The sequence below is a fragment of the Sorangium sp. So ce381 genome, from assembly GCF_051473845.1.
GTDB classification, from domain to species: domain Bacteria; phylum Myxococcota_A; class Polyangia; order Polyangiales; family Polyangiaceae; genus Sorangium; species Sorangium atrum.
Window position 1 is genome coordinate 6,677,747 of sequence record NZ_CP150336.1, and the last position, 57,671, is coordinate 6,735,417.

Annotated in this window: 43 protein-coding genes (2 of these 43 running past the window's edge); 18 read left to right on the forward strand and 25 right to left on the reverse strand. The window is 69.7% G+C overall.

Annotation, left to right across the window (positions count from 1 at the left end; all coding sequences use genetic code 11):
- The 4 genes in view from WMF29_RS24775 to WMF29_RS24790 are tightly spaced (each overlapping or abutting the next) and all read right to left on the reverse strand, a layout consistent with a single transcriptional unit that may run on beyond the window.
- Nucleotides 1–353: the 5' portion of a hypothetical protein gene (locus WMF29_RS24775; RefSeq protein WP_437322613.1), read on the reverse strand. 232 nt of this gene lie to the left of the window's left edge; the window shows 353 of its 585 coding nt (coding positions 1–353); it begins with the start codon at nt 351–353; its stop codon lies off the left edge, out of view.
- Nucleotides 325–1,128, reverse strand: coding sequence for a ParA family protein (locus WMF29_RS24780; RefSeq protein ID WP_437322614.1), 804 nt, complete (start codon nt 1,126–1,128; stop codon nt 325–327). Before WMF29_RS24780 ends, WMF29_RS24775 begins: the two co-directional genes overlap by 29 nt.
- The gene (locus WMF29_RS24785) at nt 1,125–2,000 is read right to left on the reverse strand and encodes a DUF4388 domain-containing protein (RefSeq protein WP_437322615.1); all 876 of its coding nucleotides are present in this window, start codon (nt 1,998–2,000) and stop codon (nt 1,125–1,127) included. Before WMF29_RS24785 ends, WMF29_RS24780 begins: the two co-directional genes overlap by 4 nt.
- Nucleotides 2,000–2,791, reverse strand: a complete 792-nt coding sequence (locus WMF29_RS24790) for a TRP-like protein (RefSeq protein WP_437322616.1) — start codon at nt 2,789–2,791, stop codon at nt 2,000–2,002. Before WMF29_RS24790 ends, WMF29_RS24785 begins: the two co-directional genes overlap by 1 nt.
- Before the next feature lie 658 nt (nt 2,792–3,449).
- On the opposite strand from WMF29_RS24790, the gene WMF29_RS24795 reads away from it, so the two are divergent.
- On the forward strand, nt 3,450–4,223 hold the full coding sequence (locus WMF29_RS24795; RefSeq protein WP_437322617.1) for a hypothetical protein: 774 nt from the start codon (nt 3,450–3,452) through the stop codon (nt 4,221–4,223).
- 393 nt (nt 4,224–4,616) lie between these two features.
- The gene (locus WMF29_RS24800; protein ID WP_437322618.1) at nt 4,617–6,101 is read left to right on the forward strand and encodes an RCC1 domain-containing protein; all 1,485 of its coding nucleotides are present in this window, start codon (nt 4,617–4,619) and stop codon (nt 6,099–6,101) included.
- Between the two features lie 221 nt (nt 6,102–6,322).
- Here WMF29_RS24800 and WMF29_RS24805 read toward each other — a convergent pair whose 3' ends face one another.
- From WMF29_RS24805 to WMF29_RS24820, 4 genes are all read right to left on the reverse strand, one after another.
- Nucleotides 6,323–6,913 carry a Uma2 family endonuclease gene (locus tag WMF29_RS24805; protein ID WP_437322619.1) on the reverse strand — a complete coding sequence of 197 codons (591 nt, stop codon included), beginning with the start codon at nt 6,911–6,913 and terminating at the stop codon, nt 6,323–6,325.
- Nucleotides 6,914–7,327: 414 nt separating this feature from the next.
- Nucleotides 7,328–7,678: a hypothetical protein gene (locus WMF29_RS24810; protein WP_437322620.1), complete on the reverse strand. Its 351-nt coding sequence runs from the start codon at nt 7,676–7,678 to the stop codon at nt 7,328–7,330.
- 76 nt (nt 7,679–7,754) lie between these two features.
- Complete coding sequence (locus tag WMF29_RS24815; RefSeq protein WP_437322621.1) at nt 7,755–8,009, reverse strand: hypothetical protein; 255 nt, start codon at nt 8,007–8,009, stop codon at nt 7,755–7,757.
- A gap of 111 nt (nt 8,010–8,120) precedes the next feature.
- On the reverse strand, nt 8,121–8,639 hold the full coding sequence (locus WMF29_RS24820; protein ID WP_437322622.1) for a MarR family winged helix-turn-helix transcriptional regulator: 519 nt from the start codon (nt 8,637–8,639) through the stop codon (nt 8,121–8,123).
- 44 nt (nt 8,640–8,683) lie between these two features.
- On the opposite strand from WMF29_RS24820, the gene WMF29_RS24825 reads away from it, so the two are divergent.
- Nucleotides 8,684–10,189 carry an FAD-dependent oxidoreductase gene (locus WMF29_RS24825; RefSeq protein WP_437322623.1) on the forward strand — a complete coding sequence of 502 codons (1,506 nt, stop codon included), beginning with the start codon at nt 8,684–8,686 and terminating at the stop codon, nt 10,187–10,189.
- A gap of 44 nt (nt 10,190–10,233) precedes the next feature.
- On the opposite strand, the gene WMF29_RS24830 is transcribed toward WMF29_RS24825, so the two are convergent.
- Nucleotides 10,234–10,416, reverse strand: coding sequence for a hypothetical protein (locus WMF29_RS24830; protein WP_437322624.1), 183 nt, complete (start codon nt 10,414–10,416; stop codon nt 10,234–10,236).
- A 571-nt stretch (nt 10,417–10,987) separates the two neighbouring features.
- Here WMF29_RS24830 and WMF29_RS24835 point away from each other — a divergent pair.
- Nucleotides 10,988–12,070: a hypothetical protein gene (locus tag WMF29_RS24835; RefSeq protein WP_437322625.1), complete on the forward strand. Its 1,083-nt coding sequence runs from the start codon at nt 10,988–10,990 to the stop codon at nt 12,068–12,070.
- Nucleotides 12,071–12,638: 568 nt separating this feature from the next.
- On the opposite strand, the gene WMF29_RS24840 is transcribed toward WMF29_RS24835, so the two are convergent.
- Nucleotides 12,639–13,304 (reverse strand): hypothetical protein, encoded by a 666-nt coding sequence (locus tag WMF29_RS24840; protein ID WP_437322626.1) that lies wholly within the window; start codon nt 13,302–13,304, stop codon nt 12,639–12,641.
- A 130-nt stretch (nt 13,305–13,434) separates the two neighbouring features.
- Complete coding sequence (locus tag WMF29_RS24845) at nt 13,435–13,575, reverse strand: hypothetical protein (protein ID WP_437322627.1); 141 nt, start codon at nt 13,573–13,575, stop codon at nt 13,435–13,437.
- Nucleotides 13,576–13,668: 93 nt separating this feature from the next.
- Between WMF29_RS24845 and WMF29_RS24850 the strand changes: the two genes are divergently transcribed.
- Nucleotides 13,669–14,397, forward strand: a complete 729-nt coding sequence (locus WMF29_RS24850; RefSeq protein ID WP_437322628.1) for an SGNH/GDSL hydrolase family protein — start codon at nt 13,669–13,671, stop codon at nt 14,395–14,397.
- Nucleotides 14,398–14,409: 12 nt separating this feature from the next.
- Here the strand turns inward: WMF29_RS24850 and WMF29_RS24855 are convergent, their stop codons facing one another.
- From WMF29_RS24855 to WMF29_RS24865, 3 genes are all read right to left on the reverse strand, one after another.
- Nucleotides 14,410–16,122 (reverse strand): alpha/beta hydrolase family protein, encoded by a 1,713-nt coding sequence (locus WMF29_RS24855; protein WP_437322629.1) that lies wholly within the window; start codon nt 16,120–16,122, stop codon nt 14,410–14,412.
- A 498-nt stretch (nt 16,123–16,620) separates the two neighbouring features.
- On the reverse strand, nt 16,621–17,307 hold the full coding sequence (locus tag WMF29_RS24860; RefSeq protein WP_437322630.1) for a hypothetical protein: 687 nt from the start codon (nt 17,305–17,307) through the stop codon (nt 16,621–16,623).
- 481 nt (nt 17,308–17,788) lie between these two features.
- On the reverse strand, nt 17,789–19,279 hold the full coding sequence (locus WMF29_RS24865; protein WP_437322631.1) for a serine/threonine-protein kinase: 1,491 nt from the start codon (nt 19,277–19,279) through the stop codon (nt 17,789–17,791).
- A 29-nt stretch (nt 19,280–19,308) separates the two neighbouring features.
- On the opposite strand from WMF29_RS24865, the gene WMF29_RS24870 reads away from it, so the two are divergent.
- Together WMF29_RS24870 and WMF29_RS24875 are read left to right on the forward strand one after the other, a co-directional pair.
- Nucleotides 19,309–23,631, forward strand: a complete 4,323-nt coding sequence (locus WMF29_RS24870) for a protein kinase domain-containing protein (protein ID WP_437322632.1) — start codon at nt 19,309–19,311, stop codon at nt 23,629–23,631.
- A gap of 60 nt (nt 23,632–23,691) precedes the next feature.
- Nucleotides 23,692–25,431 carry a hypothetical protein gene (locus WMF29_RS24875; RefSeq protein WP_437322633.1) on the forward strand — a complete coding sequence of 580 codons (1,740 nt, stop codon included), beginning with the start codon at nt 23,692–23,694 and terminating at the stop codon, nt 25,429–25,431.
- A 26-nt stretch (nt 25,432–25,457) separates the two neighbouring features.
- Here WMF29_RS24875 and WMF29_RS24880 read toward each other — a convergent pair whose 3' ends face one another.
- Together WMF29_RS24880 and WMF29_RS24885 are read right to left on the reverse strand one after the other, a co-directional pair.
- Nucleotides 25,458–26,891, reverse strand: a complete 1,434-nt coding sequence (locus WMF29_RS24880; protein ID WP_437322634.1) for a sigma 54-interacting transcriptional regulator — start codon at nt 26,889–26,891, stop codon at nt 25,458–25,460.
- A 125-nt stretch (nt 26,892–27,016) separates the two neighbouring features.
- Nucleotides 27,017–28,138: a hypothetical protein gene (locus WMF29_RS24885; RefSeq protein WP_437322635.1), complete on the reverse strand. Its 1,122-nt coding sequence runs from the start codon at nt 28,136–28,138 to the stop codon at nt 27,017–27,019.
- Nucleotides 28,139–28,808: 670 nt separating this feature from the next.
- Between WMF29_RS24885 and WMF29_RS24890 the strand changes: the two genes are divergently transcribed.
- Entirely contained in the window at nt 28,809–30,341 is a 1,533-nt protein-coding gene (locus WMF29_RS24890; protein WP_437322636.1) for an endo-1,4-beta-xylanase, read from the forward strand.
- Nucleotides 30,342–30,513: 172 nt separating this feature from the next.
- Complete coding sequence (locus WMF29_RS24895) at nt 30,514–32,136, forward strand: non-reducing end alpha-L-arabinofuranosidase family hydrolase (protein ID WP_437322637.1); 1,623 nt, start codon at nt 30,514–30,516, stop codon at nt 32,134–32,136.
- A gap of 284 nt (nt 32,137–32,420) precedes the next feature.
- Here the strand turns inward: WMF29_RS24895 and WMF29_RS24900 are convergent, their stop codons facing one another.
- The 3 genes from WMF29_RS24900 to WMF29_RS24910 all read right to left on the reverse strand — a co-directional run bounded on the left by WMF29_RS24900 (nt 32,421) and on the right by WMF29_RS24910 (nt 36,623).
- Complete coding sequence (locus tag WMF29_RS24900) at nt 32,421–33,341, reverse strand: hypothetical protein (protein ID WP_437322638.1); 921 nt, start codon at nt 33,339–33,341, stop codon at nt 32,421–32,423.
- Between the two features lie 97 nt (nt 33,342–33,438).
- Nucleotides 33,439–34,800 carry a DUF1552 domain-containing protein gene (locus WMF29_RS24905; protein ID WP_437322639.1) on the reverse strand — a complete coding sequence of 454 codons (1,362 nt, stop codon included), beginning with the start codon at nt 34,798–34,800 and terminating at the stop codon, nt 33,439–33,441.
- 29 nt (nt 34,801–34,829) lie between these two features.
- Nucleotides 34,830–36,623 carry a DUF1592 domain-containing protein gene (locus WMF29_RS24910; protein WP_437322640.1) on the reverse strand — a complete coding sequence of 598 codons (1,794 nt, stop codon included), beginning with the start codon at nt 36,621–36,623 and terminating at the stop codon, nt 34,830–34,832.
- Between the two features lie 746 nt (nt 36,624–37,369).
- Here WMF29_RS24910 and WMF29_RS24915 point away from each other — a divergent pair.
- Both WMF29_RS24915 and WMF29_RS24920 read left to right on the forward strand, forming a co-directional pair.
- The gene (locus WMF29_RS24915; protein WP_437322641.1) at nt 37,370–37,606 is read left to right on the forward strand and encodes a hypothetical protein; all 237 of its coding nucleotides are present in this window, start codon (nt 37,370–37,372) and stop codon (nt 37,604–37,606) included.
- Nucleotides 37,607–37,772: 166 nt separating this feature from the next.
- Nucleotides 37,773–38,813: a Gfo/Idh/MocA family protein gene (locus tag WMF29_RS24920; protein ID WP_437322642.1), complete on the forward strand. Its 1,041-nt coding sequence runs from the start codon at nt 37,773–37,775 to the stop codon at nt 38,811–38,813.
- Nucleotides 38,814–39,084: 271 nt separating this feature from the next.
- Here WMF29_RS24920 and WMF29_RS24925 read toward each other — a convergent pair whose 3' ends face one another.
- From WMF29_RS24925 to WMF29_RS24935, 3 genes are all read right to left on the reverse strand, one after another.
- Nucleotides 39,085–40,266, reverse strand: coding sequence for a family 16 glycosylhydrolase (locus WMF29_RS24925; RefSeq protein ID WP_437322643.1), 1,182 nt, complete (start codon nt 40,264–40,266; stop codon nt 39,085–39,087).
- Nucleotides 40,267–40,296: 30 nt separating this feature from the next.
- Nucleotides 40,297–42,066 (reverse strand): glycoside hydrolase family 43 protein, encoded by a 1,770-nt coding sequence (locus WMF29_RS24930; protein ID WP_437322644.1) that lies wholly within the window; start codon nt 42,064–42,066, stop codon nt 40,297–40,299.
- Nucleotides 42,067–42,448: 382 nt separating this feature from the next.
- A complete protein-coding gene (locus WMF29_RS24935; protein ID WP_272093513.1) occupies nt 42,449–43,366 on the reverse strand; it encodes an endo-1,4-beta-xylanase in 918 nt (305 codons plus the stop codon).
- On the opposite strand from WMF29_RS24935, the gene WMF29_RS24940 reads away from it, so the two are divergent.
- Entirely contained in the window at nt 43,335–43,691 is a 357-nt protein-coding gene (locus tag WMF29_RS24940) for a hypothetical protein (RefSeq protein ID WP_437322645.1), read from the forward strand. The genes WMF29_RS24935 and WMF29_RS24940 overlap by 32 nt on opposite strands.
- A gap of 73 nt (nt 43,692–43,764) precedes the next feature.
- Here WMF29_RS24940 and WMF29_RS24945 read toward each other — a convergent pair whose 3' ends face one another.
- The 3 genes from WMF29_RS24945 to WMF29_RS24955 form a co-directional block, all read right to left on the reverse strand.
- Nucleotides 43,765–45,141 carry a DUF1552 domain-containing protein gene (locus tag WMF29_RS24945; protein WP_437322646.1) on the reverse strand — a complete coding sequence of 459 codons (1,377 nt, stop codon included), beginning with the start codon at nt 45,139–45,141 and terminating at the stop codon, nt 43,765–43,767.
- Nucleotides 45,138–46,820, reverse strand: coding sequence for a DUF1592 domain-containing protein (locus WMF29_RS24950; protein WP_437322647.1), 1,683 nt, complete (start codon nt 46,818–46,820; stop codon nt 45,138–45,140). Before WMF29_RS24950 ends, WMF29_RS24945 begins: the two co-directional genes overlap by 4 nt.
- Nucleotides 46,821–47,394: 574 nt before the next feature.
- On the reverse strand, nt 47,395–48,537 hold the full coding sequence (locus WMF29_RS24955; RefSeq protein ID WP_437322648.1) for a hypothetical protein: 1,143 nt from the start codon (nt 48,535–48,537) through the stop codon (nt 47,395–47,397).
- Between the two features lie 1,158 nt (nt 48,538–49,695).
- Between WMF29_RS24955 and WMF29_RS24960 the strand changes: the two genes are divergently transcribed.
- The 6 genes from WMF29_RS24960 to WMF29_RS24985 form a co-directional block, all read left to right on the forward strand.
- On the forward strand, nt 49,696–50,481 hold the full coding sequence (locus WMF29_RS24960) for an alpha/beta hydrolase family esterase (RefSeq protein WP_437322649.1): 786 nt from the start codon (nt 49,696–49,698) through the stop codon (nt 50,479–50,481).
- Between the two features lie 123 nt (nt 50,482–50,604).
- Nucleotides 50,605–51,804, forward strand: coding sequence for an alpha/beta hydrolase family esterase (locus WMF29_RS24965; RefSeq protein ID WP_437322650.1), 1,200 nt, complete (start codon nt 50,605–50,607; stop codon nt 51,802–51,804).
- Nucleotides 51,805–52,000: 196 nt separating this feature from the next.
- Nucleotides 52,001–53,659 carry a DUF1592 domain-containing protein gene (locus WMF29_RS24970; protein WP_437322651.1) on the forward strand — a complete coding sequence of 553 codons (1,659 nt, stop codon included), beginning with the start codon at nt 52,001–52,003 and terminating at the stop codon, nt 53,657–53,659.
- A 53-nt stretch (nt 53,660–53,712) separates the two neighbouring features.
- Nucleotides 53,713–55,098: a DUF1552 domain-containing protein gene (locus tag WMF29_RS24975; protein WP_437322652.1), complete on the forward strand. Its 1,386-nt coding sequence runs from the start codon at nt 53,713–53,715 to the stop codon at nt 55,096–55,098.
- A 133-nt stretch (nt 55,099–55,231) separates the two neighbouring features.
- The gene (locus WMF29_RS24980; protein WP_437322653.1) at nt 55,232–56,395 is read left to right on the forward strand and encodes an alpha/beta hydrolase family protein; all 1,164 of its coding nucleotides are present in this window, start codon (nt 55,232–55,234) and stop codon (nt 56,393–56,395) included.
- A 380-nt stretch (nt 56,396–56,775) separates the two neighbouring features.
- Nucleotides 56,776–57,671 carry the 5' portion of a PAS domain-containing protein gene (locus tag WMF29_RS24985; protein WP_437322654.1) on the forward strand. The gene runs 574 nt beyond the window's last position, so the window shows 896 of its 1,470 coding nt (coding positions 1–896); its start codon is at nt 56,776–56,778; the stop codon falls past the right edge of the window.

Sequence of the window (57,671 nt, forward strand, 5' to 3'; positions counted from 1 at the left end):
GCCTCGGAGATGCCGTGCGCCGCCAGCGTGAGGCCGTTGTCGTCGGCCACGAAGGCGCCCACGCACGCGTGGTGATCGAGCGTCCAGGCGACGAGCGCGTCGAGCCGATCGGCCGGGTTGTCGGAGGTCTGAACGAGGCGCGGCACCTCCTTCACCTCCTTGGGCACGTCCTTGGGCACGTCCTTGGGCGCGGCCTTCGCCGGCGCGGGCGCCGCCTTCGCCGGCGCGCCGGCGCGCGGTGCCCCCATGGCGCTCACGAGCGCCGCGGGCTCTCGCGACCGCGTCGCGCTCACCCGCGCGAGGAGCGAGCTCACCCGCTGCGCGTCAGTCCACGAGACGGATCGGACCGTCATCCTCGCCTCCTGCGTTGGAGCCCAGGCGCTCCTCGATCTCGGCCACCAGCTTGTCGAACACCGCCGAGACCGCGGGCGCGCGGCGGCTCAGCAGGCCGAGCGGCACGCCCGCGCGGCTCGCCTGGAGGAACGTGCTGTCGCGCGGGACCGCGGTGTCGAAGACCTGATCGCGGTAGAGGGACCACAGCTCCTCCAGCGAGGCCAGCATCACCGGCTCGCGGAACGAGCTCATGGTGCCGACCACGCCGAGGAGCGAGCAGGCGGAGCCGATGTCGCGGAGCCGCGCCAGGAGCTCGAGCAACCGGGGCATGGCCCGCAGCGCGAGCGGCTCGCACTGCGCGACGGCGATGACGCTGTCCACCTCCTCCAGCGTGAGGCGCGACATCCCGCCGAGCCCGGCCGGCGTGTCGAAGAGGACGAGGTCGAAGTCGCGCTGGCTCTGCTCCAGGATGCGCCCCACGATGTTCGCCTCGCGCGCGTTGATGGCGAAGCGATCCTCATCGAGCGCGTCGACGGGGCCCATGGGCAAAAGACAGAGCTCCGGGAGCCGGGTCTTCACCAGACCCTCGAGCGGGGGGCCGCCGCGCGCGAGGCTCGCGGCCAGGCCGGGGCGGTCGCTGACGCCGTCGAGCGACATGCCGATGGCGCCCTGCAGATCCGTGTCGACGAGCAGGGTCCGCGCGCCGCGGCGCGCGAAGGCGAAGGCGCAGTTGAGCGCCACGGTGGTCTTTCCGACTCCGCCCTTGAGGCTGGCGAATGCGATGGATCGGGTCATCTTGGGTATCCGAGCTTGCGTAGCTGTTCCAGGTTAGCGCGCACGAGGCTGGATGCGGGGTCGAGCGTCGAGAGGTCGATGAGGACGCAGGCCGCCTCGCTGTAGCTGCGTTCCATCAAGAGGCGCCGCGCGTCGGCGTTGAGCTGCTTGATGCGGGCCGCGCGCTGCTCCGGCGAGATGAGCGCGATCTCGATCCGCCTCGACGAGATCGGCGGCGGCGCCTCCACGCTACCTTCGTCGATCCGGCGCAACGAGTCGAGCACCAGCTCCGCCAGATCCTTGAAGATGGTGCGCTCCTTCGTCGAGCCGACGGCGGGGGTGACGCGCACCCGCATCTCGGGGCGGATGAGCCGCGCGAACGCCTCCTCGCCCACGCCGAGGCCGTCGAACGCCGTCCACACCTGGCCGCGCCGCACCTCGATCAGACCCACGTCGGCGCTGGCGTTGCTGACCACGAGGACGTGCGACTCGCCGGACATGCAGATCATCTGCAAGAAGTCGACAGGCACGAAGTTCATCCCGATCGGCGCCGACTGGGCGCCCGCGGCGTGCGCCATGAGGATGAGCGTCTCCTCGGCGATGGGCCACGTCACCCGCGTGGTGCTCGCCGCTCCCGGGACCTCCACGCCATCGTTGACGGCGAGCACCAGCCGCGCCGTGCGGCGGAGGAGCTGCGCGACGGCGTCCTCCGGCCCGCCCGGGAGCGACGGCGCGTAGATGATCAGCTCCGCGCTCTGCACGCCGTCGAGGGCTTGATCGAGCTCCTCCCAGGTCGCGGCGCCGAGGGCGCTCACCGGCGCCTGCCCGGCGATGACGCGGATGCACCGCATGCGCTCGCGCAGATCGGGAACAGCGACCACGACGATGGCCATCAGCCTCCGGTGTCCCGCCGCACTCGGCGCAGCATGACCGACGACGCCGTATCGCCCGGGCGCATGCGCGCGCACGCCTCGAACGCCTCGATCGCAGCGTCGTAGCGGCGCTGCACGAACGCGGCGGTGCCGCGGGCGAACGCCTCGCGGTAGAGCCGATCCTCCTCGGTCTCGTACACCCGTGGCGTGAACGGCGCGCTCGCGGGGGGAGTCGGCGCGCTCGCGGGAGGAGTTCGCGCGCTCGCAGGGGAAGCCTCCGGCGATCGCCGCTCCAGGCCGCGCTCCGGCATCGTCGGCGGCCCCGGATCGGCGCCGGCCTCGGACGGCAGCGTGTCCAGCTGCGGCCGGAAGGAGACCGACGGCCGATCGCTGAACGGCGACGCCACCTCCCTCCCCGTGTAGAGGCCGACCAGCACCTGCAGCGTGCGGAGCCGCCCGAGCGGGCACATTTGAATGATGTCGTCGAACGTAGAGGAGCCGTCGATGTACCGCGCCACCAAGAGCGCGTCGGGCGAGCGACCCGCCGACACGGGGATGGGCCCCGCCACCAGATCGAGGCCGCCGAGCCGCTTGGCGTAGGCGCCGGCGAGGAACTCTTTGATCCGCTCGATGCTCGCCTGCAGCTCGCGATCGCCGGGCGACTCCGCGCGCGCCCGGTACAGCACCGCCAGCGCCTCCTCGTAGCGCTTCTCACGGACCAGCCGCACAATCTCCGCCCGCATGGGCGCGCTCTTCGGGACCGCGCGGCTCTCGGGCTCCACCATCAGCGCTGAGTCGAGTTGGTCTTTCACGGCACAACTGCAAGCTACATGCCTCGACCGCCGGCATTCAAGCTGTTTGGCTGCACCTTCGCGGAGGCCGTCCTCGGTCAGCGCCGTCGATACCGGCTCGACATCGTTCAGGTACGCGCGTGTGGGACCAGCCAGCACCCCGCCAGAACATGGGGGGCTGCTGCATGGGTCCCATGAAGACCGGGGAGACATGGGACGAGGCAATGACAGCCGCCCGCTTCCGCATTCGGTCCATTGAGTCGCCACGCGCTCTCGGCGTTCCGACGGGTCAAACGTCAGCCAATCGAGGACGTCGCAAGCCGTATCGCACCCCAACGCCGGTTCGCCCACCGGCCGCCGTTTCAAATTTGAATGGCGATCACAAGATAGTGGGTGCAACTTACGTTGGGCTTGCGCTACAGTGGATGCACCGGCTGGACGCACCCCGCAACGTTGCAAAAACGTCTGAGGTGGTTGGTGGAAAATTCCAGTAATCAAGCTCGGCATGCAGCGCGAGGGGGAAGCGCAGGATTTCAACCGAGGTGAGGTCCAGCAGCAGCGTCCATTTCGGTGCGCCGTGGCTTTGTCTTGAAGCCACTCGAGGCGTTCACGGCGCTTGTTTCACGTAAACAGAGGGATTGTTCAACCAACTGACACGCAGCCGAAAAGGAGATCGCTCATGCGGCAGGTCTTGCGGCACATCTTCGAGAAGAAGCAGGCATACGCTCGTCTACCCCTGTTCGAGCGCATGCGAGACGAACGGCTCGATCCGAGCGAGCGGCTCGCCTTCTATCCATGCATGGCGTACTTCATCCTGAGCTTCGGTGATCTGAACAAATTCGTATTACGGGAGGAGCACGCGGCGGACGAATACCAAGAGATGGTCAACGCCCACACGCGCGAGGACGACCATCACTGGCCCTGGTACCTGGAGGATCTGTCCAAGCTCGGCTACGACGTCGAGGGCCTGACCACGGAGCTGCTGCACTTCCTCTGGGGCGAGGAGACGATACAGAATCGGATCCTCACCGCGCGGCTCACCGCGCTCATCAAGGGCACGACGGGCCTCGAGCGGCTCGTCATCATCGAGGCGATCGAGGAGACCGGCAACGTGCTCTTCGGGGCGATGCTCCCGCTGGCGGAGGCCCTGGAGAAGCGCCTCGGCACGCAGCTGCGCTACTGCGGCTCGTTCCATTTCGAGCGCGAGTCGGGCCACGCGGTGAACGCCGACCACGCCGAGCTCGCGCGCATCCCGCTCGACGCGGAGACGCGCGCGCGGTACATCGCGCTCGCGGACGAGGTGTTCACGATATTCGAGCCGTGGACCCACGAGCTCTTGAGCTATGCCCTCGCGCACCCCGTGAGCGCCCCCGTGGCCGACCCCGAAACGGACGGCGTGAGCCAGGTGATGACCCGGTCGTCGGTGCTCACCGCGAGAAGCACCGCCGCGTGAAGCACCGCGGTTGAAGCCTCTCCAGTCGCGGTTGCACCGCGCCCTCCGCGGCACCCCTCCCTCCGGTGCTTGCCACGCGCCCCGCGCGCTGCGCAAGATGTTCAAGCCAATTTCACACCGATGGTGATCGCCGTTGAAACGGCGAGGGAGCGCACTTACGGGCAGCTGCCGCTCGCACAGCTGTTGCAGCTGCCCCTGATGCCCGGAGCCTTGCCGCTCGCCGGCGCCCGCAGGCTCTGCTGAGATCACCCACGCTCGATAGGTGCGCGCCGAAGCGCCCCTGAGGCCTCAGGGAAAGAGGGGACATCGGTGATCGGGCCTCAACTGGACTTCTTGTCTTCAGTGCGGTAAGGGTGTGCAAAAAGACGCCAGGAGTGTAGCCGGATGCTTGAGATGAAGAGGAACCCCCACACGCGACCGAACTTCTGCTCCTTTCTGGTCGTCGCCGCCACCCTCGCTGCGGGGGCAGGATGCGCCGCTCCCGACCGGCATTTCTCGAACAGCGGCGCGGGTGGCGGAACGGGCGGCGGTCCGAGCGATGCACAGGGCGGCGGGGGCGACGGCGCGTCCGGCGGGGTCGGCGGGGACGCCTCCGGCGGGGGCGGCGGGGGCGCGTCCGGCGGTGGGACGTCCGGCAGCGGCGGCGGGGGCGGCGGGGGTGATCCTGGATGCCAGATCCCGGCAGACAGCCCCACGCTCGCCGACGCCATCATGGTGGCTGCGGGCGGCAGCCATACGTGCGCGATCCGGCATGACGGCTCTCTCACCTGCTGGGGGGACAACTCGTTCGGCCAGCTGGGTGTTCCGCAGGCGATGGCGGTCTCCTCGAGCACGCCGGTGAGAGTGCAGTTTCCCGCGTCGCTCGGCACGGCGACGATCACGCAGATCGCGTTGACCGAGCAGGCGACCTTCGCCATCGACAGCCAGCTCCGACTCTGGGCCTGGGGAAACAACGAGACCGGCATCCTCGCGAATGGCTCCAAGGACGCGATGGCCCACGACGCCCCGGCGATCGTCAATGACGGTACGGCCCCGCTGCTCGTGCGCAAGATCGCGCCAGAGTGGTACTCGGCGTGCGCGCTCACCTCGACCAGCAGCATTTACTGCTGGGGGGCCAACCTGTTCTCGAGCCTCGGGCCGGAGGCGACCGGCGAGGAGAGCCTCGTCCCGGTGAAAGCGTTCAACTTCACCGCGACGGCCGGTCCGAGGGCCATCCTCGCGCGGGGCATCGGCTCGATAGGCAGCTGCTTCTCGACCGGGGCCGCGGAAGACGGGCTGCGTTGCTGGGGCGCGATGGGCGGCGGATATATCCTCACGAACACCCCGGCCGGCTCCGAGGGCGGCGCGAACTACAGCGCGCACACGCCGCTCATCGCGGCGGGAGCGACGCTGCCCTTCTCCGAGATCTCCTACGGCACGAACTTCGGCTGTGCGCGCGATGACGTGGGAGGCCTCTTCTGCTGGGGGACGAACAACAGCTCAGGTCAGCACGGCGCCGAGGCTCCCCCGGCCGGGACGGCGGCTGCGATCCCTGGTGTCTGGGGTCCGATGTCCACCGGCTACGTCTTCGTCTGCGCGATCGACGACCAAAGGCAGCTCCGCTGCCGTGGCAGCAACGACCAAGGGCAGCTCGGTCGCAGCACGCCGACGAGGGCCGATAACACGCGAATGGAACCCGTCGTGCTCGGCGACGGCTCGGCGCTCGCCAAGGTCGTCGCGGTGAGCGCCGGCTTCTTCCACACGTGCGCGATCGTCGAGGGGGCGTGCGGCCCCACGGGCCCTGGCCAGGTCCTGTGCTGGGGCAAAGGCACCCTGGGTCAGCTCGGCGACGGCGCCGCGACGAGCTCCGCGGTCCCCGTCGAGGTGAAGGCGCCCTGAGCGCGACGCCCCCGGCGGTGTGCGAGTACTCACGTTCGACGATTATCGGGACATCGACATCGGGCTCGCTTGGCAAATCGACGCGGCGACTTTCCGATGATCTCCGCCTTCGAGGCCGCGGCAGGGGTGCCGGTGGCGCCGCCGGCAGCGGCGCGGGGGCGGTGCTGGCGCGTCAGGGCGGACGGGGCCGTCGAGGAACTCCGGCGCGCCGTCCAGGAACTCTAGCGCGCCCAGAGGACCGAGAGATCGAGCTCGATCGCCTCGAAGGGCTCGAGGCGGACGCGAGCGGCGTCGCGGTAGACGACGGCGGGCCCCCAACCCCGACCCGACGCGAGCGAGAAGACCTCCAACGTCCGCGCGATCGGGTCGACAAGCCACGCGTGCCGCACGCCCTCGCGCGCGTAGATCGGCATCTTCTCGTCGCGGTCCACGTCCTCGGTCGAAGGGCTCAGCACCTCGCAGACCCAATCCGGAGCGAGCGGGAAGAAAGCCGTCGTGGGCAGCTCGGGCATGCGTTCTCGACGCCAGCCAGCGATGTCCGGTACGACCGCCTCCACCTCGCCCGGCTGCGCTGGGTCCGGGAAGTGCAGCTCGGGCTCGTCCAGGATCCACCAGCCGCCAGGACCACCCTTCCCTGCATCGAACGGACCGCCGAGCTCGATGCCGAGGCGGGACGATGCGCGGGCATGAGGCGGCGCCGGCCTGGGGAACACGTGCAAGGTGCCCGCGATGAGCTCCGCCACCTTGTTCGGCGGGACGGCTTCGAGGTCGGCGTACGTCGCGCGGCGCTGCTTGGCGGCGGGCTGGCCCATGGCGGAAGCCTGCCCGGGGACGCGCGGCGCGGCAAGGCGGCGACGAGCAGCGGTCCGGCAGCGCGCCGGCCGGGGCGCTCATCGACGCGGGGGCACCACGGCGACCACCAGGGCCAACCCGAGCGCGTGCGTGTGCGGGTCCGGCGGCTCGCTGCTCTTGCACCTGCAAATCATCGAACAGTCCACGAGCGCCCCCTATCGCCGGTGAGAGCGAAGCTGGAGCACGGTGAGCGAGAGGACCTGCTCGAGTTTGAAGAAGCGCGCCCTGGACAAGCATCATAATTTGGCCGGGCAGACATTCCAGCTCATCGACGAGGCGCACGCAGCGGTTCGGGAGCAGCCGCGATAGCCGCCCTGCCGCAGCGCGATGCTTGGCGAGCGTTTGGAGCCTCGAGGCCGGTTGGGCGCTCGCGGCTAGTCGGCAAGCTGCCTGGCCCACGCGATGTAGACGTCGTAGCGGGGGGGATACGCGACCGTGGGCGGCTGGGCGGCGCGGCGCTGGAAGAGCTCCAGGGCGTGCGCGGCGAGGCCACGGCTGATCTCCGCCGCCTCCGACGCGGTGACGGCCGGCGGACCGGGCTCGTTCTTCAGGCGCCGCTCCGCGAAGGGGTGCGCGCCGTCGGCGACCTGGCGAAACACCTTGGCGGCCTTCCACGAGGCGATGGCGCAGAGGTCGTCCACGTGGCTGTCCGCCCGCACCCAGGGCGAGCGCAGGTGCCCCGAGGCGTCGGCGATGGCGCGCAGGCGCAGCAGCGTGAGCGGCAAAGGCCAGCGGCGCGGCAGGCTCCCGGAGGGTGAGCTCGGGTTGGATCACCCCATCACCGCACGCATCGAGGACCTGTCAGCAGAGATATGCGTAGAAATTCCCGAGGGCGCGAAGCGGCTCGACCACTTCCTGCTTGCCGCCCGCCAGAGCCGATTGCCTCCAGCGAATCGCTCTGTCGAGCATGGCTGCGATCCTCCGCTCGAGCTCGGGATCCCTCATGAGCGGCGCCCAGAGACGCATGCCTGCGCCGTCGACACCCGCGCCACCGTAGGCGACCCAGCTGGCGGGATTCTCCCGCCCGTGCGCATGGTGCAAGGCGGTGGCTGTCACGCGTTCCAGGTGCCCACTCCTTTACCGAACCCGGTCACTGGAGCGGGGACCAGAAATCCACTCCACAGCCTGCGGGCACCCCGACGGCGCCGCAGGAGGCCTGCGACCACCTCAGGTCTTGTCCGTTCCGCTTGACGGATCCATCAAGTCGTCCACGAACCGGCGCATCAGGCGCACCAGGTCGCTGAAGTCCTCCTCACTCCACTTGGCGAGGATAGGGGCCGCAATCCTCTGACGGGCGGCGTCCAAGGCGTCCGTCATCTGCCGCCCCTTGTCGGTGATCACCGCCTCATGGATGCGACGATCGGCCGGGCTCGGTCGACGTTCGATCAGCCCCAGGCTCTCGAGCTTTGCGACCTGACGGCTGACGGTCGTGTAATCCCGCCCGGCTCGGTCCGAAAGGTCGACCACGCCGATCGGCCCGAAGCGCTCGATCCCCACCAGCAGCGGAAAGAGGGCTCGATCCAGGGAGATGCCTGCCTCCGCGAGCAGCGCCTGATCGCGCTGCGGCTGATTCATGAGCGCGGTCAGATCGACCATGGCTCCGTGGAGCTCGCGGAGCTTCTTTTTCACAATCCGTGTATTTTGCACAAATTCCCTTGACGCTTCGGGAGGCGCGACTATATGCATAGTACACATATCCGAGACGCAGTCCAACAAAAACGGAGGTCTCAGTGGAGTCCAATTTTTCGACGGATGTCCTGATCGTCGGCGCAGGTGCTGCTGGGTTGACCCTCGCCATCGAGCTCGCCCGTCGGGGCGTCGCGTTCCGGCTCATCGACAGGCTGGACGGGCCATTTCGCGGCTCGCGGGGCAAAGGGATCCAGCCGCGCAGCCAGGAGGTGTTCGAGGATCTGGGCATCCTCGACCGCGTCGTCGCGATCGGCGGCCTGTACCCACCCCCGCGGGAGTATCGCGATGACGGAGGCTACGAGGAGTCGCAGATCATGGATCCTCAGGACCCGACGCCTGGCGAGCCCTATCGCCTGGCGCTCCTTGTGCCTCAATTCATGACCGAAGCCGCGATGCGCGAGCGTCTGGCGGAGCTCGGAAAGTACCCGGAGTTCGGCCGCGAGCTGAAGAGCTTCGAGCAGGATGGCGAAGGCGTCGGCGCCCGCATCGTCGGCCCGACGGGCGAGGAGACCGTCCGCGTCCGCTATCTCGTCGGAGCGGACGGCGGCCGCAGCGTCGTACGGCAGGCGCTCGCGATCGGCTTTCCCGGCAAGACGATGGGGGTGCGCGCGGTCGTCGCCGATGTCGTCCTGGATGGGCTCAGCAGGGCCGCCTGGCATCGCTTCAACCATGGGTCGATGGAGAAGCAGATGTCGCTGTGCCCGCTCGCCGGCACCGACATGTTCCAGTTGCAGGCGCCGATCCCGCTGGAGGGCCATGTGGATCTCTCCGCGGAAGGCCTCACAGCGATGGTCACGGGCCGCACGGGCCGAGGCGACATCGTGATCCGCTCGGTCTCCTGGGCCTCCGCCTACACCATGAACGCGCGCCTCGCCGACCGTTACCGGGACGGGCGCGTCTTCCTTACCGGCGATGCCGCGCATATCCACCCGCCGACGGGTGGGCAGGGACTCAATACGAGCGTGCAGGATGCCTACAACCTCGGCTGGAAGCTCGCCGCCGTCCTGGTAGGTGCCCCGGAGACGCTGCTCGCGACGTACGAGGAGGAGCGCCGGCCGATCGCCGCGGAGATGCTCGGCCTGGCGACGAAGCTCCTGGAGGCGGCCAAGCGAGGCGTCATGCGCCGTGGTCGCGAGGTGCATCAGCTCGATCTTGGATACCCGGAATCGTCGCTGGCCATGGAAGAGCCGAAACGCAGCGGCGGCATCCGCGCGGGCGACCGAGCGCCGGACGCGCCCGTCCGCGGCGTGGCGGGGATGCCGACACGGCTCTTCAAGCTCTTCCAGGGTCCGCATTGGACCTTGCTCGGTTACGGGCTGGACCGGCTCTCGGCCATCGAGCCGCGCCCCGGGCTTCACATCCACGCCGTCGGGCCGCGCGGCGACATCGTCGATGATGGCGGCCATCTCCGCGCTGCTTATGGCGAGTCGCTCGGCGACTGGGTGCTCGTCCGGCCGGACGGATACATCGGCGCCATCGTGTCGCCGGATCATGCGCCGGCTCTGGAAGCCTACCTTGCCAGCGTCGGCCTCCCCTCACGGGGATGACACGTCGGGGCTCGCGCAAGGCCTCGTTGTCTCCGAGCTCCTCCCTACCCGAGGAGCGGCCGGAACACGTCGGGCAGCACGCCCCGCTCCGCAGCGCTCCGGAGCGCGTCGCGGCAAGCGGCGCACGCCGGCGCATGCCCGCGGTAGCTCGGCGTGAGGCCATCCGTGCGGAAGATGCCGGCAGCGGCGGCCTCCGTGTCCGGGTGGACGTGGAGCTGGACGGGCACGCCGAGCGCTGACCGGGCGGCGACCGTTCCCGGGCCGCAACCTGTCCGCGGTGCTCGCGATCGCGGGACCCAACTCGGTTTCAATCGACGCCTCCATTGCTTCTGCTGGAACGGCGGCGGTGCATCTTGCGCCGTGGGCCGAGTCGCCGGCGGGGTATGCGCCCGGTCGCCCCACGACACGTCAGGCCTGTCCCGTGACATGTCACGGCGTAGAGACGAAAACGCTGTGCCGTGCTTGTCACTTGACATGGAACGCATGAGCCATTATCAGCGGCTTCCGTCGTCGAGAGACGCATCGAGGGCCCCGTTCGTACACGCGGGCGGGCGAGGTACCAGGGGAGCATCGTCCGGCACGCAGGTTGCTGTACAGCCCGGCGCTCGCGGGCGAAGTGATGCCGATGGTCGGATATTCAGGCGTTGAACGTATGCATTTGCATTCGATCCAATGAAACGATGCGCCTCAGCGGCATTCATCCGATCTGGAAGGCTCGCGAGCGGCTGTGCAACTCTCCGCGGTCTCATTAGATATGCCCATGAACCACATCACTATACCAGCTCCGACTACATCACAATGAGCATCAACAGCTCGGGTACGACTGCTCGCTTCATCAATAACCCGCATGAGGACGTATCCTCTACTGGCTCGCGACGCATCACCACATCTCGGATCCACCAAAGGGAACCAATGAAATCTGGTCACACTCCGTTCACATCAATCTTGCGTCGCCTCGCCTGCGTCGCTTCGCCCTTGCTCGTGTGCACGCTCCCCCTCGCGTGCGTCGCCGGCGAGGAGACTGACCTCGAAGAGGGCATGCTGGGCGAGGCGACACAGGCGCTCAGCGGCTGGTACTGGTACTGGTCGGGGACAACAAGGGATCTGACCGGACTTCCCGTAAGTGGGTTAAGTACCCCCGACGACCCCTGCGCCCTCAGCGGCGTTGCGGGGAATCTCAGCGAGGGCACGGCTACCTCCCCTGGCCTCCTGTCAACCGCCCGGGTGGGCTTCAACGGGTTGTTCACATCCCTCTACGCCCACGGGGGCGCCACCGTGAATGGCTCTGGCGCGAGGGTCTGGGTCGACAACCCTGTCAAGGGTGCCGTGACATGCTTCCACGGCGGCACGCTGGTCGCCACCGCTACCTGGACGAGCACGACCGGAAGTGGTGGCGGCGCACCTAATCCCCCCGTCAAGATTGCCGGCCTGCACGCCAGTAACCTGCGACAGTGCTTCCTCAGCGGTGTGACCGGCAGTAAGACGACATGGGACGGATTCCCTGGAAACTTCGTGCGCGTGCAGAAGGTCACGGCGCCAAACGCTTCATTTCCTACGGCTGGATGGTATATCGTGTCCGACATGTTTCATGGCTGGTCCGCAGACACCCTCATAGAGATCGAGGCCGAATGCATCGACTTCCCGCCAGGGACAGTATTCACCAGCGGCGAAGAGATCTCGTTCGCCGGGTTCACCACCATCGTCGATATCGCCACGGAGCCGGGCACCAAGGCGTGCGCGCTCACCGGGCTCGAGGGGGCATTCACCCAGAACAGCTGGACCGACGGCGCCGTGATCGAGGCGCCCTGGAACCCGCCCGACGTCACCTGGACGCTGACCGTCACCAATGGCAAGAAGGCCAGGTGGGCCTGCGTGGAGTGAAACCTTGACGGCAGGGCGGCTCGAGCCGGGCGCCTTGCGGTGAGGCCATGCCGTGGGCCGCCCGTCCGGATCGGCCTCACCGGCGGTCGGTTCGCGGACAGCCCCGGCTCGTCCCCTCGCGAGGAAACACCGCTCCTGCCACATGAAAGCCGTGCGCGAAGACTCCACAGCGCAGATACCCGTGGAACGCCTGCTCTACGCTCGCCCCGTTCCTGCTGGCGCCCTACGTCGAGATGGTCGATGATCTCGCGAGATCCCGCCGGAAAGCCCTATCCAAGAAGCCCGAAGCCGTCTCGGCGCCCCCGTTCGGGGCGGGCGATACGTCGTGAACCCATCCGGGTGACCTGGCTCGTCCACGCGGGAGATGAATGGCACCCGTCTCCCGAGGCTCGCCACGAGAGGGGCAACTGCGGGTCTGTACGCGCCACGTTCGTGGGGCGCCCCACGAGCGTGGCGGCGCGGTACTCCGCTGCCAGCGGATGCAGCGGAACGCGACCGACCCGACTGCGCCCTGCGTTGGCCAGGTCCCGTCACGCACCATCACGCCGGCATCGCCTCCCCACCCGATCTACCCGAGGAGCGCCTGGAACACGTCCGGCAGCGCGCCCCGCGCCGCGGCGCCGCGGAGCGCGTCGCGGCAAGCGGCGCACGCCGGCGCATGCTCGCGGTAGCTCGACGTGAGGCCATCCGTGCGGAAGATGCCGGCAGCGGCGGCCTCCGTGTCCGGGTGGACGTGGAACTGGACGGGCACGCCGAGCGCGTAGAGCGGCGCGCCGTCGCTCCGCAGCACGTAGAGTGAATAGGGCGTGTCGTCGCGCGTGCGCCACCTCTCGATGGAGAAGAGATACGGCGCCTCGCTCGCGGCGCCGGCGTGCCGCCGAAGAAAGCACAGGTCGCCCGCGTACGAGACGAGCTCGTCGAGGTCCGTCGCCACCGCGACGGGGATCGGGTGCTCCAGCCATCGCTCGAGCGCGAGCCACACGGCCCCGAGGACCGCCGGATCGGCCGCGGCGTGCTCGTCTACCACGAACGCGCGGTCCACGGCGCTCGCCTCCGAGGGACCGCGCACGCCATAGATCGACGCCAGCGCCGAGAGCGCGATCTCGGCGTCGAGCGGCGCGCCGCCTCGCTCCTCGTCGCACGCCGCCGCGAAGGCCGCGGCGTCGATCCGGGTCGCGAGCCCCGCGCGGCACAGGCTCGCGAGCGCTTCGTCGGCGCGGAGAGGGGTCGTCATGTGCTCATGTCCTCCAGCCAAGTCCTCCGTCGAATGCCGCCGCGGGATCGCGGCGCATCCCCGAGGCACCCTCGTTCGATGATGCACGATCCCGCCGTGGAAGGATACTCCCGCGCCGGCCCCGGTCCGTTCAGGGCTGCAGCGCTCCGCTGTGGATCTCGCGGACGCTGACCTTCCCCTCGACCGTGTCGAACCGGAGCTCGCTCCCCCTCATCACCTGCTGAGCCGGAGCTCGGACCGGTGGCGCGCTGTGAATCAACGGATCGTCCACGTCACCATGCCCCTTGACTGAGCCCTTGGTCAGCCCGCGAGGAGCGATTCGAAGGATATCTAGCCGGGCAATGAAGCGATGCTATCCTTCTTGATGCGCTCTCTCCGCCCGCTCCTCCTGCCGGTTCTGCTCCTGTTCGGTGGGATTCTCCTGCTCGCCTTGACTCTCCTCGGCAGCTCTCCACGGAGCGCTCCCACCGGTGTCAGCGAGGATGCCGCACCCACGGGCGGGCTCGCGGAGATCCGCTATCTGGCGCTCGGCGACTCCTTCACGGCAGGGACCGGGAACCAGCCGGGCGACGCGTTCCCCTCGCGTCTCGCCGAGCTCTGGCGCGCGCAGGGCCGCCGGGTAACCCTCAAGAACGTCGCGGTCGACGGCTACACAACCGAGGACGTGCAAGCGCGGGAGATCCCGGAGGTGGCGCCCTTTCGCCCCACGCTGGTAACGCTCGCGGCGGGCGCCAACGACTACGTGCGTGGCTGGAGCGCGGACATCTACCGATCGCGCGTGCGGGAGCTCCTCCGAGCGATCATCGACGCCGGCGTCGCGCCGGATCGGATCGTGACGCTCCCGCAGCCCGACTGGTCGCTCTCTCCGGCCGCCGCTTGGTTCGGAGATCCGCGGCAGATCGGCGCGGTCATCGTCGCCTTCAACACCATCCTGAGCGATGAGGCACGAGCCGCGGGCGCGCGCTACGTGGACCTGTATCCGCTCATGCACAGGCAGGCGGAGGCGCAGATGCTCGCCGGCGACGGCCTGCACCCCTCGGCGCGCGCGCACGCCGAGTGGGCGGAGGCGCTCTATGAACAGATAGAACCCTGAGGTTCCGGGCCGCTACTTCTTCTCGCTCTTCTCGTGGTTCACCAGGTCGATGAGCTGCCGCGCGACGGTCTCCTCCACCCGGATCGGCACGACCCCGAAGCTCGCTGCCACCGCGTCCTGCTCGAACAAGAAGCGCCGCAGCACCTCGCTCGGATACTCCTCGAGCGGCAGCGCGAACGCGCCGTACGGCTTGCCGTCGAGCGCCAGCGCGTGGTGCGCCCGCGCGTCGACGCCGCCGAAGCTGTGGCACTTGACGCACCCTTGTTCGCCGATCATCGCCTCGCGCAGTCCGCCGGGGAGCGAGCGCAACGGCGCGAGCGGATCGCTCGCTACCCAGTGAAAGCTCGCCGCATCGAGCCCGAATGCCGCGTAGGTCTTGTTCCCCATGTCCGCGGGCAGCGGCGTCCGGAAGTGCAGGAACGCGCCGAGCGGCCGGATCATCATGGGCATTGGCTCCTCGCCCTTGATCCACGAGTAGGCGCGCTTCAGCCGGTAGAAGTCGACGATGCGGTAGAGGTTGTCCTCATCGTCGAGCCCGACCACGATGACCGCCTGCGCCTTCTTCAGCACCTCGCGCGAGAAGTACTGTTGCTCGCCCCGAAGGTTCGAGACCACCAGCCAGTCCCCTTCGCCCACCTCGGACTTCGGCCGCCCGTCCAGGTAGGCGAGCAGATCGATGGCCTGATACGTCTTGCCGGGCAAGGGGTAGCGCTCGAGCCCCCCCTTGCCGAGGAGGCCGCTTATCGTCTCCCGCAGCGCGGCGTCGACCGGGTAGGTGGTGATGGCCCGGGGATCCTTGCGGAACGCCGACAGGTCGAACGGCGGCCGTGCGCCCCAGCGGCGGAGCACGCCGAAGGGGTTGTCGATGGAGAGGTCCTTCAGGCCCGAGGCGACGAAGGGGAACACCAGATCGCCGACCATGTCTCCCCGTCCGCCCCAGTGAACGATGCTGTGCGCATCGCGCCTCGGGACGACGAAGCAGTCGACGTCGGGCGCGCCCGCGTTCTGGAGCGCGCGCGCGAAGGGGCGAGCGAGGCGCGCCCAGCCGATGTCGTCCTCCCCGCCGAACAGCATCAAGAACGGCGGCGCATCGGCCCGCGCGTACGTGATGGGCGAGGACTCCCTGCGATCTTCGACCGAGCCCGCGAAGAACGCCGCGTCGGGGTGCCCCTCGAGCGCCGCCTCGCCGAGGTCGTAGGTCCCACGAAACAGGATGACCCCATCGACGCGCTTGGGATCCATGCCGGCCCCCTCGAGGAGCCGCCCATCGAGCGCGAGCATGGACGCCATCCACGCCCCGAGGCCGCGACCGGCGAGGACCAGGCGCGTCGGGTTGCGCGCGTCGGTCACCTCTCGCAAGACCCGGGCGACGTCCGCCGCGCTCGCGCGCAGCGTGTAGCCCTGGTGGATGTTGAACGAGACGGCCGCGGCGGCGACCCCGTTTCGTTGTAGGGAATCGCCGACGTTCGCAGCGAAGGCGAGTCGCTCGTCGGGCTGCGAGGGCTCGTTCCCCTGCAAGAGAACGACCAGCGGGCCGCGCTTGCTCGCGCGCGGCGGCGCGTAGAGATCGACGCTGACGTTCGGCCCATCAGGCCCGGGCCGCTGCATCCAGGCATACGTCACCGTGGCGACGGAGCGGGATCCAGCGCCTGCGCGCCGCTTGAGGAGCTGCGTGCCGAGGACGATGAGCGCCGCGAGGAGCCCGACGCCCACCCATGGTCGCATTCGACCAAACCACTGTCCCGTTCGACCAAGCCACTCTCGCGTTCGAATACCCATCATCGGTCCGCTCTGGTGCTCGGCGTTGAGCCCGTCAAGCGCCAGTGTCGTTGGTCGCCTCCCGGCGACACAGAGATGACCAGCGTGAAAGAACGCGACTTCGAGAGGGGACAGTCCTACGAGTCAGGCATCGACCGCGTGCTCCAGGAGCCCTTCAACCATCTCTCGTGACTACGGTCGACCGCAAGCGCGGTATCGTCCATGACGACGACACGTCGGTCAAGGCGGCGATCATGAATGTCGCCGGCTGGGCCGCCTTCGACGGAACCCCGGGGCCCTCGTGAAATACCCTGGGGATGAAGGCTGCGATGGTCGCGCCACGCCGTCGTCAACGGGTGTTCCCTCAGCCTCCTGGAACGCCGCGGGCGGAAGGGCGCGCGGCGGCGATCGGGATCAGCCGGTGGAGAGGCCCCGGTGCGACTCGCCGCGACAGCGCTGGCCCCCTCAGGGCTGCAGCGCTCTGCAGTGAATCTCCAGGACCCGGATCTTCCCCTCGACGGTGTCGTACCTGAGATCCAGCCCCGTCAGCACCTGCTGGGCCGGGCAGCTCAGGGTCACGTTGTTCCCGGCATACCCGATCGCATAGCTCGTGTGGGAGGACGAGGCGAGGTCGAGGGCCGTATTGGCCGCGTTCCTGGGAGCGTAGTTGATGCGGACGTCCTTCACATAGGTGCTGGCGCCGTCCACCTTGAGCTGCAGACCCGTGGGGTAGTTGGCGACCGGGATGGCGGTGCCGAGCGCGCCGGCGCGGAAGCCGCCCGGCCACGAGAAGATGGTCTCCGGGTCGATCGCGCCGGTCCGCGGGAGGTTTGGCAGCAGGAGGTCGAACTCCCGGCACACGCCGGACATCCTGGCGATGAACTCGTCAGGCTCGGTGAGGGGCTCCTGGAACGCGCTGAGGTCGGTCAACATGAACCCAGCGCCATCATCGAGGTGGCAGTGAATGTACTCCCAGGCCGAGAGGTTGGCGTTCAGGCCCGAGTCCCAGCGCACGTTGACCGCGGCGTTGCTGACGGTCCAGGTCTCCGAGAGGGACGGGGCGTCCTCCATGAGCTCAGGGTCGGCCGCCTCGACGGCGCAGCCGGCGGCGAACAGGGCGACGAGGGGGAACGCAGAGCGAACGATGCGCATGACGAGATCTCCTCAGCTCTCTTGAGCTGTCTTGTTGTCGAACCGGAGGCAGCCAGCCGCGCAGCCCGCCTGGAGCGGCGCGGCCGCGGCGGCGCCTCGCGGCGGAGCCCCATCGCAAGCGCCTTGCCAGCGCGCGGCGCCGGCGGCCTCGCGGCGCCCGCCGAGGGCCATTCCCACCGATCGCCTGGGAGCGACGCGCAGGCGACGCGCTCCTCGCGGCCGTCGCCATGCTGGCGGCAGGACGGCTCCGCGCCGCGCAGGCGGCCTGCCTGCCACAGCGCGGCTGTCCCCTGTCACATCGCCCTGTGACACCCCTGTGGCAGGGGGTGGTGGTCAACTTTGCCCGAGAAAGATCACAGGGAGACGGGGAGACAGGGAGATTTACTAAGATCTTTCTCCCTGCCTCCCCGTCTCCCTGTTCAAATTTGACCAGTACCTGGCAGGGGCCGTGTCAGCGCGCGCCCGTATCAGGCCGCGGCGCTCACGGCGCCACCCGGCGCAGCGCACCGCCCTCGCCCCGGAGCGGCGCACGCTCGCTTTCCCCCTCCCCCTGCCCGCCCTCCCCGGCGAGCCCCTCGGCGAACGCGCCGGTCACGAACACGCCCGCCCCGGTCGCGGCGGGCGCCCAGCCGCGCAGCGCCTCGGGCTCGGCCGCGTGCAGCGCGAGGCGCGGGAGGACCTCGGGGCTCGCGCCGGCCCGCGCGCCGAGCTCCGCCCAGAGCTCGAGGGCCCAGCCGAGCGCCCGCTCCGGCGCGCGATCGTACGGCGGGGGCAGCGCCGCCAGCAGCGCGTCGGCGCTCTCGACCACGAGCGTCGCCCCGAGCCGGACGAGCGCCGCGCGCGCCGCCTGGACCAGGCGCTCCACGTCGGCGAGCGCGTCGTCGCCGGCGTCGTCCGGCGCCGAGAGCCGGGCCTCGACGAGCAGCGCGGCGCATGGCCCCTCGGGCGCGCGTTGCCCCTGCGCGCACGCGCCCGCGAGGCGAGCGTCGGCCGGCGAGCGCGCCGCGGGCGCCGCGCTCTTTCGGCCCGGCGCGCCGACCGCCCGGCGCAGGGCGGCGAGCAGCTCGGGCACGCCCGCGTACCGGTCCTCCGGCTCCTTGGCGAGGCAGCGGCGCACCACCGCGTCGAACGCCGCCGACACGGGCGCGCGGTCGCTCGGGCAGGGCGGCGGCGAACGCAGGTGCATCTCCTCGGTCTCGACCGCGTCGGCGCCCTGGAACGGCAGCTCCCCCGTCACGAGCTGGTAGGCGAGCAGGCCCACCGCGTAGATGTCCGTGCGCGCGTCCACCGCGCCGCCGAGGATCTGCTCCGGGGCCATCGTGAGCGGCGTGCCGACGATCAGGCTGCTGCTCTTGCCGCCGCGCGCGCGCTCGACGTCGCGCGGGCTGAGGAGCTTGGCGATGCCGAAGTCGACGAGCTTCACGCCCGGCGCGCCGGGCCCGCGCTCACCAGGGCAGACCATGACGTTCTGGGCCTTCACGTCGCGGTGCACGACGCCGATCGCGTGCGCGGCGGCGAGCGCGCCGCCGACCTCCTCGAGCAGGGCGGCCGCCTCGGACGGCGAGAAGGCGCCCCGCGCGCGCAGCTCGGCCGCGAGGCTCCGGCCCTCGACCCACTCCATCGCGATGTACGGCCGACCGTCGTCCAGGGCGCCCACGCCGCGGACCTCGACGATCGCCGGGTGCCTGAGCCGCGCGAGCACCTCCGCCTCCCGCTGGAAGCGCCGGAGGATCGCCGGCAGGAGCGACAGGCCGCGGCGGAGGACCTTCAGGGCGACCGGCGCGCCGCCCCCGACCGGGACGGCGCGGTGCACGACGCCGAAGCCGCCCCCGAGCCGCACGTCGTCGAGCACGTAACCGCCGACCACCGCGCCGGCCGGGAGCGCGTCGCCGGCGGCGCTCGCCTCGAGCTCCAGCGGTCGGCCCGAGATGACGGCTGTCTCGTCCTGGTTGAGCTCGGCAGGCGGCCGCATGGCACCCTACCCCAGTATACTCGCGCCCCATGCGCTGCTCCGAGTGCCATCGCCGCCTCCCAGGGCGGGCCGGCGCCGCGTGCCCGGCGCACCCCCTGGCCCCATGGTCGGTGACGAGCGCCGACGAGCGCGAGCACGAGGCGCTCGAGCGGGATCCGTCGCCGCCGGTGCCCGGGCTCCGCATCGAAGGGTTCCGTATCGAGCGGCTGCTCGGGCAAGGGGGGTTCGCGCGCGTCTACGCGGCGACGCGCGAGGGCGACGGCCGCGCCGTGGCGCTCAAGGTGGCGCGCCGGCAGGACGACGGCCGGATCGCGCGCGAGGCGGCGGCGCTCGCCCGCCTCGATCCGCCGCTGGTCCCCGCGCTGCTCGGCCGCGGGCGCTCGGGAGAGCTCGGCCCGTTCCTCGTGCTGGAGCGGCTCGAGGGCTGCTCGCTCGCGCGGCTCCTCGCGGACCTGCCGGGCGCCGGCGCGATGCCGATCGCGCAGGCGTCGGCGATCGTGCGCGCGCTCTCGGCCGCGCTGGACGCGGTGCACGACGGCGGGCTTGTGCACCGCGATCTCAAGCCCGAGAACGTGTGGCTGCGGCCGGGCGGGGAGGTCGCGCTGATCGACTTCGGCCTGGCCGCGCAGGCGCACGCGGACGGCGATGCGCGCGCGGCGCTCGGCCCCGATCTGACGCAGACCGGGGCGATCCTCGGGACGGCGGCGTACATGGCGCCGGAGCAGTGCCTCGGCGCGCGCGCCGTCGACGCGCGCGCCGACATCTACGCGCTCGGCGCGATGATCTTCGAGCTGCTCACCGGGCGTCCGCCGTTCGTCGGCGAGGCGGCCGAGGTGCGGCAGGCCCACGTGGCGCGCCGCCCCGACCTGCCCTCGTCGCTCGCGCAGCTGCCGGAGGGCGCCGACGAGGCCGTCCTCCGCTGCCTCGCGAAGGATCCAGAGGCCCGCCCGGCCCGCGCGAGCGATGTGGCGCGCGCTCTCGCGGCGTCGCTCGAAGCGCGCGTCGCCCCGTCCCGAGGGCGCGCGGCTTCCTCCGGCGCACCCGCAGGCCGATCCGACGCGTCATCAGGCCGCTCCGACACGCCCGAAGGTCGATCCGACACGTCCCAAGGCCAATCCGACGCGCCTGAAGGGCGATCCGACACGCGCCAAGGCCGATCCGGCGCGCCCCAAGGCCGATCCGACACGTCCCAAGGCCGATCCGATACGCCCGAAGGCCGATCCGACACGTCCCAAGGCCGATCGGACATGGCCGAGGGCCGCTCCGACACGCCCCAAGGCCGATCGGACATGGCCAAAGGCCGATCCGGCGCGCCCCAAAGCCGATCCGACGCGTCCGCTCCCACCGTCGGCCTGCGCCGGGCAGTGGCGCTGCTCGCCCTGCGCACGCGGGAGCGCGCGGACACGCTCGTCGACATCGCCCGCGCCGAAGGCGGCATCCTGGCGCGCTTTCGCGGGGAGCGCATGGTGCTCGCCTTCCCCGCCGCCGAAGCGCCAGGCGACGGCGTGCGCGCGGCGGCGCGGGTGGCCCGGCGCCTCGCCGAGGCCGGCGCAGCGGAGCCGCCCTTCGCGGTCCACCTGGCTCCGCTCCGGGTGCGCGAGGGCACGCACGGCGTCACGCTCGCGGGCGCCGCCCTCGAGAACGCGGAGGCCTGGGGGGCCGGCCCGGGCGACGCGGACGCCGTGCCGCCGGCGATCCTCACGGCCGAAGCGCGGCGCGCGCTCGCCGACAGCCCGCACGTTACCCCGCCCCCTCCGCGCGATGTGGCCCCCGAGCCGCGCGACGCGCCCCCCGACGAGCCCGGCGAGACCTCCCTGCGCGGCCGCGATGCGGCGCTCTCCGCAGCCCTCGCCGCCGCGCAGGAGGCGCTCGCCGGCGGAGGGCCGGCGCTCGTCACGGCGCTCGGCGCGGAAGGGCACGGCAAGAGCCGGTTCCTCGCAGCGCTCGCGGCGACGCTCCACGCCGGCGGCGCGGCCGTGCACGCCGCCGCGGCGCTCCGGCCAGAGGCGGCCGAGCACGGCGCGACGTTCGTCGCGCTCCTGCGCGCGGCCCTGGATCTGCCGGCCAGCGGCGAGCGCGACGGGAATGCCCAGGAGGCGCTCGTCCAGCGGCTCGGCGCGACGGAGGCCGGACGCGCCTGGCCAGCCGTCGGGCTCGCCCTTGGGCAGCTCGCCCCAGCGGACCCGGCCGCCGCGCCGCTCCTGGAGGCGCCGGGCGCGCGCCGCCACGCCGAGGCCCGCGCGCTCGCGGCCGCGCTCGCGGCCGCCGCGCCGATCGCGCTGCTGCTCGACGACGCCGACCGCGCGGACGCGTCCGCGCTCGACGCGATCGAGCTCGCCACGGCCGAGGGCAGCGCGGCGCGCCTCGCGATCGTGCTCGCCGCGCGGCCCTCGATCGCGTCGCTCCGTCCGGGGCTCGGGGAGCGCGCCGCCCGCCGGGTGACCCTCGACCTCGGCCCGCTCGACGCCGAGGCCGCGGGCGCGCTGCTCCAGGATCACCTCCGCCCCGTCGAGTTCGTCCCCCGCGCCGTGCTCGATCGCCTTCACGCGCTGGCGCGCGGCGTCCCGCGCGACCTGGTGGAGGTGGCGTGCGCCCTGCGCGTCGGCGGCGCGATCCAGCGCGCCCGGGGCGGCGAGGGCTGGACGCTCGCTCCGGACGAGCTGCTTTCCCTGTCGGCCGCGCCGCTCGGCGAGCGCCTCGCCGCGCGCGCGCTCGCGGCCCTGCCGCCGCCGCTCGTGGACCTGCTCGAGCGCGCGGCGATCCTCGGCGACGACCTCTCCCCGGCCGAGATCGAGGCCGCCCTGCGCGCGCTGGATCGCGCCGCCGATGCGCCGCCGGCCGGCGCCGGCGCCGGCGTCGGCGCGCTGGACCCCGGCGTCGGCCTCGCGCGCCTCGCCCGGGCCGGCGTGCTCGTCGCGCTCTCGGCGTCGCCGCCGCGCTACGCCTTCCGGCACCCGCTCCTGCGCGAGGCCGTCGAGGCGCGCATCCCGCCCGCCCGCCGCCGCGCGCTGCACGCCGCCGTGCTCCAGGGCCTCCTCGGCGCGCCGCGCGCCGCCGGGGCGCGCGCCCGGATCGCGCGGCACGCGGCCGCCGCGGGAGACCTGGCCGCGGCGGCGGCGGCGCACGCCGAGCTCGCGGACGAGGCGCTCGCCCGGCACGACGTCGTCGAGGCCGAGCAGCGCTTCACCGCGGCCCTGCGCCTCGTCGGCCTCCTCGAGCGCGACGACCCCGAGGCCCGCGGCCGCGCGCTCGCGGGCCGAGGCCGGGCGCGCTACCGACTGCAGCGCTTCGAGGAGTCGCTCGCCGATCTGCGCGCGGCCCGCGCGCTGGCCGAGGCCGCAGGCGACAGGGCCCACGCGGCCGAGCTCCTCCTCGAGGAGGCGACCGCGCTCGACTGGCTCGAGGACTTCCCCGCCTCCGCGGCGATCGCGGCGCGCGCCGCCGAGCTGTGCGCCGGCCTCGGCGACGCGCGCCTCGACGCGCGCTGCCTGCTCGCGAGCGGCCGCTCGGACTGCCGCGACCAGCGCGTCGACGAGGGGATCCCCAAGCTGGAGCGGGCCGCCCGCCGCGCGCGCGCCGTCGGCGACCACGAGGCGCACGTCATCGCCCGGCTGGTGCTCGTCGCGTCGCTCTCGATGGCCCGCCGGCTCGACGAGGCCGAGCGCCACGCCGAGGCCGTCGTCGAGGCCTGCCTGCGCGCCGGCGACGTCTTCCACCTGTGCACCGCGTACATCAACCGCGTCTTCATGTGGGTGAAGCGGCGGGAGGAAGGGCGCGCTGTCGCGGACCAGCGGGAGGCCGTCCGCCTCGCCCTCGAGCTCGGCCACGCCCAGCTCGAGCGCTGGGCCACGCTGAACCTGGCGGAGCTGCGGTACTGGCTGGGCGCGCCCGACGAGGCCCTCCCGCTCGCGCGCCGCAGCCTCGAGCTCCAGCGGCGCTATTTCAACAAGCGCCCTTCGCCGGACGATGTCCTCCTCCTCGCCCGGATCCACCTCGCCCGCGGCGAGCACGACGAGGCGGCCCGCCACCTGGCCGAGGCCCGCGCGAGCCTCCCCGAACCCAACCTCACCCCCTGCGCCCGGACGCTGGCACGCCTGGTGCAGCAGGCCCTGGACGACCGGGCAGCCGGTCGGTTCGACGCTGCGGCATGGCGCGCGCTCGTGGAGGAGGCGCGGCATACCGCGATCCTTCACGAGCACGCCGAGGCGCTTCACAGCGCGGCCCTCTCGGCCCTCCGGGCGGGCGCCGCCAGCGAGGCGCTGGCGCTCGTGCGGGACGCAAGGGCGATCTCGGCGGGCTTCTGGGAGCAGCGGTTCGACGAGATCGAGCGCGCGCTCCTCCCGCCGGAATGAGCGGCGAAGCGTGAACCGACGATCCGGCTCGCCAGGACGAGAAAGGAACCTGACCGCGTGATGATCTACCGCATCCCTGGGCTGCTTGTGTTCTGTCTCGGGCTCTCTGGCGCGGGCTGCGCCGGCGTCGGCGACGACGCCTCGCCGCTCGACGGTCCGCCGCGCGCAGCGCCGGCCGGGAGCGGCACATCGACCGGGACGGTCGTCGGGCCGGCCAACGGCGGGTCGGCCAACGGCGGGGCGACCAGCGACGCGGTGGCGGCGATCGCGGACGCGGTGCAGGGCGTCTGGGGCAACGGCCTCTCCGCCGATGCGCTCACCCGCAACGCGCTGATCGCGAACCCGCGTGCCAATCCCGTCATGGTGTCCGTCCCGCTCGCGACCGAGAGCTACGCGGACACAGGCCCCGATACAGGCCCCGATCGCGCGCGCGCGCTCCGCCGCCAGCTCCGCCACGAGCCCACGCGCGAGGTGATGGACTATCTCGTCGCCTGCGCCCTCGAGGAGGGCCAGAGCGTCTCGTATACCGACACGTCGACAGGCGAGCAATTCACGTTCGACGGCAAGATCGGTATCTGCCCGGCCTGGGCCGCGGGCCCGGTGGGGCTGAAGTGCCAGCAGCTCGTCTCGGCGTGCATGCTCTCGCTCGTCAACGCCATGGGCCGCTCGATCACCATCTCGCTGCGAGGTCAGGCGTTCCCGGAGCACCGGCCGGGGCTCCTCTCGCCGGCGCCCTCCGTCCGCGTGGTGACGAACACGGAGGACGGCGAGCGCATCCCGAGCTTCAGGCGGTGCGCGAAGGATGCCCTGGGCGTGTCGCGCAACTGCGGGTGGACGGCCGAGCACGTCGGCTCCTGCACCCCGGGCTCGACCGTGTTCATCGCGACAGGCGACGCGCCCCTGACCAACTGCGCCGACGACCCGGCGAGCGCCGCTGCGCTGTCCGGGAGCGATACGGTGCTTCGCGTCTGCAGCGGTATCCGCGGCTGCGACGCCGGCTCACCCGATCACATCGTTGGGAGCGAGGTGCTCTGCAAGGGGCGCAAGGAGCCTGCGCTCCGCTTCGTCTGCCCTCAAAGCGCCTACTTCAGCCTCATGAGCAGCCCGCGGGCGAGCGGCCGCGCCGGCGTCTCCGCGCCGGCGGGGAGCGACGCCGCGGCGCTCCAGAACGACCTCCGCTTCAGCGTCGCGAGCCGCCCGGAGGCGGGCACCCAGCAGACGAACGGCACCGCTTCCAGGGCCGAAGGGACGTACCGTGCCGCGGTGTATCCAGCGGCGGAGGCCGACGTCTTTGGCTTTCGCGAGGGCGCGTACTTCGGGAACCTGTGGGGCACTGATCCCCTCCACCCCCGGCTCCAGGTGGGGATGAACGAAGTGGACGAGAACGGCGTATTCCACCCGGCTCTGACCCCCCCGGAGTTCTCAGGACAGGCCATCTATCGGCACGCCTTCGCCTGCACGGGTGAATACTGGACCGATCACGCCGCGTACGTGGCGGACCGCCTCTGCGCCGGCGCCGACAGCGAGGTGGACTGCGTCGCGACCTCGGTCGGCGCCTGCGGCGAATCGCACGACGTCACGGACTGTCCGCCGCTCCACCAGTGCTCCGTCGACGACGGGGGGCTCGTGGAGGGCGACAGGGACTTCCAGCAGTGCAATGGCGGCGGGATCGAATGGCCCCATCCGATCACGTCGTTTCTCAATCACCCGTCGGATGTCGTCCGGAACGCCCGGTTCTCCCTGTTCGCGCCGCTGTTTCCCGGAAGCGTGCTGTCTCTCGACGCGCCGACCTGTCCCTGAGCGGCGGCCGGCGCGCGGCCGCGCGCTCACCCGTCCCGGTAGTCGCCTGGCTCGATGCCATAACGGGCGATCCACCGGTGGATCTGCGTCCGTCCCTTGCCCATCGCCCGCGCCACCGCGCTGACATTCCCGCGGTGCTCGCGGAAGAGGCGGATCAGCGCCTCGCGCCGGCGGTCCTCCTCGTCGGAGCGCCGAGGTTCGCCGGACTGGGAAGCCTCGGGCTTCGGGGCCTCGGGCGGGGGGCCGCTGCGCGGGAGGACCGCGGGCGGCGGCAGGTGGTCGAGCTCCACCCGGCCGCCGCCCGCGAGCACGATCGCGGTCGCCAGGCACTTCTCCAGCTCGCGGACGTTGAGCCGCCACTCGCGCAGGAGGAGCGCGCGGGCCGCCTCGCAGCCGAGCGAGATCGACGCGGCCCGGTCCGGGGCGGCGCGGCGGAGCAGCGCGGCGATGAGCAGGCCGAGGTCCTCCCGGCGCCTGCGCAGGGGCGGCAGCTCGAGCACGAAGCCCGAGAGGCGCGCGAAGAGATCGCCCCGGAAGTCGCCGCGCTCCACCATCGCCGGGAGGTCCCGGTGCGTGGCCACGACCACGCGGAGGTCGACCTTCACGGGGCGCGTCGCGCCCACCGCGACGACCTCCGACTCCTGCAGCACGCGCAGGAACGCGGTCTGCGACGCCGCGGGCAGGTCGCCGATCTCGTCGAGGAAGAGCGTGCCCCGGTCGGCCGCGCGGATGAGCCCGGGCCGGTCCTCGGCCGCGCCGGAGAAGGCGCCCTTCTTGTGGCCGAAGAGCTCGGACTCGATGAGGCTCTCGGGCAGCGCGCCGCAGTTGATGGCGACGAACGGGCCGGGCCGCCCCGAGAGCGCGTGGACGGCGCGCGCGACGACCTCCTTGCCGGTGCCGCTCTCGCCCTGGAGGACGACGGGGATGGGCGCGGGCGCGACGGCCCGGAGGGAGGCGAAGCGCTCGGACAGCTCGGGTGAGAAAGTGGCGAGGCCGAACGGCTGATCCGCCGCCTGGGTCGCGCCGCCAGCAGGCTCGTCGGGCGCGGCGGCCTCGCGGAACAGGAAGAACGTGTGCCCGAGCTCGATCAGGTCCCCTTCGGCCAGGAGCGCGCTCCGCTGCGGCACGCCGTTCACGAACGTGCCGTTCGTCGAGCCGAGGTCCTCCAGGCGGAGCCGGCCGCCCTCGCGCGTGATCCGCGCGTGCCGCGACGACACCCAGCCGTCCTCGAGGCGCACGTCGAGGATCGCCCGATCACCCTCGATCCGCCGGCCGATCGAGCGCACCGGGCCCCGCCCGAACCCGACCTCGTCGACGCCGTCGAGCGGGAGCCGCGCGGGCGGATCCATCGGCCGCTGGCACTGCAGGACGAGGAAGAGGAACGGCCGCGGCGCGTGGCCAGCATCGGCGCGCCGCCGGGTGCGGACCAGCGTCGTCGGATCCTCCCGCGCGGCGCTCATCCTTCTGCCCCTCTCCGCCCCCGGGCGGACGCGCGCGAAGGAGGCGCCGGGATGTCGAGCTGGGCCTTCATGCTGCGGGCGTACGATCTATCACGCCCGCCGACCTCGAGCGCGTCGCGCGGCGATCAGCGATAGGGCCCGCGCGGCTCGGGCGCCGCGAGCGCGGAGACGATCGCGATCGCGCGCTCGATCCGCTCGCGCCCCGTCTCGAGGTGGCCGAAGACCAGCGTGACCGCGGCGTCATCGCCCGTGACCGACGCCGGGCGGAGCGCGGCGATCTCGCGCCGCAGCTCGTCGCCGAGGCGCTGAGCCACCCGGTCTGGCGCTTCCGCCACGAGCTCGTAGGCCCGCGGCAGGGCGTCGTCGCCGGACGGATCGAGCGCGCCCCGGGGCGGGCCGCGCCTGGGCCGGCGCCTGAGGGTGAATCGTTCCGAGGGCGACGCGGCGCGGGCCGCGCGGACGCGGGTGCCGAACGCGCCCTTCTCCCCTACCCGGCCGAACTCGACGTTGAAGAGCCTGGAGCGGTGCTCGAGCTCGATCGTCATCCCGCCCTCGGACGAGGCGGTGCCCGCGCCGGACAGGAGGCGCCCGCCGAGCCCCTGCGAGAGCGCCCGCAGCTCCTTGGCGAGCGCGCGGCCGCGGTCCGCGACGAGCGCGGCGGCGCGGATGGCGCTCGCGAGCTTCTCGGCGTCGTCCTCCAGCCCGGCGCGGACGGCGGTGAGCCGGTGCGACTCGAGCGTGAGCTGGTAGCCGGCGGCCGCGCGGAGCGCGTCGCGCAGCGGCGGCGTGAGCCACCAGCGCGCGAGCGCCGGGATGCTGGCCCTGACGACGAAGGCGCCGTCCAGCGCCGGATCGCCGACGTCCACACGCCGCGCCCGGAAAGGCCCGCCGCTCGCCCGGCGCAGCCGCTGCTCGTGGACGCGGAGCCTGAGGCCCGACGGGTTCCGCGCCGTGCCGGTGATGCGGGTGTGGTACCGCGCGACGGACACGTCGTCGTGATCGATGTCGTGGTCGACGAGCAGCGAGACGTTCTCGCACACCACGGAGATCTGCATTCGGGGGTCTCCCCATGGATCCGGCCCTGACTTGAACTTGCCGCCGACCAGGTCCGCTGCGCGCTGCCAGATCGGCCGGGCGAGCCGCCAGCGGGCCTCGGCGGCCCGCCTCGCCTGATGCCGCGCCTCCCCGAAGCCCCCCGCGAGCCCCGTGATTCCCAGGAGGATCATCAGTGCAACGACGGGCTCCATCTTCCGCGATCCTACCCTCCCGCCGCGGGCGTGCCCATGCGTGGCGGCGAGCACAGCCGCCGACAGCGCGGCTGTCCCCCACAAGAGCGCGCGGCGCAGCTCGCGCTTGTTGGGGGAGAGGGAAGCCCAATGTAGGAGGGAGAGGAGGTCCAGTGTGGGACAAGGAGGTCCAGTGTAGAGAGGAAGAGGAGAGTCCAACCCCTTCGGAGATGTCAAGTCCCAACTGCGAGAGCTGACCTGGGCTGACAGAACATTTTGCCATGCAATCCGGCCTCTCTGAAAAAGCGACACCGTATCAACAACTTACCCATGAATCGACAGGGCCGCCTTCGCTCAACAGCCTTCTTGGATTGACATCCTGGTTGTGAGCGTTCACATTGAGCCCCGTCGGTATTCTTTTGCTTCGCTTCGGAAGGGCGGTCATGCGCACCGAGACCTTCGCCAGCCGATCGATCTCGGCATCGGTTGGGTTCGCTCGGCCATCGTGAAGGTGAGCCCGCGAACGTCGCGGTCGCGCCTCAGCAGCGCTGGGCGCGAGGTCTCGTCTCCACGGCGACCCGCACGCCCGCCCCATGAAGAAGCGACATCGTAGTAACAACTTATGTATGCGCCCAAGGGGCCGCTTCACGCCACGGCTTACGACATGCGCCCTTGGGTACAGGAGAACCTCATGAGAATGCGATTTGAACGATGGCCCCTGCTAGCCACGCTCGCGCTCGGCGCCTGCATCTCCGCCGAGCAGGTCGACGAAGACGGCTACGAGCTCGACGACATGGCCGAAGGCGTCACCATCGATACCGCGGCGACCTACACGATCGTCGGCGTCCAGAGTGGAAAATGCGTCGAAGTGGCTGGAGGCAGCACCGCTGACGCAGCGGCCCTGCAGATCGCCAGCTGCAACGGCTCGACGCGCCAGCAGTTCCGCATGGAATCGGCAGGCGGCGGCTACTATCGCATCCGCAACGTCAACAGCAACCGTTGCATGGACGTCGCCGGCGCCTCCACCAGCGACGGCGCCCGCATCCAGCAATACTCCTGCTGGACGGGGGAAAACCAGCAGTGGTCGTTCACCGACGTCTCCAGCGGCGTCGTGCGCCTCACCGCACGCAACAGCGGCAAGTCCCTGGACGTCTACGGACGCGGCACCGCCGACGGCACCGCCTTGGTTCAATGGGCGTCGAACGGCGGGACCAACCAGCAGTTCCGGATCACACCCGTGGGCTCGGGCAGCAGCAGCAGCAGCAGCAGCAGCAGCAGCGGCACCGGCGGCAGCGGCGGCACCGGCGGCACCGGCGGCAGCGGGGGCGCCGGCGGCAGCGGCGGAGCCGGAGGCAGCAGCGGCGGCGGCAAGTTCGTCGGTAACATCACCACCGGCGGGCAGGTGCGATCGGATCTGTCCCGGTACTGGAACCAGATCAGCCCGGAGAACGAGGGCAAGTGGGGCTCCGTCGAGCCCACGCGGGACGTCATGAACTGGGCCGGCATGGACCGAGTCCGGGATTACGCTCGCCAGAAGGGCATTCCCTACAAGGGACACACCCTGATCTGGGGTGCCCAGCAGCCGGGCTGGATTGCCGGCCTGTCGCAGAGCGAGCAGCGCGCCGAGGTGGAAGAGTGGATCCAGGCGTTCTGCCAGCGCTACCCGGACGTCGCCATCATCGACGTCGTGAACGAGCCGCCCCCGCACACCACCCCGGCGTACATGAACGCCCTCGGCGGCGCGGGCTCGAGCGGCTACGACTGGATCGTGCAAGCGTTCAAGTGGGCGCGGCAGTACTGCCCGAACGCCAAGCTGCTGCTCAACGACTACAACAACATCGAGTACAGCGGCGACAATCAGAACACGATCAACATCGTCAATCGGATCCGGTCGGCAGGGGCTCCCATCGATGGCATCGGAGCGCAAGCTCACGACGCGTACAAGCTCAACACCAGCACCGTCAAGGGCTTCCTCGACCGGCTCGCCGGCACCGGTCTACCGGTCTACATCACCGAGTACGACATCAACCTGGCGAACGACACGCAGCAGCTCAACGTGATGCAGAGCCAGTTCCCCATGTTCTACGACCATCCGAGCGTGAAAGGCATCACGCTGTGGGGGTACATCAGCGGCCAGACGTGGGTGACCAACTCAGGGCTCATGAGCAGCAGCGGCCAGATGCGGCCCGCCATGTCCTGGCTGATGAACTACCTGGGACGCTGAACGCGCTGACGCGCGGTCCACGGAGATCCGCGCGTCAGTTGATCGCTGCGCAGGCTCGTCCGCTCGGTCGCGGCTCCACGGAGTCTCCCCGTAGGGCCGAGCTTGCGCAGCCGATCCCGGGCGCCTTCCAATGTGCCTTACCTACCGCTTCGTATACCTTTGAACAGAGGGGATGATGATGAGAATCCGATTCAGGCGATGGCCGCTGCTCGCGACGTTCGCCGCCACGGCTGCGTGCGTCTCCGCCGAGCAGCTCGATGAAGACGGTCACGAGTTCGATGCGCTGGCCGAAGGCGTCACCATCGATACCGCGGCGACCTACACGATCGCCGGCGTCCAGAGTGGAAAATGCGTCGAAGTGGCTGGAGGCAGCACCGCTGATGCAGCGGCCCTGCAGATCGCCAGCTGCAACGGCTCGACGCGCCAACAGTTCCGCATGGAATCGGCAGGCGGCGGCTACTATCGCATCCGCAACGTCAACAGCAACCGTTGCATGGACGTCGCCGGCGCCTCCGCCAGCGACGGCGCCCGCATCCAGCAATACTCCTGCTGGACGGGGGAAAACCAGCAGTGGTCGTTCACCGACGTCTCCAGCGGCGTCGTGCGCCTCACCGCACGCAACAGCGGCAAGTCCCTGGACGTCTACGGACGCGGCACCGCCGACGGCACCTCCTTGGTTCAATGGGCGTCGAACGGCGGGACCAACCAGCAGTTCCGGATCACACCCGTGAGCTCGGGCAGCAGCAGCGGCACCGGCGGCACCGGCGGCACCGGCGGCACCGGCGGCAGCGGGGGCGCCGGCGGCAGCGGCGGAGCCGGAGGCAGCGGCGGAACCGGCGGCGGCGAAGGTTGCGGCTTGCCCACCACCTTCCGCTGGCAGTCGAGCGGCATGCTGGTAAGCCCGAAGTCCGACTCGACTCACAATATCGTGTCCATCAAAGATCCGACGGTCTCCTTCTTCAACGACCGATGGCACATCTACGCCACCACGGCGAACACCGCCGGGAACTGGCAGATGACTTACCTGAACTTCACCGATTGGTCTCAGGCCGCGTCCGCGCCGCAATACTACATGGATCGCACGCCCGGCTTCAGCGGCTATCGGTGCGCGCCGCAGATGTTCTTCTTCAGGCCTCAGAACAAGTGGTACCTCATCTATCAATCGCAGCCGCCGCAGTTCTCCACGACCAGCGACCCGAGCCGCCCGGAGACCTGGACCAGACCCCAGAACTTCTTCGCGTCCACGCCCGCTGGCATGCCCAGCCTGCCCATCGATTACTGGGCGATCTGCGACAGCGCCAATTGTTACCTCTTCTTCACCGGCGACGACGGTCGGATGTACCGCAGCCAGACCACCCTGCAGAACTTTCCGAACGGGTTCGGCCCGGTCTCCGTCGCCCTTCAGGACTCGAATCGTAACAATCTGTTCGAGGGGAGCTCCACGTACAAGATCAAGGGCATGAACAAGTACTTGACCGTGATCGAGGCCATCGGCCCGACGGGCGCCAGGTTCTATCGCTCGTTCACCGCGGATCGCCTCGACGGCGCGTGGACCCCGCTCGCGCATACCTGGAACGCGCCGTTCGCAGGTCAAAACAACGTGACCTACGCGTCAGGCGTGGCTGACTGGAGCGACGACGTCAGCCATGGCGAGCTGGTGCGCGATAGCAACGACGAAACCGCGACGCTCGACACCTGCAATCTGCAGTTCCTGTATCAAGGACGCAACCCGAGCTCGGGCGGCGAATACTCGCAGCTCCCGTACCGCCTCGGCCTGTTGAAGGCAGTTCGCTAGCGGGCCGAACCTGTTGGAGTTCATCGAGCTCCAACAGGTTGCTCCGCCTCCTCGATCCGCTTGCTGGGCCGCCTCGAGGCTCTGGCTCGCCGCTGCGCGCCGGGCGTCGAACAGGTCTCTCCTGGCGCCCATGGTGCGCGCGGTGCCCTCTCCGCGACGCGGTGTGGGCGAGCGCGTGCTCAACAGCTGTCCGCGGCCGGAGCACGGCGCGTCCAGGGCCGCACTGCACCTCCGGACGCGGACGAGATCATGGGCCGAGCGAGGCCGTCGGGCCCCGGCGCGCCCTACTTGCTCACCGACACCACGTCCAGGCGCAGCATCTGGCCGGTGGTCGGCGCCGTGTCGTACGGCGGCAGCCCCTCGAAATAGTCCTTGGTCCAGTTGGCGATCTGGCGCTCGTTGCCGTCGTTCATCACCACCTTGACCATGGCGCCGCCGTTGACCTGGATCGTCGCCTCGTAGTCCTCCTTGTGAATGTCGTGAGCGCGGTACTGATAATTGTTCAGCCAGTACGTCTGGCGCGGCTCGCTCACCTCGATCGAATATTGCTGGTAGTTGATGGAGTCGTTGGGGCCGACGCTGCCGCCGATCATGAACGGCTTCATGGGCATCTCGCCCCCCTCGATGTCCGTCGGCTCCCAGATCCCGCGCACCCGCAGCTTGACCGAGTACGTCGTGCCCGGATCGCCGCCGAAGATCACCTGCTTCTCGATGCGCTGGGTGTTGGGCGGATGATTGCACGTCGCCATGGAGGCCAGCGGCAAGGGCGTCGACGGGGCGCACGGGGCATCGACGAACAGCTTGTCCAACCCGCTCGCATAACTTGCGAGATCCGGAGCGGCGTCGCCGCCACCCGAGCCACCGCCGCCGCCCGAGCCGCCGCCCGAGTCGCCGCCGCCCGAGCCACCGCTGCCGCCGGAGCCGCCGTCGCCACCCGAGCCACCGCCGCCGCCCGAGCCCGACGCGGCGTCATGCGTACCGGAATCGCCCGGCGCTGCTCCCCCGGTTCCCCCGGCTCCCCCCGCGCCGCCCGTCTCGGTGCTGCTGCATCCGGCGACCGTAAGCAGCAGCGCAAGCAGAGCCATCGCCGGCGTTGCGCAGATACTCCGCATCCCCACGGTATCGGGGCTCGGACCGGGGTCATCGATGGCGGTGCGGTTCGCGCAGACGAGCCGCGCTGTAGCGAACGATGAAATCGAGTTCATAGAACCAGTATCCTACGTTGGGGATGATAACGTTGGGGACGATACGGTAGCGCGGGCAGGTCGGCGAGCGCCTCTTCCAGGCGCCGCGACGCCGCGCTCAGACCTGGATGCCCGCGAGCGGCGACGTGACCCGCCCCGCGTCGATGCCGATCTCTGTCACGTTCACGCCCATGACCTGGGCGACCGTCAGGAGCGCCTTGCTCAGGTTGTCGCCGGGGAAGTTGCGATGCTCGTCGCCGCGCAGCCGCCCTCCGGCTTTCCCCGCGAAGAGCACCGGCCATTCCGTCCTCGTGTGCACCTTGCCCCACGCGGTGTCGGACGTGACGTACACGAGCGAGCTGTCGAGCAGGTTCGAGCTGCCGTGCGGCGTGTTCTTGAGCTTCGTCAAGAACTCGTTCAGGCAGCGCATCGTGTAGATCACGCCCTTGTCGACGCGAGGCTGACTCGATTGGTCCCCGGCATCTCCGTGGCAGATGGTGTCGTGGAAGTCGTCGTTCATGTCCTGCGCGAGGTGCCGGTAGTAGACGTGCGCGGCGGGCAGCGAGAACATGAACGAGAGCACGCGGGTCCTCTCGCACGCGAGCGCGAGCGCCGAGAGCTCGACCATGGCGGCGTTCACCGCAGGGGGCGCCTCGCTCTGCGAATCCTTGCCGACGGTGGGGGCCGTCGGGCTCTTGCACGCTGCCGTCGGATCGCCGCCGGACGGCATGGTCTCGAGGCGCTGCTCGATGGCGCGGATCGACTCGAGGTGCTCCTCGATACGACGCCTGTCGGCCGCCCCGAGCCGCTGCTTCAGGCTCGCGCCGTCCTGCAGGATGGAGTCGAGCACGCTCTTCCGGACGTTCGCGATCTTCGTGGCCTGAGCCGCGCCGTCATCGCTGGGCTCGGGCAAGCCGCTCATGAACAATCGATTGAACACGGCCTTCGGATCGAACTCCGGGTTGTTGCGCGCGTTCGGCCCCTTGTGCGAGACGGTATGCAGCGAGTCCTGAGGGCCGCCCGGCGTCGCCGGCGTCAATCCCAGCTCGAGGGAGCGGTACGGCGCCCCGGCCGAGATGGCGTTCGCGACGACCTGGTCGATGGACGCGGCCCGCACGGCGTTCCCGCTGAGCGGCGCGCCGGTCGTGGCCCCCGCCGACCCCGTGGGGTGCTCGACGCCGGATACCACGAGCTTGTTCTCGAGGCCGCTGATCACCGTGAGGTACGACTTGAGGTCCGCGAGGGGCTGGAGCTCGGGGCTGAGATCCCAGGCCTGACCGGAGCCCGTGCGCGTCGGCTTCCAGCGGCCGGGAAGCGTGCCGTTCCCGAAGAACCACGTGACGTAGAGCGGCGAGACCGGGGTCTTCGTCTGAGCGAGCGCCGTGCCGCTCTCGTTCAGCATGATCTCGAGCAGGGGGAGCGGGATCGTGACGGCGGCGCCCGTCGCCAGAATGCCCCGGAGAACAGTTCGTCGGTTCAAGGCTTTGTTCGTCATTGGGGTACCTGCGATCAGGGTTGGGGGGCGACGGACGAGAAAGCGTCGTTGGTCACGACGTCGAGGACCAGCTCGCGCAGCTTGTACCCCGACCCTTCGAACGAGGCGGTCAGCGCGTTCAGCACGCTCGCGTCCACCTTCCTCTCCTCGTGACCCGCTGCATACGTGTAGTACTTGCGGACGAGGCATTCCGCGACCGAGGCGTCCGCGCTGAGGGTCAGGCCGAGCGCGCGCGCGTCGGCCACCGGTTGCCCGTCGAACTCGCCGCTCGGGTCGATCGGCAGGCCGTGGTCGGTGGTGCGGAAGCGGCCGATCGCGTCGAAGGTCTCGAGCGGCAGACCCAGCGGGTCCATGTACGAGTGGCAGCCGGCGCAGGCGGGCTTGGTCCGGTGGTTCTCGAGCCGCTGACGCTTCGTGAGGGGCTTGTCCGCAGGCGGCTCCGGGAGCTCGAGAGCGACGTCGCCGGGCGGCGGCGGGATGGGCGTGCACATGAGGGCGTCGCGCATGAACTTGCCGCGCAAGGTGGGAGAGCCCTCCTTCTGGTTCGCGAACTGCGAGAGGAAGCCCGCTTTGCTGAGGATCCCGATGCGCGGGCCGTCCGCGGGCAACGAGCGGATCTCGAAGGCGCCCGAGCCGAGGCCGGCGGTGTCGAGACCGTAGAGCTGGGCGAGGTCGCTGTTGACGACGACCTTCGTGGTCGCGAACAGGTCGAGCGCGCTCGCTTGATCGTCGAACGCGAGGACCTCCCAGGTGCCTCGCATGTCGCGGACCATCGCCGCTTGCAGCGCCGGGTTGTACTCCGGAAAGAGCCCCGAGTCCTTTGCCTGGGTGCCGATCCGATCGAGCCGCATGTACTCCTCGGCGAAGGCGCCGACCGCCTCGCGCCCGGCGGGCGTCTCGAGCAGCCGCGTCGCCGCCGCGCGGATCCCCTCCACCGTTCCGAGCGCCCCGCTCGCGGCCTCGTCGAGCAGCTCCTGGTCCGGCAGGCTGTTCCACAACAGGAACGCGAGCCGGGACGCCATCTCGTAGCCCGTCAAGCGAAGCGACCCGTCGGCGCTCGGCGCCCCGAGCTCCGGGCGATACAGGAAGTTCGGAGAGGTGAAGAGGGCCACGGTCGCCCAGCGGGCCCCCTCGACGGCGCTCTCGAGCTCGGTCGCGGCCTTCGCGGCGACGGCCGCGAGCCGGTCGAGCTCGGCGGTCTCGAGCGGGCGCCGCCACGCTCGAAGCCCCTGCGTCTGGAGGAAGCCACGCACGCAAGCGTCGTTCTCCGCGCCGCTGGGCGCGCAGCCGATGAACTGGTCCCGCTTCGCGCGATCCGCGAACACCGCGTCGACGGCGCTCTCGATGGCCGCGTGGTACTGCTCGACGCCTCGCTCCGAGGTCACGACGGTCGATGCGCCGATGACCGCAAAATTCCCGTTCCAGCTGTCGGCGTCGAGCTGATTGATATCGACCTCGACGCCCAGCATGTCGCGCACGGCGTTGCGGAACTGCGTTCTCGTCAAACGGCGCAACATCCCGGCCGCGGGCTGGAACGGCGGCGGGTCCGAGTCCGGCGACGTTCCATCTCCCCCGCTGGAGGATGCCCCAGCGCCCTCCGTCGGGTCACCCAGCGCGCCCGTGCACGCGGCCGCGAACGCGAGCGCGCAAACGGCGGCGATCTCTTTTGAGGAACGGAGCTCGTGCCACGACGGCTTCTTCATCTTGCTCTCCGATAATGCAAGGGGATGACGACGCGCGGTAACCCACATCTCGCGACCATGCCCCGGAGCAGGTGCTCGCATCGCCGAGCCAAGCTCGCCCGGCATGACGGAACCTGGAGCACCTGATACCGGACCGGGCCGCTGTGATGACACTGCTGCGCCCGAGGAGGGGCTGAGGCATGGCCCGCCACAACCCAGGTTACGCCGCCCCCGAAGTTGCCATCCGGCCGCCTCGCCGGGCTCCCGAGAAAATTCCAGCTGACAGCACCTAGGGCATCACGACAGCCGTCGAATCAGCAAAGCTTGTCGTGGCCTCTGGTGAATCGCCTCTGGCGAAACGCCAAGCACCATCGATCGGCAATCGCTTCCGCGACGGCCGAACGAATGGAATCGACACCGGAACCGATCAGAAGACGAAGGTCTCGGCGCGCATGACGCCCACCGAGGGCGAAGCAAAAGGATACCCCTGAGCCGAATGTGAACGATCACATTTCAGGAGTCAACGCCAATCGACCGGCACGCGGGCCCCCTCATCCCGAGCTGGGACGACGCTGGCGGGGCCCTCCAGAGCCGCACGCATCCTGGTCGAGGCCGAGCCGGTGCTGCGCAACGGCACCATCCAGGCTCCGTGAAACCTACAGCCTCGCAGAAGCCAGGCTCGTAGGACAGCTCACGCGTGGCGGCGGCCGGCCACCGCCACGCGTCGCCGCCCGCGTCGCTCGAGGCCGAGCGAGGCTGCGCGTCGGTCAATTTTTGATTGACCCCGCCATGTGAACGATCACAATCTGTGTCCGAGCTGCGATCATGCGGCCGAGCTTGCCCCCTCCCTGACCAGGAGACGTCGGATGTGGATGAGCGTGAAGCTGATGGGTGCCGTGATGGTGAGCGTCGGCACTGGCTTTGCATGCGGGTTTGCAGGCGGCTTTGCGGGCGCAGCGTGGGCCGCGGGCGGGACGGCGGACGTCCCTGCATCGGTTGCCGACGGGAAGGATTTCGGCTGCGGCGCCAAAGGACAGCAAACCTGTCCGATGCAGGGGCTGGATCAAGGCGGTTCTGTACAAGGCAGAGTACGCCGCGAAACACGGTGACACCCCCTCCGAGGCGCCGCACCCTCCTCTCGCCCTCTCCGCTCCTCGCGCGGGGCGCGCGCGCTCCTTCCAGCGTCGAGGCCCTGGCCCTACCCGTCGGGTCGATTCACGTCGAGCGTTTATAGACGCGCCGTCGGCCACCCGCGTCGCGCGCTGCAAGGTGCCCATGTCCACATCTGCACAAGATCCGAAGTCGAGCGAATCCATCACCCCCGTGCGCTGGGGCGTCCTCGGGGCGAGCAACTTCGCGTTGAAGGTCAGCCTGCCCAGCATGAAGCGGGGGCCCCTGACCGAGATCGCCGCGCTGGCATCGCGCGACATCGACAAGGCGCGCGCCGCCGCGCAGTCTCTCGGGATCCCGAAGGCGTACGGCAGCTACGATGAGCTGCTCGACGATCCGGAGATCGAGGCCGTCTACAACCCGCTGCCCAACCACCTGCACGTGAAGTGGTCGGCGCGCGCCGCCCGCGCCGGCAAGCACGTCCTGTGCGAGAAGCCGATAGCGCTCAGCGCCAAGGACGCCGCGGCGCTGGTCGACGTGCAGCACGAGACGGGCAAGCGGATCGCCGAAGCGTTCATGATCCGCTACCACCCGCAGTGGCAGCAAGCCAGGGAGTGGGTGCGAAGCGGCCGGATCGGCGAGCTGGTCAGCGTCCAGGCGGCGTTCTCGTATTTCAACCGCGACGCCACCAACATCCGCAACAGGGAACAAGTCGGGGGCGGCGCGCTCTACGACATCGGCTGCTATGCGGTGAACACGTCGCGCTTGCTGTTCGGGCGCGAGCCCCTGCGGGCGATGGTGCTCGTCGAGCGCGATCCCGAGTTCGGCACCGATCGCTTGACCTCGGGCCTGCTCGACTACGGCGGCGCGCACCTGACCTTCACGTGCAGCACGCAGGCGGTGGCCTACCAGCGCGTGAACGCGCTCGGGACCAAGGGTCGCATCGAGATCGAGATCCCGTTCAACGCCCCCGCCGACCAGCCGTGCAAGATCTTCCTCGATGACGGCTCGACGCTGAACTGCAGCTCGGCCAAGGTCACCTCGTTCCCCGTCGTCGACCAGTACCACCTGCAGAGCGAGGCGTTCTCGCGCGCCATCCGCACGGGCGGCCCCGTCGAGAATTCGATCGAGGTCGCGGTCGGCAACATGCGGGTCATCGACGCGCTCTTCCGTTCCGCCGAGAGCAGGCGCTGGGAGAAGATCTAGCTCCGTGCGCCAGAGGTCCCGCCAGGGATCCGGAGAGAGATTTCAACGCAAAGTCGCAAAGTCGCAAAGTCGCAAAAAAAAGAATAGATTTGTGTTTTCTTGCGTCTTTGCGCTCTTGGCGCCTTTGCGTCAAAATCTCCCTTCATTTGCGAGGCAGATCCCTGGCGGGATTCATGACACGCGGAACTAGCCGCACCCCGCGGCGCCCGGTGTCGTCACGGTCGCGGCGGCGAGCCCCCCGCCCCGCGGCGCCTTCGAGCGTCTTGCGAGGTCAGCCGCGGGGCCGGCGCCGTCGCATCGCCAGGGCGGAGAGCCCCAGGGCGAGCGCTGCGGCCCACGAGCTCGTCGTGGCGCTGGCTCCGGCGACGACGCACCCGCAGCCTCCGTCGGAGGACTCGTCGTCCGGCATCGTTCCGTCGCTCCCACCTCCCTCGCCCGTCGCGCCGGCGCCCACGGAGGCGCTGGCCCCCGTCGTGGCCCCGACCTCGCCGCTGGCGGAGGAGCTGGCCGCCGTCGCGGCCCCACCCTCGCCGCTGCCGGAGGAGCTCGCCGTCGTCGCGGCCCCGCCCTCGCCGCTGCCGGAGGAGCTCGCCGTCGCCTCCGCCCCGCCCGCGCCGCTGCTGGAGGAGCTGGCTGTCGCCCCCGCCCCGCCCGCGCCCGCGCCCGTCCCGGTGTCCTCATCGCGGGGCACAGCTCCGGTGAACCCGGTCTGCCCCTCCCGCGTCAGCGACAGCACCAGCGTGCCGTCCTTCACCGTCACGTTCTGCGGGTCGAAGTCCACGCGGTTCCCGTCGAACGTCCAGTCCCCTTTGCTCCATCGCGTGCTGTCCAGGGAGTTGAAGTCGTCCTGCCACGCGAGCTCGAAGTTCCCGTTGTTGTAACGATAGTACTTGATCCAGTTGACGAACTGGTGCTGCGGGAGGGCGGAATCGTCGAACGCTCCGACCCATTCGGTGGCGTCGGAGGACCACGTGTTGAAGCGAAAAGACTGGGGATTCTTCAGGGAGGTCACCTGCGCCCCCGTCGTTCTCTTGATCTCTCGCCCGTCGATGCTCCACGCCACGTAGTCCGGCGTCCACTCCAGCGCGTAGGTGTGATAGGCGTCCGCGAGGGAGACGCCCGCGTTGTGCACCGCCTCCGACGTCACCTTCGTGCCCATCCCGGTGATGATGTTCGACTGCCAGCTCCGGGCGTTGTCCTTCCCGAAGACCTCGATGTCGATCTCCTCCCAGAACGCGCCGGACATCTCGGAGCCGTTCTTGTAGGTGAAGAAGGTCGACAGGATGCCGCTCCCGCGCGACATGCGCATGCGCATCTCGATGCGACCCTGAAGATAGCTCTGGGACGAGTAAACCTCTGCGCCCTTGTAGGGCTTCGCGGCCGCGGTCGAGCTGAAAGCGAGCGCCAGCGAGGCGGCTGCGAGCATTGAACCTGAGCGAACTCTCGAGAACATGATCAAACCTCCAATGATTGCACCAGACCGTCAATTCGCGGCGGCCCCGCTCCGCCCGGCGCCTCGGGCACGACGCCGCCGCGCGGCGACCGCGCCCAGCGCGATCAAGGCTGCGAGAGCGCCCGCGGGGGAGCTGGGCCCGGATTGGACCCGGAAGGCGCACCCGCCCTCGTCGCCGCTGGCGCCGCCAGCGGTCGTACCGCCAGCGCCGCCCGTGCCGCTCCCCGCCGTTGCTCCGCTGCCCGCCGTCGCTCCGCTGCCCGCCGTGGCTCCGCTGCCGGTGGTCGCTGCGCTGCCGCTGCTCACACCCCCGCCCGCTCCGCCGCTGCCGGTCGCTCCGCCTTCACCCACGTCCGGAGCGCCCCCGGCGCCAGCGCCACCGGCGCCCGTCGGATCGGGATCCGGGGCGTCGAGCGGAGTGAATTTCCACCAGTTGACGTTGAACAGGAAACCGCTCCCACCGGTGAACTTCAGGAACAGATCGTGTATCCCTGTCGCGCCGTCGACCGCACAGGACGTGGTGACCCAGGTCTGCCAGCCGCCGGTACCCTCGACCATGCAGGTCCCCACCAGCGTGCCGGTCGCGCTGTCGAGGCGCAGCTCGATGCTGCCGCCAGCGTTCGCCGAGGCCACCCTCGCGTCGAAGGACACCGCGCCGGTGCCAAAATCGACGCCCTTCACCTTGATGTAGTCGCCGTTTTCAATCGACCCGACGTTCATTCCCCCCTCGCCGCATACCTCGGTCTCCACGCCGGATTCCCAGGCGATGGTCTCCGCTTCCGTCATGACATACGGATTCAGGTTGCCGACGCCGGGCGGGCCCTCCTTGCTCATCTTGATCGTCGGGAATGTGCCGTCGGCGTTGAACGTGAACCGCTCGACGGCGGCCGAGCGGTGATACCCGCCACCGCCCGGCAAGGCGCCGTTGTGATAGAAGAAGTAGGAGCTCCCCTTGAAGTCGATGACGCCCGCGTGGTTGGTGAAGCTGCTGCCCTCCGTGGGCATGATGACCCCCCGGTAAGTCCATGGGCCGGTGGGCTTGCTGCTCGTCGAGTAGGCGATGTACTCCGAGATAGGGCCCCCCGCGTACACCAGGTAGTACAGCCCATCGCGCTTGTAGAGCCACGGACCTTCTTCGTACTTGGTCTTGTGGCGACCATCGTCATTCCCGGTGCGCTGCCCGAAGCTCTCCGCCGTCATGGGCACGCGCACGACGTCTCCCTGGTAGGAGATCATGTCTTCGTTCAGCTTCACGTAGCACACGCTCGGGTTTCCCCAGTACAGATAAGCCTGGCCGTCGTCGTCGATGAACGGCGTCGGATCGATGTCTCCGCAATCGGCCGTGATCAACGGCTTTCCCAGGGCGTCTTTGAACGGGCCGGTGGGACTGTCGGACACGGCCACGCCGATGGTCATCCTGTTCAGCGAGCGGCTCGTGACAGGAACGTAATAGTAGAACTTCCCGTTCCTGTGGATGGCCTGGCCTGCCCACGCGTCTCCCTTTGCCCAGCTGAAATCGCTGAATTTCAGCGGCGACCCGTGATCGGTCCAGTTCACCATATCCTTGGAGGAATACACCCTCCATTCGTTCATCCCGAACCAGTCCGTGGCGCTGTCTTCGTCGTGCCCGGTGTAGAGGTACACCGTGTCACCGTGGACCATGGGAGCCGGATCCGCGGTATAATTGGTCTGTACGACGGGATTGTCTGCCAGGGAGACGGACGGAAGCGCGGTCGCGCCGCAAAGCAACAACGCCGCCCCGAAGAGCTTACGTTGGAAGGGTATCGTGTTCGTTGCCATTCTTGAATCCTTGCTGCTCTCCTGAAGGATGTCAGGCACTGCCGATGTCGTGGGTCGCTCGGTTCATGGCGCCCCGGCGCCTCTCGCCGAGTGGTTCGTCGTAGAGACAGCCGGCTGGGCGAGCTGGCAGCGATCGTCTCCCGCGGAAGGTGAACATCGGCGGCAGACGACGCTCCAGCTCTCCAGCCCGGCTACTCTCCGACGACGCGCACCGAGCGCCGTCGTTGAACCCTCAGCTCAGAACTGCGTAAGGAAATCCCAGACGTCGTGAGGATTCCAGGTCATGATCGCGAAGATCCGCGATTTGCCGACGCACAGGCTGGCGTCGGCCTGCTTGATGTGCGTTGTACGAGCGGGGATCAACGCTCGAGCGTGACATCAATCACCCGCGATCCAGGAAGTCCATCAGCCACTGCATGGCCGGCCGCATCCTGCCGTCGTCATACTGGATGCCGGTGTTGTCCCGCCAGGTGGTGCCGACGATGTAACCCCACAGGGTGATGCCCTGGACCGAGGGGTGGTTCCAGTACATCGTGAACTGCTCCTCCATGATCTGCTTCTGCCTGTTGTCGTTCGCCTCGCCGATGTCGTACTCGGTGATGTACACAGGCTTGCCCAGCGAGGCGAGCTGGTCGATGAAGCCCTTGACGGTGTTGGTGTTGATCTTGTACGCGTCGTGGGCCTGCGCGCCGATGGCGTCGACCGGGGCGCCCGCTGCGATGACCGCCCTCGCGATCTTCATGAAGTTGTTGTGGTCGTTCTGATACTCGATGTTGTTGTAGTCGTTGAGGATCAGCTTCGCGTTCGGGCAGAACTCGCGGGCCCACTTGAAGGAGTTGACGATCCAGTCCCAGCCGCTGGCGCCGTCTCCGCCGATGCCGTTCTTGTAGGACGGCGTGGTGTGGGGCGGCGGCTCGTTGACCACGTCGATGTACTTCGTCTTGGGGTAGCGCTCGCAGAACGACTTCATCCAGTCCCGCACGGCCGCCTGCTGCTCGTTGCCGGGGAGGCTCCCGACCCAGCTGGGCTGCTGGGAGCCCCACACGAAGACGTGGTGCTTGAAGATGATGTTGTTGTCCTGCGCGTACTTGTAGATCCTGTCGAGCTTGCTCCAGTCCTTGTTCCCGCGGCTCTTCTCGACCTCGCCCCACTTCCCCTCGTTCTCAGGCGTGATCTGGTTCCAGTACTTCGCGAAGCCGTCGCGCACGGCGCCGCGCGTCGTGATGTTGCCGACGAACTTCCCCGTGGGCTCGGAGCCGCCGGCTCCGGTGGACGCGCTGGTCGACGCGCTGGTGGACACGCTGGTCGAGGCGTCCGCACCGCCGCCACCTTCGTTTGATCCGCCGGTGCTGGCGCTGGTCGTGGCGGTGCTCGTCGTGGCGCCGCTCGTCGTGGCGCCGCTCGTCGTGGCGCCGCTCGTCGTGGCGCCGCTCGTCGTGCCGTTGCTGGTCGTGCCGGCGCTGGTCGTGCTGCCAGCTCCTCCCGCGCCGCCCGTGCCATCGCCTTCGCCCGCATCGGAGCATCCAGCGAGAGTCGCGAGCCCGAGCGCGATCCACGTCGTACCGCGCAGCCATCGAGAAGAACGGTTCTTATTCATGTTGGATTTCCGCAAGTTGAACGATTGAAGATGGGGATGCTTTGAGCAGAGAGCCGACAGGCAGCGGCTCGAGCTCCGAAACGTCTCGATTCTTTGCTTCTTCAGGCGATGATCGGCTCGACGAGCCCGCCTTCGAGGCTCTCGTCGCCGAAGTCGTCGAGCGGGCCCCCCTGGCCGTTGGTGCACCCGACCGCCGCGCCGATCGTGTTGAGCAGCTTGTTGTTGGTGATCTTGACGTCGACGAACTGGCCGGTCTTCAGGTAGCCCGCGGCGCCGCCGGCGAGGATGTACGGGACCTTCCGGTACCCGTGGTACTTGTCGGCGTTGTCATTGAGCCACACCGCCACGCCGTGATCGAGGAGCGTCCCCGAGCCGAGCTCGTACGACGAGAGCCGATCGAGCAGGTACTTGAAGAGCCGCGCGTGGATCCGGTCGATCTGGTGGTGCAGCTCCTGAGCGCCCTCGATCGGCGGGCCCGAGGTGCCGTCGCTGTCGATGCGGTGGGAGATCTTGTGGTAGCTCTTCTGCCGGACGCCGTGGATCGTATACTCGGTCCCGTCGTTGCCGTCACCCACCTGGAGCGTCGCCACGCGCGTGACGCCGCACGCCATCGCGAGCGCGATGATGTCCATCTGCATCCGCGTGACGGCCTCCACGTTCTCGGATTTGCCGACGTTCGGCGAGATCGCCTCCATCTCGTCGACCTGCATCTCCGGGAGCTTGCACGCGAGCGCGACCTCGAGGTCGCGGATGCTGTCGAAGTGGAGCTGCAGCCGCTCGCGATCGCTCTTGCTGATGTCCTTCCGGCCCATGAGCGCCTTCATCTCCCCGCGCACCAGGTCGTTGACGCTGGTGCGGCGCTCGACCAGCGACTGCTGGACCTCGGTGTCCACGTCGGCGAGCCCGAAGAGCTTCTGGTACGCGTTGGCCGGGTTGCGCTCGGCGGCGCGCAGCTGCTTCGGCCCGCGGTACGAGAGCACCTCGTTGATGTACCCGGCCATCCTGCCCGCATAGAGCGTCAGCGGCTCGACGCCCGCCGGGTTGAGCTCGGTCGCGATGCGGTTGTCGATCGACTCGCCCATCGCCAGCGACTCGTTGCCCGCCGGCTGGTCCGACACGCGCGCGGCCGTGAGGCACTGGTTGCCGCCGCCGGAGTGGCCGCACCCGTTGCCCTTGAACGCGAAATCCACGCCGCGCAGCATGATGAGCTTGCTCGCGTGGTCCTTGAGCTCGCTGACAGCGCGGTCGCTGTCCCGCTCCATCGACGCGGCGGTCAACGCGCCCGTCTCGCTGGGCCAGAACATCTCGGGCTCGTCGTTCGTCGCCTGCGCCACGCCGTTCGCCTGGCGCATGAAGATCGCGAAGGGCGGCACGTCGCCCGTGCCGGCCGAAGCGCGCCGCGAGGCGAAGGTCTCCAGGAACGGGAGCGCGACCGTGACGCCAAAGAGGCCTCGAAGCACACGTCGTCGGGTGATCATGGCGCCTCCGCGGGAACGCGAGCGAGGAACGGAGTGGAGGAGACGATCTGGAGGAGGAGCTCCTTGGTCGCGGCGCCGCCGCGCGACGCCTCGCCGAGCTCCTTGACGAGCGCCCGGTCCTCCGCGCGCACGCCGCGGCCGTGGGAGAACTCGATCCAGCGCTGCGCGTAGCACGCGTGCGCCTCGCTGCTCTCGGCGAGGAGCTGGCTGAACTCGACCGCATCCGCGTAGCTCCTCGGCTGGCCGCCGAGCGTGTAGACGTCCGCGGAGTCGACGGGCGCGCCATTGTCGGTCGTGCGGTACTTGCCGATCGCGTCGTAATGCTCGAAGGCGAACCCGGCGGGGTTGATGAGCACCCCGTGGCACGACGCGCCGCACGTCCCCTTGCCCGTGTGCGCCTCGACGCGCTCGCGGTTGGTCGCGAGCTCGCCCGGCGGCAGCGAGGTCGCGTTGTCGGGCGGCGGCGGCAGCGCGGCGCAGAGGATCCTGAGGTTCACGAACACGCCGCGGTGGATCGAGTCCGGCTGCCGCGCCGTCGCCTTCGCCGCGAGGAAGCCGAGGCGCGTGAGCAGCCCCGAGCGCTCCGCCCCGTCGAGCTCCACCTGCTCGAACTCGTCCGAGAACTCGCCCTCGATGCCGTAGACGGCCGCGAGGTGGTCGTTCACGAACGCGGTGCGCGAGGTGAGCAGCTCGGTGAGGCCACCCTCCCTCTCGAAGACGACATGATCCACGAAGAGCTCTGCCTCGCGCTGCATGTCGTCGCCGATCTCGGGGACGAACTCGGGGTAGAGCGCCTGGTCCTTGTTGAGGTCGTGGTACTGCTCGTAATCGTAGAGCTGCCGGTGGAACGCGCGGACGACCTCGCGGGCGCGCGGATCCTCGAGCATCCCCCCGGCGTAGGCGCGGACGGCCTCGCGGGTCGAGAGCTCGCCCGCCTTCGCCGCCTCGAGGAGCTCGTCGGAGGGCATCGTGTTCCAGAAGAGGTACGAGAGCTTGGCCGCGATCTCATGGCCGCTCAGCGGGATGAGCCCGCCCCTCGCCGGCCCGGCGCCGCGCTCGACCCGGTAGACGAAATGGGGCGACTGCAGAAACGCCTCGAGCGCCGCGCGCACGCCGGCGGCGAACGGCTCCTCGCCCTCGAAGAGCTCCTTGCCGCGGTGGAACAGCGCGAGGTACGCACCCCGCTCGTCGTCCGTGATGGGGCGCCGGAAAGCCCGCTCGCCGAACCGCTCGACGAACGCCTGCGCCCGGGCCTCCGGCTCGGCCGGCAGGTCCGCGGGCACGAGCCTTCCGAGCTTGCCCTCGTCGGCGGTCACCATCGCCGCGAGCTCCTCCGCGGCGCGCTGGTAGTCGCTCCAGAGGCCGGGTGTCACCAGCAGCGCAGCCTCGTTGTTGTCGAACACGCCGCCGAGCGGATCGCTCGTGAAGGACGCCGAGAGACCGGGCCTGTCGTCGAGGCGCAGGAGGTCGCGCACCGTGTTCTCCCACTGCGCGTGGCTCAGCCGCGGGAACATGCTCCGCTCGGCGACCTGCGACGCCGCCGCGCCGCCCGGCGAGGGGCCGTCGCCCTCGTCCTGGGCGCCCAGGGAGCCCGTGCACCCCGCGAGCAGGAGCGCCGTACCGCACAGCGCCCGCCTCCAGCGTGACAGGAGGATCATCGAAAAAGACGGTCGGGTCATCCCTCTCTCCCTCTCCTGGTCAAGCGCTGGCGACCGAGCGGCCAGCTCAGCGTGGCTGTCAGTGCGCCTACCATCCAACGGAAATCGTCCTGTTCACTCCGTCATCGAGCGCGGGTCGATCTTGCCTGTTGCATGCGGTCCGCAACCGTTCAACGCTGGACGATTCAACCACGACGAGAACTCGTGAGCTGGCACACGAACCTGATCACGAGAGATCGCGCCGTCTCGAGGGGGCAGCCCGACAGCCGGCGACATGCGGTGCGCCGATCCGCCGCCCGCGGCGCGCCGCCGAGCGAACGGCACCGGCGCCAAGATCCATCGAAGGACGAAGGTCTCGGTCCGCACGACGACCCACCCAAGACGAAGGAAAAGGATACTGCTCCGGGGCAATGTGAGCGATCACATGATCGATGTCAAACCCAATCGACCCGCCCGCGGGTATCCTCAGGCCCGAGGTGAGGACGCTGGCACGGACGTTGGACCGTGAGAACTGGAACTTTCCGGCGGCGGCGCGCATGCGGAGAGCGCCGCCGCTTACTCCGAGCGACGTGAAGGCGCGCGAGGAGCGCGGAGGCTACTGACGGTCGAAGAAGTCGAAGACGTCGGGCAGCACGAGCGGAACCATCCCTGGATGGTCGGCGTCGACTTCCTTGTACGTGATCGTGTAACCGCCAGCCATCATCCAGTCGCGCAGCGCGTGGCTCCCTGTGAGGGAAGGCGTGCCGCGGGTCCCCTCCGTCACGAAGATGGGCACATTGCGCAGCCGGTCCCACGGATAGCCCGACTCCTGGACGAAGGGTCCGGACATGGGCGCCAGCGCCTTCCAGTAGTCGGCGTACTTCGCGCCGATGTACCAGGTGCCGCCGCTCCCCATCGAGTGTCCGGTGAGGAACATCGAGCTGCGATCGATCGGGTACTCGTGCAGCACCAGCTCCAGGACATTGATGACGTCCTTCTCGCTGAGCTCCTGGTCGCGTTCTCGCTCGGGCGTACGCATGGCCAGGAGCTTCTCCGCCTCCTCGGGCTGCCCGAACACGGCCGGCAGCCGCAGGAAGTTGCCGTAGGCGCCCTGATAGCCGAGCGGCGAGACCAGGAGCACGCCATGCTGGTCGGCCAGATTCACCATCTGCTTGTTGTTCTGATCCAGGTACGAGCTCTCGTCGTTCGAAGCGCCGTGCAAGAACATCACGAGGGGCAACTTCGACGTGCCGTCCCAGCGATTCGGGACGCAGACGCGGTAAGGAACGTCGGCGCCCGCCTCTGGAAAGCGGTACGTCCTGCGCTGGTCGCCTTTGGCGCGCCACTGCGGAGAGCTGGGATCGGCGACGGACTCGGCGAGCGCTCGCGCCTCGAGCACCTGAGTGCGCGGATCGAGCGTGGTCCCGAACGAGATGGTCACCGGCTCGAATTCGTCTGAACCGCCCGCCCCGCCCGCCCCGCCCGTCCCTGCGGCGCCGCCTTCGCCGCCGGCCGCCGTCGTCCCGCCGCTGGGCGCCTCGCCGCCCGTGCCGGCGCCCGCTTGGCCTCCCGCGCTGGCCGAGGCGTCCCCAGGAGCCCCCCCGCCGGGACCGCCAGAGGCGGCGTCCGGCGCGCTGGCGCCGCCGCCACCTTGGCCGGTGGAGGCGGCGCCGCTGCCGGCATCATCGCTCCCGCAAGCGGCGAGCGACAGCGCGCAACCGATGCAGGCCAGTGACGAAAGGAATCGACGTGTCGTCATGCTCACTCCGGGGACGAGATCAGCCCGTTCTGGGCGGGCTGCTCAGCGTTCGTGGTTCTCCGAGGCCTCTTGGCGCGCGACTCGATGGCTTGTTCACAGATCGCAGAAAAATGCACTGACACCAACCAAGTTCACGTCACGAGCGAGCTGCCGGCGCCCACAGAGCCCCGCAGCCCCCAGCGCGACGCCGTGAGCCAGGTTACTGGGCCACCGGTTCGCGCATAGGGGCCCGTGTGCCTGCTCAAATACGACGTCAGCAGTCTTGCGCGATCACGCGATGCGGAGCGCGGTGCGCGCGCAGGTCGCAGGTGAGGCCTCGCGCCCGGCGCGAAACGAGCGATGCCGCCGCGACCTCATCCTTCCTCGCGCCCGCGGCGACCGAGCGAAAAGAGCCAGTGCAGAGGCCCGATCCTGAGCCCGGGACGAATGGCACGTTCCGCAGTACGGCCAAGGCAAAACAGCAGGACCCCCGAGCGCGCACCGTGAACGATCACATTCTGGGCGTCAAACAAAATTGACGCCCTCCACTGGTCCGCGGCCGGTGCCCCCGCTTGACGCGCCGCTTCGTCGGAGGAGCCACGCCAGCCATGTCCTCCCTTGGGCTCGAGGATACCCGCGGTCCCGTCGACAGGAGTTGACATCGATGATGTGAACGATCACAATGAACACCTTGCCGCGAGCGCGGCGAGCGAAAATCCAGCGAGACGGCTTGTTTACATCAAAGTCGCGCAAGCTCGCTGAATCCTGGCTCTGCCGTCGGACTCGAATCCTTCAATCAACTGGAAACAACCTCACCCTGCGGGCGCGCCTCGTAGAACACCGCCGGTGAGGGAAAAATCGCGCCTGGGTATTCGAATGACGAACCAACCTACACTCGTTCGAGCCACATTGTTCGCAGCGCTGGCCGGCTCTTGCGCCCTCTCGGCTTGCGGAGGTAGCGTCGATGGCGGCGCGAGCTCGTCAGGCGACGACCCCAACCCCGGGACGGGCGGGGCCGCCGTCTCAGTCAGCAGCGGCAGCACCACGACCAGCGGCGGCACAACGACCAGCGGCGGCACAACGACCGGCGACGGCGGCGCGTCCGCGGGTGGAGCGGGCGGTGAAGGAGGAACGAGCGGAAGCGGTGGTTCGCCAGGAGCCGGTGGCTCGGGCGGATCGATGGGAGGCAAGGTGCCCCCGGAGCCGAGCACGGGTTGCGGCAAGGCCAATCCGCAGACGGGCAGCGCGCAGAGCCCGCTCACCGTGTCGGGTCACCAGTACTACGTGAAGCTGCCGACCGGCTACGACGCCAGCAAGCCGTACCCGGTGATGATCATGTTCAACCCGACGAACAACCCGATCAACTGGGCAGAGCAGAACGCGGGCTTCGAGGCGACCGGCCCCAAGGAAGCCTGGATCCGCGTCTACCCTCACCCGGCCAACCCCAGCTCGGGCTGGGGGGCGAACGACGTCGCATTCTTCCAGCCGCTCTACGATCAGATCACGGCCAACCTCTGCATCGACAAGGCCCGCGTGTTCGCGGCGGGCGAGAGCTCGGGCGGCGACTTCTCGAGCATCCTCGGCTGCGAGCACGCGGACAAGCTGCGCGCGATAGGCCCGTGCGCTACCAAGAACGTACAGCAGTATCCGCTCAACGCCGACACCCGAAAGTGTACCGGGCAGGTCACGGCGGTCGTCATCCACGGAAAGCGCGACTCGGTGGTCGGGACGGACAACGGCCCGAAGACGCGCGACTTCTACAACGATCTGAACCACTGCCAGGCGAGCACGACGCCGGTCGAGGGGTACACGGACGATCTCTCGAACTGCGTCATGGCTCAGGGCTGTGACGAGGGCTATCCGGTCTACTGGTGCCAGCACGGAGACCCGAATTACAGCAACACCAATCATGGCTGGCCCGCGTTCGCGCCCAAGTTCCTCTGGAGCCTGTTCTCGACCTATTGAGGACGTGATCGGCCCGGCGACGCCCGGCGCATGATGCCTGCATCAACAGGCCGGGCGAGCGTGGCGGAGGACCCGCGATCGCCCGTGCCACCGACGAGCAGCAGTTGGCGAGGTGGTTTCCGTATGCGTAGATCTGGTTTCGGGCTGAGCGTTCTTTTGACCGTGGGCGTGGCGACGGCGCTGACCGCTTGCTCGTCGGACGCGGATCCCGTCGACACCGGTGCTGGTGGTTCTTCCGGCACATCCACGAGCGGCGGCTCCACCACCTCGGGCGCGACGTCGGGCGGAGGAGCCGTCGGGAGCGGCGGCGCGGGCACGGCCGCGAGCGCGAGCAGCTCCGGCGGCACGGGCGGCGACTCGGCCGGCGTCGGTGCCGCCGGCTCGACGGGCACCGGCGACGGCGGCTCGACGGGCACCGGCGACGGCGGCTCGACGAGCACCGGCGACGGCGGCTCGACGGGCGCTGGCGACGGCGGCTCGATGGACCCTGGCGGCGGCGGCTCGGTGGGCTGCGGCAAAGCCGTGACGCGCCCCGACCCTCGCACGCAGCAGACGCTGACGGTCGGTGGGGTGACGCGCTACTACCTGATTCACGTCCCGGAGAACTACGACCCGAGCAAGCCGCTGCCGCTGGTCTTCGGTATCCATGGCCTGAACATGAACAACGTGTGGGCCGCGCACGACAACAGCGGATTTCAGCTCATCCAGGAGACCAACAACCAGGCGCTGCTCATCTACCCGCAGGGCTTGCCGGCGGATGGGCAATCCAGGCCTCCGAGCACCCAATCGCAGTGGGGTACTGCAGACTCCAACTGGGGCGGTCCGCCGCCCAGCGCCAACAGGGCGCGCTTGGACGCCGACCTGGCGTTCTTCGACGCCATGCTCGAGCACGCCAAGGCGAGCTACTGCGTGGATACGAAGCGCGTCTTCGCGGTCGGGTTCAGCCAGGGTGGCTTCATGACGAACACGCTCGGCTGTGAGCGGTCGTCCGTGTTCCGCGGTCTCGCTCCGGTCGCCGGATGGGGTCCCAATGCATCGCAGCCCACGTGCAGCGACGCCAGCGCCGCGCACGCGCTGATTCAAACGCAAGGCGACACCGACACGACCGTGTCCCCCCAGCTGGGACAGTCGACCCGCGACTTCTGGCGGGGCCGGAACGGCTGCCAGGCGACCACGATGCGGTCGAGCTTCGGCGACTCGTGCGTCGAGTATCAGGGCTGCAAGGAGGGCCAGCCGCTCGTGTACTGCACGCACCCCGGCGGTCACTCCGTGCCGTCCGGCGCGGGCGGGCGAGCCTGGCGCTTCTTCCAGTCGCTCAAGTGAACCTCGCGAGCCGTGTGGGGTCGACGCGGCCTCCCGCAGGCCGTGGAGCGAACGCGGTCCCTTCGAGGCATGGATTTCTCGATGTTCTGATGAACACGACAGTTCCTGGATGATGGTTGCATTGTAACGACGCTGAATAACTGCTTTGTCACCCGAGCTTGATCAGGAGGCAATGATGACCCCACCGTCTTTTTCGATGACCGGCTTGCCGCGCAGCAGGAGGGCGCTCGGCGCGGGGCTCTGCGTCACAGCGCTCCTGCTCGCGGGATGCACGGGCGCCCTGGGCGACCCGGATGGGGGCGGCGCCGACCCTATTCCGGGCGGCGGCGACCCCGTTCCGACCGGCGGCGTGGCGCGCGGCATCGACATGCCGGGGGCGCCGAACTTCCACCGGTTCGTGCGCCTCACGAACTCGCAGTGGGCGAGCAGCGTGCAGGTGGTTCTGAATCTCGCCGCTCCTTCGTCGCTGTCCAACGCGTTCGAGAAACCCGTCGCCGGCACGACGGACTTCACGAACAACGAGCACCTGCTGAGCGTGAACCAGCGCTCGTGGAGCGACTACCAATCGGCGGCGGAGGCGCTCGCCGAGGAGGTGACGGCTTCGGATGCGGCGCTCGCCAGGGTCTACCCGGGTACGGACGAGACCGGCTTCATCGAAACCGTCGGGCGCCGTGCGTATCGCCGTCCGCTGACGGACGACGAGATCGCCAGGTACTCGGAGCTCTTCGAGACCGGCGCGGCGATGTCCGGCACGAAGAGCACGTTCGCCAAGGGCGCGCAGCTCGTGATCCGGACGATGCTCCAGTCGCCGCACTTCCTCTACCGCACGGAGCTCGGCGAAGATCGCAAGCCGCTCGATGGTTACGAGGTCGCGGCGAAGCTCTCGCTCTGGCTGCGCGACGCCGCGCCGGGCGACGAGCTGCTCGACAAGGCGCCCACGCTCACGACGCCGGAGGCGATCGCCGCGGTCGCCAAGACCATGCTGGAGGAGCCCACCGCGGTCAAGGGCATGCGGTACTTCCACAGCGAGCTGCTCCACTTCGATCGCTACTCCACGATCAGCAAGCTCGGCGTGCCGAACTACAACGAATCGTTGAACGCGGAGTACGAGGAGAGCGCGTACCTGTTCTTCGACAAGATCTTCACCGAGGGTCTCGGGGTCAAGGAGATCCTCACGTCCACCAAGGGCTTCGTGGGGCCGGGGATGGCGAGCCTCTACGGCCTGGAGCCGAGCGGGAGCCGCCTCGTGGAGCGAGACCTCGGTCCCGATCGCGTCGGCTTCTTCTCGCAGCTCCCCTACCTGACGCTGAACGCCCTGAACGAGGAGTCGGACTCGATCCACCGCGGCGTCAGCATCAACCTCGACGTGCTGTGCGCGCCGCTCGGCGCGCCGGCCCCCAACATTCCGCCGGTCCCGCCGCTCGAGCCCGGGCAGACGAACCGTCAACGCATCACGCGGCTCACCTCCGGCTGCGGCGGCTCGTGCCACAACCAGCTCATCAACCCCGTCGGCTTCGCCTTCGAGCACTTCGACGGCATGGGGCAATATCGGGACGAGGAGAACGGAGGTCTGCCGATCGACAGCAGCGGTGTCTACGCGTTCTCCGAAGGGACCAAGTCGTTCGGGGACGCCGGCGAGCTGATGCACTACATGGCGGAGGGCGAGCAGGCTCACCTCTGCTACGCCAAGAAGCTCGCGAGCTTCGCGCTCCAGCGCGACGTCGTCCCGTCGGACTTGCCGCTCGTCGAGACGCTCGCCGAGGTGAGCCGCGGCGCCAGCGGCTCGGTGAAAGAAATGATGCTCGAGCTCGTGAAGAACGACGCATTCCGGACTCACATGGGAGGTACGCTGTGAACCCGAAGATCGCAATGAACCTCGCTCCTCCGAGCACAGCACACCGGCGCGGCATGAATCGACGCGCGTTCCTGCGCGCGGGCGGCGTCGCCATCGCCCTTCCGTTCCTCGAGGGTTTGCCGTCGCGCTCCGCCTGGGCCGCGGACAGCGCGCCCGTGTTCAGCCTCTACATCGTGGCGGCGTGCGGCGTGGTGGGTAAGAAGTTCTTCCCGGACCAGACTGGCCAGCTCACCACCGACGGGCTCGCCGCCATGACGGACAAGGCGACGCACGTGCTCGCGCCTCACGCCCCGAACCTGCTGTTCATCCGCGGCATCAACTTCCCCATGGGGGGGCCCACCAACTGCGGCCACGCGCAGGGCCTGTGTCAGTCGCTCACCGCGCGCCCGGCGCAGGGCGGCGGCAGCACCGCATCCTCGGGCGGCGTGTCCGCGGACGTGGTCGTCGCCAAGCTGGTGAACGAAGGCGGCGCCGAGCCGCTCACGCTCTACGCCGGTAACCGCAGGAACGGGTACATCGCCGAGCGCATCTCTTTCAAGGGCGCTGGCGCCGGGCAGGTGCGTTCTGCGGACGACAACCCGTACACGCTCTACTCCAAGCTCGTCGGCCTGGCGGACAGCGGCGGCGGCAGCAGCGGCGGCAACGGCGGGCAGGTCGCCGACGAGCTCATCCGCAGCCGCAAGAGCGCGAACGACTTCGTGCGCGAGGAGCTGAACAGCCTGATGCGCATGTCGGCCCTGAGCTCCGCCGACAAGAAGCGCCTCCAGCAGCATTTCGACGCCATCCGCGACGCCGAGGTCACGATGGGCGAGATGGCCAGCACCTGCAGCCAGGCGGGCCTCTCGACGTCGGAGCTCGATGCGCTCAAGAGCGGCTTCGCGTTCAAGACGAACGGCATGATCGAAGACGTCGCGAAGCTCCATCTCGAGCTCGTGGCGCTGGCGTTCGCCTGCAACTTCAACCGCGTGGCGACGCTGCAGCACGGCGACGGCACGGATGCGACGAGGTATTCGGTGCCGTCGAACGAGAAGCTCGGGTGGCCCTTCCACCACATCAGCCATCGTGTGCAATCGGACGCCGCTACGGGCAACAACCCGACGGCCGAGCAAGCACACGCCGAGATCGACGTGGTCCGCATGAAGACGCTGCTCCACGGCCTCGATCAGTTCAAGGCGCGCGACCTGTTCGACAAGTCCATCCTTATGTGGACGAACCACGTATCGGACGGCCCGTCGCACAGCTTCCGCAACGTGCCGACGATCATCGCCGGAAGCGGCGGCGGCTACCTGAAGCAGGGTGCGTACATCGACGCCGGAGACGTCACGAACAACCGGCTCTTCAACGGCCTCATCGCCGCCGCCGTTCGGGACAAGACCGAGTGGACGGAGAACTTCGGCGAGGGCAAGGGCTCCGGGCCCATCGACGGCATGCTCGCCTGAGCGGCGTTGCCGGCGGTGAGCCTCGCCGGAGTCGACACCAAAATTGTGGACGCTCACACCAACTCCGGGAGGGGCCCGTGAGCAGGCGCAGAAGCACGCCGTGAGCGTAGCGCTCGCACGAGAGGAGACCTTGATGCAAGCAGTGACGCAAGTTGCGGCAACGGCCATCGCCCTGATTCTGTTCGGCTGCGGCGCTGACGACTCGCTTTCCTCGGGGGCCGCTGGCGGCCCGGCGGGCTCGAGCGGAGCCGCGGGCTCTGCCGGCTCTGCGACCACAGGCGCTGCGTCTGCGGGCAGCGGCGGCGGCGTGGACGCGACCGGTGGCCCGACGGGTGGGGGCGCCTCCGACGGAGCGGCGGGCGGCTCCAGCGAAGCGGCGGGCAACGGTGGCGCGGGCGGCGCAGGCACGGGCGGCGCAGGCGCAGGCGGCGCAGGCACGGGCGGCGCAGGCGCGGGCGGCGCGGCGACGTGTGACCCCGCGGACGAGACCCCCGACCCGACGCCCGTCAACGTGAGAGCCATGGGAGCCGCGTTCACCGGCTCACACGAGGTCGTGGTCGAAAAGGACCCCGGCTTGTCTGGCCGCACGATTTTCAGGCCGAAGGACCTGGGCGGAGCCAACAAGTACCCGATCGTTGCCTGGGGACAGGGCGGCTGTTCCTTGAACGGCACCACCAACCCAGATTTTCTGGGCGAGCTCGCGTCGCACGGGTACCTGGTGATCTCCGATGGTGAACCGAACGGCTCCGGCTCGAGGTCCATGGTCGACGACTACAAGGCCATGGGAAAGCCCCTGATCGAATCCCTGGATTGGGCGATCGAGGAGAACGGGCGAGCGTGCAGCCAGTACTACCAGAGCCTGGCTGCCGACAAGATCGCGGTCATGGGTTGGTCCTGCGGCGGACTGATGGCGGAGGGTGCTGCCGGCGACCCGCGCGTGACGACCGCAGTGATCTGGAGCAGCGGGATGATCAACCCGGATCAGAAGATCCTCGATGCGCTCCACGCGCCGATCGCGTTCATCCTCGGCGGCCCCGATGACGTCGCTTACCCGAACGGGACCCGGGACTACCGGAACACCAGCCGCGTGCCCGCCGTCCTTGCGAGCACCAACGTGGGCCACGGCGGCACGTACGGCCAAGACAACGGCGGAGTCTTCGGCAAGGTCGGCGTCGCCTGGCTAGGCTGGCAGCTGAAAGGTGACATGGGGGCGACCGGCAAGGGCATGTTCGTCGGCGCGAGCTGCGGCCTGTGCACCGACCGGGCATGGACCATCGAGTCGAAGAACGTGAACTGAGTCTACGGCGCACGACCGGCGCTCCCGGCGAGCGCGAGCCGCAGGAGCTCCTGCGGAATCCGAGGCGGAGCTGGAAGGTGCGCCACCGCCCCCGTGCCAGACGCCGATGGGGTGCAGCCTCGCCTGGCCCATAAAAAGTGAGCACTCACACAGTTAGTCTCTGGTCCCATCGACTGCGCGCGCCTTGACGCGATCCGGCGGCTCGACGATAGGCCCAGCGAGGTGGTGCAGCGCTCGTCACTGGCCATCGCCACCGCGGGGGACGGCAGGCGCGCCTCGCGGTGGGCCTTGTCGACTTTCTGGCGAGATCGACGTGCGGAACCGTTACACTACGGCACGACGGGCGGCGCGCTTGCGGATCAGCGCGGGGAGGAGCGAGCATGGGTCGGGACAGGGGCGAGCGGACATCCGGACCGTTCGGACACGCGGACGCGAACGGGGCGTCCGGGGGGGACCACGACTCGGAAGCAGGGAGCCCGGCGGGCGGGCCCTGCCAGCTCGACGGGATCCCCGCGCCGGGCGGGGCGTCCGCGCGCGGCGATGACGAGATCGACTACAAGGCCGAGTGCGCGGCGCTGCGCGCGCGCGTCGAGGAGCTGGAGAATGAGCTGGCCAGTCGGCGCGGCGAGCTCGGGCGCGAGAGAGGGTCGGTCAGCGCGGCGGCGGCGTACCTCGACGCGCCGTTCCCGCTGGGCGCCACGCAGGTGCCGGCGCTGATCCACTGGCGCGTGGATGGCACCGTGACGCGCTGGAACGACGCCGCCGGGTGCCTCTTCGGCTGGAGCGAGGGCGAGGCCGTCGGCCGCCGGCTCTCCGAGCTCGTGGCCGCAGATCCGGTGTCGCCCGAGGAGGTGCAGGCGTTCAACCACGATCCTGGCGAGAGCCACTTCGCGACGACGACGAGCGCGGGCAGGACGAGAGAGGGAGACGCGATCACCTGCCGGTGGACCTACGCCGTGCTGCGCGACGAGCGAGGCGACGTCCGGGAGATCGCGGCCATCGTGGATGAAGGCGACGATGCGCGGCAGAGAGAGCGCCTGATGCACGAGGGCTATCAGATGCTCCGGCAGCTCGTGGACAACTCGCCGAACGTCATGTTCATCAAGGACTCCGAGGGGCGCTACGTGTTCCTCAACCGCCATTATGCGCGGGCCCTCGGGCGGCACGTCATCGAGTTCCTCGGCAAGGACGAGCATGAGTTCGGCGCCACGCCGCCCGGCGTCGCCGACCGGATCGTGGAGAAGGAACGGGAGGTGTTCGCGAGCGGCCAGGCCAT

What these genes read in the sequence shown, in the direction of transcription:
- WMF29_RS24915 (WP_437322641.1), top strand. Translation starts at nt 37,370, where the DNA reads ATGAGCGTGAAGCTGATGGGTGCCGTGATGGTGAGCGTCGGCACTGGC.
- WMF29_RS24890 (WP_437322636.1), top strand. Translation starts at nt 28,809, where the DNA reads ATGAGAATGCGATTTGAACGATGGCCCCTGCTAGCCACGCTCGCGCTC.
- WMF29_RS24945 (WP_437322646.1), bottom strand. Translation starts at nt 45,141, where the DNA reads ATGATCACCCGACGACGTGTGCTTCGAGGCCTCTTTGGCGTCACGGTC.
- WMF29_RS24885 (WP_437322635.1), bottom strand. Translation starts at nt 28,138, where the DNA reads ATGGAGCCCGTCGTTGCACTGATGATCCTCCTGGGAATCACGGGGCTC.
- WMF29_RS24800 (WP_437322618.1), top strand. Translation starts at nt 4,617, where the DNA reads ATGAAGAGGAACCCCCACACGCGACCGAACTTCTGCTCCTTTCTGGTC.
- WMF29_RS24925 (WP_437322643.1), bottom strand. Translation starts at nt 40,266, where the DNA reads ATGTTCTCGAGAGTTCGCTCAGGTTCAATGCTCGCAGCCGCCTCGCTG.
- WMF29_RS24895 (WP_437322637.1), top strand. Translation starts at nt 30,514, where the DNA reads ATGATGATGAGAATCCGATTCAGGCGATGGCCGCTGCTCGCGACGTTC.
- WMF29_RS24785 (WP_437322615.1), bottom strand. Translation starts at nt 2,000, where the DNA reads ATGGCCATCGTCGTGGTCGCTGTTCCCGATCTGCGCGAGCGCATGCGG.
- WMF29_RS24980 (WP_437322653.1), top strand. Translation starts at nt 55,232, where the DNA reads ATGCAAGCAGTGACGCAAGTTGCGGCAACGGCCATCGCCCTGATTCTG.
- WMF29_RS24910 (WP_437322640.1), bottom strand. Translation starts at nt 36,623, where the DNA reads ATGCCGGGCGAGCTTGGCTCGGCGATGCGAGCACCTGCTCCGGGGCAT.
- WMF29_RS24780 (WP_437322614.1), bottom strand. Translation starts at nt 1,128, where the DNA reads ATGACCCGATCCATCGCATTCGCCAGCCTCAAGGGCGGAGTCGGAAAG.
- WMF29_RS24820 (WP_437322622.1), bottom strand. Translation starts at nt 8,639, where the DNA reads ATGCATATAGTCGCGCCTCCCGAAGCGTCAAGGGAATTTGTGCAAAAT.
- WMF29_RS24855 (WP_437322629.1), bottom strand. Translation starts at nt 16,122, where the DNA reads ATGCGACCATGGGTGGGCGTCGGGCTCCTCGCGGCGCTCATCGTCCTC.
- WMF29_RS24805 (WP_437322619.1), bottom strand. Translation starts at nt 6,913, where the DNA reads ATGGGCCAGCCCGCCGCCAAGCAGCGCCGCGCGACGTACGCCGACCTC.
- WMF29_RS24795 (WP_437322617.1), top strand. Translation starts at nt 3,450, where the DNA reads ATGCGGCAGGTCTTGCGGCACATCTTCGAGAAGAAGCAGGCATACGCT.
- WMF29_RS24860 (WP_437322630.1), bottom strand. Translation starts at nt 17,307, where the DNA reads ATGCGCATCGTTCGCTCTGCGTTCCCCCTCGTCGCCCTGTTCGCCGCC.
- WMF29_RS24965 (WP_437322650.1), top strand. Translation starts at nt 50,605, where the DNA reads ATGCGTAGATCTGGTTTCGGGCTGAGCGTTCTTTTGACCGTGGGCGTG.
- WMF29_RS24880 (WP_437322634.1), bottom strand. Translation starts at nt 26,891, where the DNA reads ATGAGCGCCGCGCGGGAGGATCCGACGACGCTGGTCCGCACCCGGCGG.
- WMF29_RS24960 (WP_437322649.1), top strand. Translation starts at nt 49,696, where the DNA reads ATGGGAGGCAAGGTGCCCCCGGAGCCGAGCACGGGTTGCGGCAAGGCC.
- WMF29_RS24975 (WP_437322652.1), top strand. Translation starts at nt 53,713, where the DNA reads ATGAATCGACGCGCGTTCCTGCGCGCGGGCGGCGTCGCCATCGCCCTT.
- WMF29_RS24840 (WP_437322626.1), bottom strand. Translation starts at nt 13,304, where the DNA reads ATGACGACCCCTCTCCGCGCCGACGAAGCGCTCGCGAGCCTGTGCCGC.
- WMF29_RS24955 (WP_437322648.1), bottom strand. Translation starts at nt 48,537, where the DNA reads ATGACGACACGTCGATTCCTTTCGTCACTGGCCTGCATCGGTTGCGCG.
- WMF29_RS24950 (WP_437322647.1), bottom strand. Translation starts at nt 46,820, where the DNA reads ATGACCCGACCGTCTTTTTCGATGATCCTCCTGTCACGCTGGAGGCGG.
- WMF29_RS24870 (WP_437322632.1), top strand. Translation starts at nt 19,309, where the DNA reads ATGCGCTGCTCCGAGTGCCATCGCCGCCTCCCAGGGCGGGCCGGCGCC.
- WMF29_RS24875 (WP_437322633.1), top strand. Translation starts at nt 23,692, where the DNA reads ATGATCTACCGCATCCCTGGGCTGCTTGTGTTCTGTCTCGGGCTCTCT.
- WMF29_RS24865 (WP_437322631.1), bottom strand. Translation starts at nt 19,279, where the DNA reads ATGCGGCCGCCTGCCGAGCTCAACCAGGACGAGACAGCCGTCATCTCG.
- WMF29_RS24835 (WP_437322625.1), top strand. Translation starts at nt 10,988, where the DNA reads ATGAGCATCAACAGCTCGGGTACGACTGCTCGCTTCATCAATAACCCG.
- WMF29_RS24930 (WP_437322644.1), bottom strand. Translation starts at nt 42,066, where the DNA reads ATGGCAACGAACACGATACCCTTCCAACGTAAGCTCTTCGGGGCGGCG.
- WMF29_RS24920 (WP_437322642.1), top strand. Translation starts at nt 37,773, where the DNA reads ATGTCCACATCTGCACAAGATCCGAAGTCGAGCGAATCCATCACCCCC.
- WMF29_RS24850 (WP_437322628.1), top strand. Translation starts at nt 13,669, where the DNA reads ATGCGCTCTCTCCGCCCGCTCCTCCTGCCGGTTCTGCTCCTGTTCGGT.
- WMF29_RS24970 (WP_437322651.1), top strand. Translation starts at nt 52,001, where the DNA reads ATGACCGGCTTGCCGCGCAGCAGGAGGGCGCTCGGCGCGGGGCTCTGC.
- WMF29_RS24900 (WP_437322638.1), bottom strand. Translation starts at nt 33,341, where the DNA reads ATGAACTCGATTTCATCGTTCGCTACAGCGCGGCTCGTCTGCGCGAAC.